General features: G+C 57.3%; 55 protein-coding genes and 1 pseudogene. 34 read left to right on the plus strand and 22 right to left on the minus strand.

Annotation, left to right across the window (positions count from 1 at the left end; all coding sequences use genetic code 11):
* Positions 1-178: 178 nt before the first annotated feature.
* From livJ to ftsY, 5 genes are all read right to left on the minus strand, one after another.
* Positions 179-1279, minus strand: coding sequence for a branched chain amino acid ABC transporter substrate-binding protein LivJ (gene livJ, locus M8013_RS00975; protein ID WP_271265971.1), 1101 nt, complete (start codon positions 1277-1279; stop codon positions 179-181).
* Between the two features lie 298 nt (positions 1280-1577).
* Positions 1578-2435 (minus strand): RNA polymerase sigma factor RpoH, encoded by an 858-nt coding sequence (gene rpoH, locus M8013_RS00980; protein WP_271265972.1) that lies wholly within the window; start codon positions 2433-2435, stop codon positions 1578-1580.
* A gap of 255 nt (positions 2436-2690) precedes the next feature.
* On the minus strand, positions 2691-3743 hold the full coding sequence (ftsX, locus tag M8013_RS00985) for a permease-like cell division protein FtsX (protein WP_271265973.1): 1053 nt from the start codon (positions 3741-3743) through the stop codon (positions 2691-2693).
* The gene (gene ftsE, locus M8013_RS00990) at positions 3736-4401 is read right to left on the minus strand and encodes a cell division ATP-binding protein FtsE (protein WP_271265974.1); all 666 of its coding nucleotides are present in this window, start codon (positions 4399-4401) and stop codon (positions 3736-3738) included. Before ftsE ends, ftsX begins: the two co-directional genes overlap by 8 nt.
* A 2-nt stretch (positions 4402-4403) precedes the next feature.
* The gene (ftsY, locus tag M8013_RS00995) at positions 4404-5951 is read right to left on the minus strand and encodes a signal recognition particle-docking protein FtsY (protein ID WP_271265975.1); all 1548 of its coding nucleotides are present in this window, start codon (positions 5949-5951) and stop codon (positions 4404-4406) included.
* 136 nt (positions 5952-6087) lie between these two features.
* On the opposite strand from ftsY, the gene rsmD reads away from it, so the two are divergent.
* Positions 6088-6690 (plus strand): 16S rRNA (guanine(966)-N(2))-methyltransferase, encoded by a 603-nt coding sequence (rsmD, locus tag M8013_RS01000; protein WP_271265976.1) that lies wholly within the window; start codon positions 6088-6090, stop codon positions 6688-6690.
* The gene (locus M8013_RS01005) at positions 6674-6955 is read left to right on the plus strand and encodes a DUF1145 family protein (RefSeq protein WP_271265977.1); all 282 of its coding nucleotides are present in this window, start codon (positions 6674-6676) and stop codon (positions 6953-6955) included. The genes rsmD and M8013_RS01005 overlap by 17 nt, the downstream gene beginning before the upstream one ends.
* A gap of 83 nt (positions 6956-7038) precedes the next feature.
* On the opposite strand, the gene M8013_RS01010 is transcribed toward M8013_RS01005, so the two are convergent.
* Positions 7039-7398, minus strand: coding sequence for a DUF2500 domain-containing protein (locus tag M8013_RS01010; protein WP_271265978.1), 360 nt, complete (start codon positions 7396-7398; stop codon positions 7039-7041).
* A gap of 128 nt (positions 7399-7526) precedes the next feature.
* Here M8013_RS01010 and M8013_RS01015 point away from each other — a divergent pair, with 128 nt between their 5' ends.
* A complete protein-coding gene (locus M8013_RS01015) occupies positions 7527-8153 on the plus strand; it encodes a lysoplasmalogenase (protein ID WP_271265979.1) in 627 nt (208 codons plus the stop codon).
* Between the two features lie 76 nt (positions 8154-8229).
* Complete coding sequence (gene zntA / locus M8013_RS01020) at positions 8230-10416, plus strand: Zn(II)/Cd(II)/Pb(II) translocating P-type ATPase ZntA (RefSeq protein ID WP_271265980.1); 2187 nt, start codon at positions 8230-8232, stop codon at positions 10414-10416.
* Positions 10417-10482: 66 nt separating this feature from the next.
* Here the strand turns inward: zntA and M8013_RS01025 are convergent, their stop codons facing one another.
* From M8013_RS01025 to tusA, 4 genes are all read right to left on the minus strand, one after another.
* On the minus strand, positions 10483-11769 hold the full coding sequence (locus tag M8013_RS01025) for a TRAP transporter large permease (protein WP_271265981.1): 1287 nt from the start codon (positions 11767-11769) through the stop codon (positions 10483-10485).
* A gap of 10 nt (positions 11770-11779) precedes the next feature.
* Positions 11780-12289, minus strand: a complete 510-nt coding sequence (locus M8013_RS01030) for a TRAP transporter small permease (RefSeq protein ID WP_271265982.1) — start codon at positions 12287-12289, stop codon at positions 11780-11782.
* Between the two features lie 21 nt (positions 12290-12310).
* The gene (locus M8013_RS01035; protein ID WP_271265983.1) at positions 12311-13285 is read right to left on the minus strand and encodes a TRAP transporter substrate-binding protein; all 975 of its coding nucleotides are present in this window, start codon (positions 13283-13285) and stop codon (positions 12311-12313) included.
* 236 nt (positions 13286-13521) lie between these two features.
* On the minus strand, positions 13522-13764 hold the full coding sequence (gene tusA, locus M8013_RS01040; RefSeq protein WP_271266038.1) for a sulfurtransferase TusA: 243 nt from the start codon (positions 13762-13764) through the stop codon (positions 13522-13524).
* 168 nt (positions 13765-13932) lie between these two features.
* Between tusA and M8013_RS01045 the strand changes: the two genes are divergently transcribed.
* Together M8013_RS01045 and M8013_RS01050 are read left to right on the plus strand one after the other, a co-directional pair.
* Complete coding sequence (locus M8013_RS01045) at positions 13933-14598, plus strand: 7-cyano-7-deazaguanine/7-aminomethyl-7-deazaguanine transporter (RefSeq protein ID WP_271265984.1); 666 nt, start codon at positions 13933-13935, stop codon at positions 14596-14598.
* A gap of 72 nt (positions 14599-14670) precedes the next feature.
* Entirely contained in the window at positions 14671-15228 is a 558-nt protein-coding gene (locus M8013_RS01050; protein ID WP_271265985.1) for a DcrB family lipoprotein, read from the plus strand.
* Position 15229: 1 nt separating this feature from the next.
* Here M8013_RS01050 and M8013_RS01055 read toward each other — a convergent pair.
* Positions 15230-16481: pseudogene (locus M8013_RS01055) on the minus strand (MFS transporter).
* Positions 16482-16582: 101 nt separating this feature from the next.
* On the opposite strand from M8013_RS01055, the gene M8013_RS01060 reads away from it, so the two are divergent.
* The 20 genes from M8013_RS01060 (at position 16583) to M8013_RS01155 (ending at position 33804) form a co-directional block, all read left to right on the plus strand.
* A complete protein-coding gene (locus tag M8013_RS01060; protein WP_271265986.1) occupies positions 16583-17632 on the plus strand; it encodes an AI-2E family transporter in 1050 nt (349 codons plus the stop codon).
* A gap of 479 nt (positions 17633-18111) precedes the next feature.
* Entirely contained in the window at positions 18112-18834 is a 723-nt protein-coding gene (locus M8013_RS01065) for a beta-ketoacyl synthase chain length factor (RefSeq protein ID WP_271265987.1), read from the plus strand.
* On the plus strand, positions 18831-19652 hold the full coding sequence (locus M8013_RS01070) for a lysophospholipid acyltransferase family protein (protein ID WP_271265988.1): 822 nt from the start codon (positions 18831-18833) through the stop codon (positions 19650-19652). Before M8013_RS01065 ends, M8013_RS01070 begins: the two co-directional genes overlap by 4 nt.
* A complete protein-coding gene (locus tag M8013_RS01075) occupies positions 19627-19884 on the plus strand; it encodes a phosphopantetheine-binding protein (protein WP_271265989.1) in 258 nt (85 codons plus the stop codon). Before M8013_RS01070 ends, M8013_RS01075 begins: the two co-directional genes overlap by 26 nt.
* Before the next feature lie 13 nt (positions 19885-19897).
* Positions 19898-20152, plus strand: a complete 255-nt coding sequence (locus M8013_RS01080) for an acyl carrier protein (protein ID WP_271265990.1) — start codon at positions 19898-19900, stop codon at positions 20150-20152.
* A 6-nt stretch (positions 20153-20158) separates the two neighbouring features.
* Positions 20159-20746: a COG4648 family protein gene (locus tag M8013_RS01085; RefSeq protein ID WP_271265991.1), complete on the plus strand. Its 588-nt coding sequence runs from the start codon at positions 20159-20161 to the stop codon at positions 20744-20746.
* Positions 20739-22100, plus strand: a complete 1362-nt coding sequence (locus M8013_RS01090) for an AMP-binding protein (RefSeq protein ID WP_271265992.1) — start codon at positions 20739-20741, stop codon at positions 22098-22100. Before M8013_RS01085 ends, M8013_RS01090 begins: the two co-directional genes overlap by 8 nt.
* Positions 22087-22440, plus strand: a complete 354-nt coding sequence (locus M8013_RS01095; protein ID WP_271265993.1) for an ApeI family dehydratase — start codon at positions 22087-22089, stop codon at positions 22438-22440. The genes M8013_RS01090 and M8013_RS01095 overlap by 14 nt, the downstream gene beginning before the upstream one ends.
* Positions 22431-24122 carry a glycosyltransferase family 2 protein gene (locus M8013_RS01100; RefSeq protein ID WP_271265994.1) on the plus strand — a complete coding sequence of 564 codons (1692 nt, stop codon included), beginning with the start codon at positions 22431-22433 and terminating at the stop codon, positions 24120-24122. Before M8013_RS01095 ends, M8013_RS01100 begins: the two co-directional genes overlap by 10 nt.
* A 3-nt stretch (positions 24123-24125) precedes the next feature.
* A complete protein-coding gene (locus M8013_RS01105; RefSeq protein WP_271265995.1) occupies positions 24126-24548 on the plus strand; it encodes an acyl-CoA thioesterase in 423 nt (140 codons plus the stop codon).
* Positions 24545-25150: an outer membrane lipoprotein carrier protein LolA gene (locus M8013_RS01110; RefSeq protein WP_271265996.1), complete on the plus strand. Its 606-nt coding sequence runs from the start codon at positions 24545-24547 to the stop codon at positions 25148-25150. Before M8013_RS01105 ends, M8013_RS01110 begins: the two co-directional genes overlap by 4 nt.
* Positions 25119-27446, plus strand: a complete 2328-nt coding sequence (locus M8013_RS01115) for an MMPL family transporter (RefSeq protein WP_271265997.1) — start codon at positions 25119-25121, stop codon at positions 27444-27446. Before M8013_RS01110 ends, M8013_RS01115 begins: the two co-directional genes overlap by 32 nt.
* Positions 27446-28021 (plus strand): DUF3261 domain-containing protein, encoded by a 576-nt coding sequence (locus M8013_RS01120; RefSeq protein ID WP_271266039.1) that lies wholly within the window; start codon positions 27446-27448, stop codon positions 28019-28021. Before M8013_RS01115 ends, M8013_RS01120 begins: the two co-directional genes overlap by 1 nt.
* 1 nt (position 28022) lies before the next feature.
* Positions 28023-29189, plus strand: coding sequence for a beta-ketoacyl-[acyl-carrier-protein] synthase family protein (locus tag M8013_RS01125; protein WP_271265998.1), 1167 nt, complete (start codon positions 28023-28025; stop codon positions 29187-29189).
* Positions 29186-29659 carry a hotdog family protein gene (locus M8013_RS01130; RefSeq protein WP_271265999.1) on the plus strand — a complete coding sequence of 158 codons (474 nt, stop codon included), beginning with the start codon at positions 29186-29188 and terminating at the stop codon, positions 29657-29659. Before M8013_RS01125 ends, M8013_RS01130 begins: the two co-directional genes overlap by 4 nt.
* Positions 29656-30387 carry a 3-ketoacyl-ACP reductase FabG2 gene (locus tag M8013_RS01135; RefSeq protein ID WP_271266000.1) on the plus strand — a complete coding sequence of 244 codons (732 nt, stop codon included), beginning with the start codon at positions 29656-29658 and terminating at the stop codon, positions 30385-30387. The genes M8013_RS01130 and M8013_RS01135 overlap by 4 nt, the downstream gene beginning before the upstream one ends.
* Positions 30384-31613 (plus strand): beta-ketoacyl-ACP synthase, encoded by a 1230-nt coding sequence (locus tag M8013_RS01140; protein ID WP_271266001.1) that lies wholly within the window; start codon positions 30384-30386, stop codon positions 31611-31613. Before M8013_RS01135 ends, M8013_RS01140 begins: the two co-directional genes overlap by 4 nt.
* Positions 31614-31615: 2 nt before the next feature.
* Positions 31616-32197: a 4'-phosphopantetheinyl transferase AcpT gene (gene acpT / locus M8013_RS01145; protein ID WP_271266002.1), complete on the plus strand. Its 582-nt coding sequence runs from the start codon at positions 31616-31618 to the stop codon at positions 32195-32197.
* Positions 32198-32255: 58 nt separating this feature from the next.
* A complete protein-coding gene (locus tag M8013_RS01150; protein ID WP_271266003.1) occupies positions 32256-33050 on the plus strand; it encodes an SDR family NAD(P)-dependent oxidoreductase in 795 nt (264 codons plus the stop codon).
* Between the two features lie 91 nt (positions 33051-33141).
* Positions 33142-33804: an HAD family hydrolase gene (locus M8013_RS01155; RefSeq protein ID WP_271266004.1), complete on the plus strand. Its 663-nt coding sequence runs from the start codon at positions 33142-33144 to the stop codon at positions 33802-33804.
* On the opposite strand, the gene M8013_RS01160 is transcribed toward M8013_RS01155, so the two are convergent.
* From M8013_RS01160 to M8013_RS01175, 4 genes are read right to left on the minus strand one after another with little or no spacing between them, the layout of a single operon-like run.
* On the minus strand, positions 33787-36936 hold the full coding sequence (locus M8013_RS01160; RefSeq protein WP_271266005.1) for a CusA/CzcA family heavy metal efflux RND transporter: 3150 nt from the start codon (positions 36934-36936) through the stop codon (positions 33787-33789). The genes M8013_RS01155 and M8013_RS01160 overlap by 18 nt on opposite strands.
* Positions 36933-38198 (minus strand): efflux RND transporter periplasmic adaptor subunit, encoded by a 1266-nt coding sequence (locus M8013_RS01165; RefSeq protein ID WP_271266006.1) that lies wholly within the window; start codon positions 38196-38198, stop codon positions 36933-36935. Before M8013_RS01165 ends, M8013_RS01160 begins: the two co-directional genes overlap by 4 nt.
* Before the next feature lie 38 nt (positions 38199-38236).
* Positions 38237-38587, minus strand: coding sequence for a cation efflux system protein CusF (cusF, locus tag M8013_RS01170; protein WP_271266007.1), 351 nt, complete (start codon positions 38585-38587; stop codon positions 38237-38239).
* Between the two features lie 30 nt (positions 38588-38617).
* The gene (locus M8013_RS01175) at positions 38618-40000 is read right to left on the minus strand and encodes a Cu(I)/Ag(I) efflux RND transporter outer membrane protein (protein WP_271266008.1); all 1383 of its coding nucleotides are present in this window, start codon (positions 39998-40000) and stop codon (positions 38618-38620) included.
* Between the two features lie 177 nt (positions 40001-40177).
* Between M8013_RS01175 and M8013_RS01180 the strand changes: the two genes are divergently transcribed.
* Positions 40178-40861 carry a copper/silver response regulator transcription factor gene (locus tag M8013_RS01180; RefSeq protein ID WP_271266009.1) on the plus strand — a complete coding sequence of 228 codons (684 nt, stop codon included), beginning with the start codon at positions 40178-40180 and terminating at the stop codon, positions 40859-40861.
* A complete protein-coding gene (locus M8013_RS01185) occupies positions 40851-42311 on the plus strand; it encodes a Cu(+)/Ag(+) sensor histidine kinase (protein ID WP_271266010.1) in 1461 nt (486 codons plus the stop codon). Before M8013_RS01180 ends, M8013_RS01185 begins: the two co-directional genes overlap by 11 nt.
* Here M8013_RS01185 and M8013_RS01190 read toward each other — a convergent pair.
* Positions 42301-43503 (minus strand): BaiN/RdsA family NAD(P)/FAD-dependent oxidoreductase, encoded by a 1203-nt coding sequence (locus M8013_RS01190; RefSeq protein ID WP_271266011.1) that lies wholly within the window; start codon positions 43501-43503, stop codon positions 42301-42303. The genes M8013_RS01185 and M8013_RS01190 overlap by 11 nt on opposite strands.
* 228 nt (positions 43504-43731) lie before the next feature.
* On the opposite strand from M8013_RS01190, the gene pitA reads away from it, so the two are divergent.
* Positions 43732-45228 (plus strand): inorganic phosphate transporter PitA, encoded by a 1497-nt coding sequence (pitA, locus tag M8013_RS01195; protein ID WP_271266012.1) that lies wholly within the window; start codon positions 43732-43734, stop codon positions 45226-45228.
* 56 nt (positions 45229-45284) lie between these two features.
* Here pitA and uspB read toward each other — a convergent pair whose 3' ends face one another.
* A complete protein-coding gene (uspB, locus tag M8013_RS01200; RefSeq protein ID WP_271266013.1) occupies positions 45285-45620 on the minus strand; it encodes a universal stress protein UspB in 336 nt (111 codons plus the stop codon).
* Positions 45621-45901: 281 nt separating this feature from the next.
* On the opposite strand from uspB, the gene uspA reads away from it, so the two are divergent.
* Complete coding sequence (uspA, locus tag M8013_RS01205; RefSeq protein WP_271266014.1) at positions 45902-46339, plus strand: universal stress protein UspA; 438 nt, start codon at positions 45902-45904, stop codon at positions 46337-46339.
* Between the two features lie 124 nt (positions 46340-46463).
* Here uspA and rsmJ read toward each other — a convergent pair whose 3' ends face one another.
* Together rsmJ and prlC are read right to left on the minus strand one after the other, a co-directional pair.
* A complete protein-coding gene (gene rsmJ / locus M8013_RS01210) occupies positions 46464-47228 on the minus strand; it encodes a 16S rRNA (guanine(1516)-N(2))-methyltransferase RsmJ (protein ID WP_271266015.1) in 765 nt (254 codons plus the stop codon).
* Between the two features lie 8 nt (positions 47229-47236).
* On the minus strand, positions 47237-49279 hold the full coding sequence (prlC, locus tag M8013_RS01215) for an oligopeptidase A (protein ID WP_271266016.1): 2043 nt from the start codon (positions 49277-49279) through the stop codon (positions 47237-47239).
* Between the two features lie 205 nt (positions 49280-49484).
* Between prlC and M8013_RS01220 the strand changes: the two genes are divergently transcribed.
* Positions 49485-50327, plus strand: a complete 843-nt coding sequence (locus M8013_RS01220; protein ID WP_271266017.1) for a 23S rRNA (adenine(2030)-N(6))-methyltransferase RlmJ — start codon at positions 49485-49487, stop codon at positions 50325-50327.
* Positions 50328-50397: 70 nt separating this feature from the next.
* Complete coding sequence (gorA, locus tag M8013_RS01225; protein ID WP_271266018.1) at positions 50398-51750, plus strand: glutathione-disulfide reductase; 1353 nt, start codon at positions 50398-50400, stop codon at positions 51748-51750.
* Between the two features lie 19 nt (positions 51751-51769).
* On the opposite strand, the gene M8013_RS01230 is transcribed toward gorA, so the two are convergent.
* Positions 51770-52174, minus strand: a complete 405-nt coding sequence (locus tag M8013_RS01230) for a hypothetical protein (RefSeq protein ID WP_271266019.1) — start codon at positions 52172-52174, stop codon at positions 51770-51772.
* Positions 52175-52366: 192 nt separating this feature from the next.
* Between M8013_RS01230 and M8013_RS01235 the strand changes: the two genes are divergently transcribed.
* Together M8013_RS01235 and M8013_RS01240 are read left to right on the plus strand one after the other, a co-directional pair.
* Complete coding sequence (locus tag M8013_RS01235) at positions 52367-53089, plus strand: hypothetical protein (protein WP_271266020.1); 723 nt, start codon at positions 52367-52369, stop codon at positions 53087-53089.
* A 236-nt stretch (positions 53090-53325) separates the two neighbouring features.
* Positions 53326-54975 carry an alpha,alpha-trehalase gene (locus tag M8013_RS01240; protein ID WP_271266021.1) on the plus strand — a complete coding sequence of 550 codons (1650 nt, stop codon included), beginning with the start codon at positions 53326-53328 and terminating at the stop codon, positions 54973-54975.
* Between the two features lie 84 nt (positions 54976-55059).
* Here M8013_RS01240 and M8013_RS01245 read toward each other — a convergent pair whose 3' ends face one another.
* Both M8013_RS01245 and M8013_RS01250 read right to left on the minus strand, forming a co-directional pair.
* Positions 55060-56370, minus strand: coding sequence for an MFS transporter (locus tag M8013_RS01245; protein WP_271266022.1), 1311 nt, complete (start codon positions 56368-56370; stop codon positions 55060-55062).
* Positions 56371-56441: 71 nt separating this feature from the next.
* Complete coding sequence (locus M8013_RS01250; protein ID WP_271266023.1) at positions 56442-57638, minus strand: L-talarate/galactarate dehydratase; 1197 nt, start codon at positions 57636-57638, stop codon at positions 56442-56444.
* Positions 57639-57671: the final 33 nt, after the last annotated feature.

Raw genomic sequence — 57671 nt, forward strand, 5'->3', positions numbered from 1 at the left:
TGGTACAGCACGAAAGTGGGGGTGATCGACCTGAAGAAAAAGTCGATCACCATGGGTAAAGGGTGTTAAAAAGTGTTCACCATGTCCCCGAACACCTGTTTACCATGTCCCCGGTCTGTACACCCACGGGGAGAGGGTGCAAACACTAAAATGGCAACCTTACGGTTGCCATTTGCGTTTATTTTGCGTCGGTCGCAGTGCCGTCGGCATGCCAGTCGAACACGCCGAACTCAAAGCCTTTCAGATCGCCCTTCTGATCCCAGGACAGCGGTCCCATCACGGTTTCAACAGAGTTCGCTTTCAGCCAGGTCGCGATTTCAGCCGGATCGGCTGACTGGTTCAGGCCCGCCTGCAGGGATTGCAGTGCTGCGTAGGTGGTCCACACGAATGCGCCGCTTGGATCCTGTTTCTTGGCTTTGATCGCATCCACGATAGGTTTGTTCGCCGGAACCTGGTCGTAGTTCTTCGGCTTGGTCACCAGCAGGCCTTCAGCAGATTCACCCGCGATGTTAGACAGGGATACGTTAGCTACGCCTTCCGGGCCCATGAACTGGGTTTTCAGACCAGCAGCACGCGCCTGACGCAGGATCTGGCCCATCTCCGGGTGATAGCCACCGTAGTAGACAAAATCAATGTTTTCTTTCTTCAGGCGTGCCACCAGGGTAGAGAAATCTTTCTCACCGGCGGTGATCCCGTCGAAGAACACCACGTCGGCATTCCCTTTCTTCAGGCTGTCCTGCACGGCGCGCGCCAGGCCTTCACCATACTGCTGCTTATCATGAACAATCGCGATACGCTTCGGCTTGACGGTGCCCAGGATGTATTTAGCTGCGGTTGGGCCCTGATCGGAGTCCAGACCGGTGGTACGCATCACCATTTTGTAGCCACGCGCAGTCAGTTCCGGCGCAGTCGCTGCTGGGGTGATCATCAGAATGCCTTCGTCTTCGTAGATGTCAGACGCAGGCTGAGTGGAAGAGGAGCACAGGTGGCCGATAACGTATTTGATGCCATCGTTGACCACTTTGTTGGCCACAGCAACCGCTTGTTTCGGGTCACAGGCGTCATCATATTTTACGATCTGCAGTTTTTCGCCCTTGATACCGCCCTTGGCATTAATGTCGGCAACCGCCTGCTCTGCACCGGTAAACTCCTGGTCGCCGTACTGCGCTACCGGACCGGACATTGCGCCCACCACGGCCACTTTGATATCAGCCTGAGCCATGGCGCTAAATGCCAACGCCATACATCCTGCCAGTAATGCTTTGCCCTTCATATTCATCCTGAGAATCCCCATTGTTATGGTTATTGTGTTTGTTGTGATGTTGTTTTATGGCGCTTTATTTCGTTTATGCGTCTGCCGTGCGCGCCTTCTCAGCATACTCTGCTAAAACATACCCCATTTTTATCTATTTGGAATAGCTATTTTGAAATGTATATAAGGTAAGCAAGGCTTTAACGAGTCAGCGCACAGCGCAACGATAAGTGTTTGCCAGGAGGAGGGAATTGACCAGGTCAGGTGCTAAAAAAACAAAACCCCCGAATTTGCATTCGAGGGTTATTGGCAGACTTCGCGAAAATTACGCTTCGATAGCGGCGCGAAGTTTTTTCATGGCGTTCTTTTCAAGCTGACGCACACGCTCAGCGGAAACGCCGTAGCGATCGGCCAGTTCCTGCAGCGTGGACTTGTTGTCTTCGTCCAGCCAGCGGGCACGGATAATGTCCTGGCTGCGCTCATCGAGACCTTCCATCGCGAAGCTCAGCTTGTTGGCAGCCTGCTCTTCCCAGTTGTCGTCTTCAATGCCGTCGGCAAAGTTGGACGATTTATCCTGCAGATACAGAACCGGAGCCATTGGCTGGCTATCCGACGCATCGTCGTCAGATGACATATCAAATGTCATGTCCTGCGCCGCCATGCGGGATTCCATTTCGCGTACGTCTTTGCTGGAAACACCCAGCTCGCGCGCCACCATTTCGACTTCGTCCTGGTTGAACCAGCCCAGACGCTGCTTGGCTTTACGCAGGTTAAAGAACAGCTTGCGCTGTGCTTTGGTGGTGGCCACTTTCACGATACGCCAGTTACGCAGAACGTATTCGTGGATTTCGGCTTTGATCCAGTGCACGGCGAAGGAGACCAGACGCACACCTACTTCCGGGTTGAAGCGACGCACCGCCTTCATCAGGCCAATGTTACCTTCCTGAATCAGATCCGCCTGCGGCAGGCCGTAGCCCGAATAATTACGAGCAACGTGAACAACAAAGCGCAGGTGAGACAGGATCAGCGTCTTAGCTGCTTCCAGGTCGCCCTGATAATGCAGCTTTTCAGCGAGCTCCTTTTCTTCCTCAGCCGTCAACATCGGCCAGGTGTTAGCGGCCCGGATGTAGGACTCCAGGTTACCAACAGGGGCTAAAGCTAAAGTTTGCATTTCTTTGGTCATTCATTCCTCTCAATCAATTTCATCTGGCGGCGGTTTGTCCCCATCAGGCAACGAACATGCCAGAACTAACGAGCAGCGAGAATATCATTCACACTTTTATCAGACAGTGATTTTACCCACAAGTTCCGACTGAAACCTGGGATAAATTACGCACAAAATGTGACGTAGAGATGATTGTGCTGGGACAGAAACATCGGATGTTCTTTCCCTGCACGAGCGGTCCTCAATGCAGGGAAAGATTATATCAGAGATTTTTTAGTCGGGGGTAAAGTGACGTAAATGTTGCACAGTTGCTAACCAGGCGGCGATCCAGCCGATCATCGAGCACACCAGCAGCAGTAACAGGCACTCGTCGAACGATAAGCCACTGATATCAAACTTGGTTCCAAAAACCTGCGCCACATCGGTGACGGCGGCTGACAGACGCATCACCAAAATTTCTGACAATATCAGTGAAAGAAATGCACCGGAAAAACCGAGCAATGCGCCGCCGTACAGGAACGGACGCAGGATAAAACCGTCCGTTGCGCCGATCAGCTTCTGCACGTTAATGGTATCGCGACGGGCAAAGATGCTCAGACGCACGCTGTTACCGATCACCAGGAACACTGCCGCCACCATCAGCAAGCCGATCATCGCCGCCACCCGGCCAACCAGCCCGGTCAGCGCCGACAGACGGGCGAACCAGCTGTCGTCCATCCGCACTTCATCGATGCCGTTGATACGCGAGACGCGATCGCGCAGCGTGTTCAGCGATTCAGTACCCTGGAAATCGAGTTTCGGGATCACCACCGCCACGGCAGGCAGCGGGTTCTCTTCCAGCATATCTAACGCGCCGCCAAACCCGGACCAGTTGCGGAACTCGCCCAGCGCCTCTTCGCGCGACAGGTAGTTGACCTTCTCAACCCCTTGTTCAGACTGCAGCTGACCCACCACCTGCGCCGCCGCGTTATCGTCGAGCGCTTTGTCGAGATAGACGGTGATCTGCGGAGACGGATAATACTGCGAGGCCGCCTGGTTAACGTTTTTGTACACCATATAGCAGACGCTCGGCAGCGTCAGGGAGATGGCGATAACCATGATCGTCAGGAAGGTGGCGAGCGGTTTGCTCTTCAGATCCTGCAGCGCGCCATGGAAGGCATACCGCACCTGCTCGTTAAACACATTGGTTTTACGCGAGTTAGGTTTCGGCGACGATTTGCTGCGCTTAGGGACGTTACGATTGCTGTCGCCGCCCTGAGGCTTACGGAAACGGTCGAATCGATTACCCATCTGCCGAATCTGGTTTATTGCATCACGCTTATTCACTGCGGCCTCCGTGCAAATGACCGTCGCTCAGCGTCAGCATGCGGTACGAACGACGGGAGATGAGGCCCATGTCGTGCGTCGCCATCAATACTGTCACCCCAACGCGGTTAAACTCCTCAAACAGACGCAGGATCCCTTCGGAAAGGGCGTCGTCCAGGTTACCGGTCGGTTCATCCGCCAGCAGCACCGCCGGTTTGTTCACCACCGCGCGGGCAATACCCACGCGCTGCTGTTCACCGCCGGACAGCTGAATCGGAAAGTTTTTCGCTTTGTCCAACAGCCCGACCTTATCCAGCGCCGCCGACACGCGACGACGGATATCATCCCCGCTGGCACCCGCAATAATCAGCGGGATAGCCACGTTGTCGAAAACCGTACGGTCCATCAGCAGATGGTGATCCTGGAAAATCATGCCAATCTGACGACGCAGAAACGGCACTTCACGGTTTTTCAGGCGGCTGATGTCATGGCCGCCGAACAAGATTTTGCCGGTGCTGGGCCGCTCGATCCCGCAGATAAGCTTTAGCAGGGTGCTTTTCCCCGCGCCGGAGTGGCCGGTCAGAAATGCCATCTCGCCCTGCTGCAGATGGAAATCAACCCCCTGCAGCGCTTGTCTCCCACCGAGATAGGCCTTGCTGACGTGTTCAAAGCGAATCATTGTTAATCCTCTCGGGCAAAAAGTGCCTCAATAAAGTCGCCCGCATTAAACGGACGTAAATCTTCGATACGTTCGCCGACGCCAATGTAGCGGATAGGAATACTGAACTGATCCGCTACCGAGAAGATCACCCCGCCTTTCGCGGTGCCATCCAGCTTGGTCAGCGTGATCCCGGTCAGTCCTACCGCTTCATCGAACAGCTTTGTCTGGCTGATGGCGTTCTGCCCGGTACTGGCATCAATGGTCAGCATGACTTCATGCGGTGCATCGACATCCAGCTTTTTCATCACCCGGACGATCTTCTTCAGTTCTTCCATCAGGTGCGCTTTGTTCTGCAAGCGCCCTGCGGTATCGGCAATCAACACATCGACATTGCGCGCTTTCGCCGCCTGAATAGCGTCAAAAATCACCGAAGCGGAATCTGCGCCGGTGTGCTGGGCGATGACCGGAATGTTGTTACGCTGGCCCCATACCTGCAGCTGCTCAACGGCGGCGGCACGGAAGGTATCGCCCGCGGCCAGCATCACCGATTTACCCTGCTGCTCGAACTGACGCGCCAGTTTGCCGATGGTGGTGGTTTTACCCACGCCGTTGACGCCGACCATCAGAATAACAAAGGGCGTTTTGCCTTCAATATTAAGCGGTTCATCCACTTTTGCGAGGATTTCACCCATCTCATCTTTCAGCAGGCCGTACAGCGCTTCGGCGTCGCGCAGCTGTTTACGGCTGGCGCTTTCGGTCAGGCTGCTGATGATCTTGCGGGTGGTTTCCACGCCAACGTCAGCGATCAGCAGCTGTTCTTCCAGCTCTTCAAACAGATCATCGTCGATTTTCTTCCCACGGAACAGACTGATAAATCCGGAACCGAGGTTTTCTTTGGTCTTGATCAGACTGCGTTTCAGGCGGGCGAAGAAACCTTCTTTGGTCGGTTTTTCCTGCTCCTGAACCACGTCGTCTACCGGGACATCTTCTTCAATCGGGACGACGATAACGGCTTCTTCCGCAGCGACGGCTGCCAGCGCTTGCGCTTCCAGCTCTTCGTCGCTGATTTCGGCTTCAATTTCTGTTTCCGGCAGGTACTCTTCCGGGAGCATTTCTTCAATCTGCTGGGCGATCTCTTCCGGCAGCGGCAGTTCTTCGTGCTCAACCGCCTGCGGTGGGGTCACGTCGACCAGCGGATCGACAATCTCTTCCACCACGGCCACGGGCTCTGGTTCTGGTTCTGGTTCTGGTTCTGGTTCTGGTTCTGGTTCTGGTTCTGGTTCTACAGCGACAAACGCGGGCTCAACGGGCTGCGGTTTTTCGCTCTCCTGAACCTGCTCCGTCACCTCTACCACGGCTTCAGCGAAGGCATCGGTCTCTTCTTTGCTGTGGGTCTGCGGTTCTGCTTCTACGTCTGCGACGGTCTCTACAGGGGTTTCAGGCTGCGGCTGTTCAACAACCGCCTGCTGTTCTGCGATCGGTTGTTCTTCGTTCTGTTGCTCGGTTTCCTGCTCTTTTTGACCAAAGCCCAGCCAGGAAAAGAAGCCACGTTTTTTCTCTTTTGCCATCTGCGACTACACCCCTCGCGGTTAATTACTGGCGCTATATACATGGAAGCTAAAAAAATGATGAAATAGTTTATCACTTAACTTAACGCACATCACCGCCTGCACGCGCAGGCCGTCGGTGTACACGAGCAAAGATATGAAGAAACCCAACCGAGCCGCAGCAGGTCAGATCCGCATTATCGGCGGCCAGTGGCGAGGCCGTAAACTGCCGGTGCCGGATAGCCCCGGTCTGCGCCCGACCACCGACCGCGTTCGCGAAACGCTGTTTAACTGGCTGGCCCCTTCAATGGTAGATGCCCGCTGCCTGGACTGCTTTGCCGGAAGCGGTGCGCTTGGGCTCGAAGCGCTGTCGCGCTACGCCGCCAGCGCCACGCTGCTGGAGATGGATCGCAGCGTTTCCCAGCAGTTACAGCAAAACCTGGCCTCGCTGAAAGCATCGCACGCCAAAGTGGTCAATACTAACTCTCTCACCTTTCTGGCGCAGGCGGGTACGCCGCACGATGTGGTATTTGTCGATCCGCCGTTTCGCAAAGGCCTGCTCGAAGAGACGCTGACGCTGCTGGAAAATAACGGCTGGTTGGCAGATGATGCCCTGATCTACGTCGAAAGCGAGGTCGAGAATGGGTTACCACCGGTGCCAGCCCACTGGGATCTGCACCGGGAAAAAGTGGCCGGTCAGGTCGCTTATCGTCTTTATCACCGTCAATCTCAAGGAGAGACCGATGCCGGTACTGATTAATGTAGGCCGTGTTCTGATGCTGGGGGTCTGGGCGTTTCTGATCCTCAATCTTGTGCATCCGTTCCCGCGTCCGATGAATATTTTCGTCAACGTGGCGCTAATTTTTACCTCGTTCATGCATGCCCTACAGATGGTGATGCTGAAAAGCGGAATGCCGAAGAATGGCCCACCGATGACCGGCTGGCAGCAGCTGCGGGTGTTTATTTTTGGCGTGTTTGAGCTGCTGGTGTGGATGAATAAATTTAAGGCGCAGGCGAAGAAATAATCTGCGCGCTTTCGCCCGGTGGCGCTGCGCTTACCGGGCCTACGGTTCTTGTAGGCCGGGCAAACGCAGTGCCGCCCGGCAAATTATGGCGCAGGACTGAACCCCACAAACCGAGATCCTTTGTAGCTCAATATCCCCTTATCCCCCACCGTCAGCTGATGGTACTGCTTTTCGTCGAGACGAAAGGTCATCTCAAGACCGCCGTTTTCTGGCTTAAAGCTCGCTTCATAGCGCATCGACGTGCCAGCGGGCGTGACCTGCTGCTGGCGAGAGCGCCGGTCGTTAATGACTTTTTCCCGCTTATTGCTCACCACCACCCGTTTTTGCAGCAGCGGCGCGGCATCGTTATCGGCCTTGTCCCGACGTTGCTGCACAAAGCGGAATGACGCGGCAATCACGATAATCGCCAGCACGATAATAAAAAAAAGCGGCATCTTGCTCATTGGACAATCCTATAAGACCAGGCTGAAATCAGGATAACGCGGCACACAGAGCATTGCCATTGGCCCGCTTGCGCCACTACACTGAACTGAAACTGTTTATTCAACAATAACAGATACAGGGACTTAATATGCTTTGGTCATTTATCGCTGTCTGTTTCTCCGCATGGCTGTATGTCGATGCGTCGTACCGTGGCCCGACCTGGCAGCGCTGGGTGTTTAAACCCGTCACGCTGTTGCTTCTGCTGCTGCTGGCCTGGCAGGCACCGATGTTTAATGCTGTCAGCTACCTCGTTCTCGCCGGATTGTGTGCGTCGCTAGCGGGTGATGCCCTCACCTTGCTGCCGCGCCAGCGCCTGCTGTATGCCGTGGGCGCGTTCTTCTTGTCGCATCTGCTGTACACCATCTATTTTGCCAGCCAGATGACGCTGTCATTCTTCTGGCCGCTGCCGCTGGCGCTGCTGGTGATTGGCGCGCTGCTGATTGCGGTGGTCTGGACGCGGCTGGAAGAGATGCGCTGGCCGGTGTGTACCTTTATCGCCATGACGCTGGTGATGGTGTGGCTGGCGGGGGAACTGTGGTTCTTCCGTCCGACGGCACCGGCGCTGTCGGCCTTCCTCGGTGCCACGCTGCTGCTGCTCGGGAATATCGTCTGGATGGGTAGCCACTATCGCCGCCGCTTCCGCGCCGATAACGCGATTGCTGCCGCCTGCTACTTCGCCGGGCACTTCCTGATTGTGCGTTCGCTGTATATCTAAATAAGCCTTGACTCTGGAGTCGACTCCAGAGTGTAGACTGCGGTTAATGAGAAGATTATCATTACCGGAGAATGCCATGTCGACTCCAGACACACCTAAAAAAGTGCCGCAGTTTTCGGCCCTGAAACTCACTCCCGCCCCCGCGCACAGCGATTGCTGCGCGTCCGAAACGTGCGCCCCGCAGGTTGAAAGCGTGCTGCCTGCAGACGGCCAGCGCTACAGTTGGGTGATCAACGGGATGGACTGCGCGGCCTGCGCGCGTAAAGTTGAAAACGCGGTGAAACAGGTCCAGGGCGTCAATCACGCCCAGGTGCTGTTCGCCACTGAAAAACTGCTGGTGGATGCGGCCAGCAACGTCAGCGCCCAGGTTGAAGCGGCGGTGGCAAAGGCGGGCTATACGCTGCGCGACGCCAACGCGCCGGCCGAAAAAACCTCACCGCTGCGCGACAACCTACCGCTCATCACCTTGATCGTCATGATGGCGATCAGCTGGGGTCTTGAACAGTTTAACCACCCGCTCGGCAACCTCGCCTTTATCGCCACCACGCTTATCGGGCTGTGGCCGGTTGCGCGCCAGGCGCTGCGCCTGATGAAAAGCGGCAGCTGGTTCGCCATTGAAACGCTGATGAGCGTGGCCGCCATCGGGGCGCTGTTTATCGGTGCCACGGCAGAAGCGGCGATGGTGCTACTGCTGTTTTTAATCGGTGAACGGCTCGAAGGCTGGGCCGCCAGCCGCGCGCGTAAAGGGGTGAGCGCGCTGATGGCGCTTAAACCGGAAACCGCCACTCAGCTGATTAACGGCGAGCGCAAAACCGTGCCGATTACCGCTTTGCGCCCGGGTGATGTGATTGAAGTGGCGGCTGGCGGGCGTCTGCCTGCCGACGCCGCGCTGCTCACTGCCGCAGCCAGCTTTGATGAAAGCGCCCTCACCGGTGAATCCATCCCGGTGGATCGCGCCGCGGGGGAGAAAGTGCCTGCCGGTGCCACCAGCGTCGATCGCCAGGTGCAGCTAACGGTGTTATCCGAACCGGGCGACAGCGCCATCGACCGGATCCTGAAATTAATTGAAGAAGCCGAAGAACGCCGCGCGCCGGTTGAGCGCTTTATCGACCGCTTCAGCCGGATCTACACCCCGGCGATTATGCTGGTGGCGCTGCTGGTCGCCATTATCCCGCCGCTGCTGTTTAGCGCCCCGTGGGAGGGCTGGATCTACAAAGGGCTGACCCTGCTGCTGATCGGCTGTCCGTGTGCGCTGGTGATCTCCACCCCTGCGGCGATCACCTCCGGGCTGGCGGCAGCGGCGCGCCGTGGGGCGCTGATCAAGGGCGGTGCCGCGCTGGAACAGCTGGCGCAAGTGCAGCAGGTGGCGTTTGATAAAACCGGCACCCTGACGGTCGGCAAGCCGCAGGTGACCGGCATTTACCCGCTCGACATCGGCGAGGATGCGCTGCTGGCGCTGGCAGCGGCAGTGGAACAAGGTTCGACCCATCCGCTGGCGCAGGCGATTGTCCGCGAAGCACAGGCCCGCGGGTTGAACATCCCAACCGCCTCCGCCCAGCGTGCGCTGATGGGGTCGGGTATCGAAGCGCAGGTCGAGGGGCAGCCGGTGTTAATCTGCACCGCCGATAAATTCCCTGCTCCGCAGTTAACTCAGCAGATCCATAGCCTGGAACAGGCCGGGCAGACGGTGATTATTGTCGCCGAGAATAACGTGGCAAAAGGGATCATCACCCTGCGCGACACCTTGCGTAATGATGCTAAAGCCGCGGTTGATGCCCTGCATCAGCTGGGAGTGAATGGGGTGATCCTGACCGGGGATAACCCCCGCGCGGCGGCGGCGATTGCCGGTGAGCTGGGTCTGGAATTCCGCGCCGGGCTGCTGCCCGCCGATAAAGTGCAGGCGGTCACCGAGCTGAACGGCCAAACGCCGCTGGCGATGGTCGGCGACGGGATTAACGATGCCCCGGCAATGAAGGCAGCGACGATCGGCATTGCGATGGGCAGCGGCACCGACGTGGCGCTGGAGACCGCCGATGCGGCGCTGACCCATAACCATTTAACCGGTTTAGCGCAGATGATTAGCCTTGCCCGCGCCACCCGCGCCAATATCCGGCAGAACATCGCCATTGCGTTGGGGTTGAAGGGGATTTTCCTGGTGACCACCCTGCTGGGGATGACGGGATTATGGCTGGCGGTGCTGGCGGATACCGGGGCGACGGTGCTGGTGACGGCAAACGCGCTGCGATTATTGCGTCGTCGGTAAAAACGCCCGGTGGCGGCTGCGGTTTTGTAGGCCGGGCAAGGCGTAGCCGCCGCCCGGCACAACGACTTACTGCATCCCCAACAAATGCGGTAACCACAGCGAAATCGCCGGAACGTAGGTGACCAGGCCCAGCACCACCAGCAGCATGCCGTAGAACGGCAGCATGGCGCGCACCACGGTTTCGATCTTCTGCTTACTCACCGCACTGGCGACAAACAGCACCGAACCTACCGGCGGCGTAATCAGACCGATCCCCAGGTTCACCATCATGATCATGCCAAAATGCACCGGATCGATACCCAGCGAGTTGGTCACCGGCAGCAGCACCGGCGTCAGGATCAGGATCAGCGGCGCCATGTCCATCAGCGTGCCCACCAACAGCAGCATGATGTTGAGGTACATCAGGATCACGTACTTGTTATCCGACAGCGAGGTAAAGAACTCGGTGATCCGCATCGGCAGCTGCATGTAGGTCATCACCGCGCCAAAGGCCGCCGCAAAACCGATCAGGATCATGACGATCGTCACCGTTTTCACCGTCCGGCACATCAGCTTCGGCAGTTCGCTCCACTTGTAGTCGCGGTAGATAAACATGGTGACAAAGAACGCCCACAGGCAGGCGACCGCCGCCGATTCCGTAGCGGTGAAAATCCCCGATAATATGCCGCCAAGGATGATCACCACCGTCATCAGGCCCCACAGCGCATCGACAAAAATCCTCAGCGCCTGCTTAAACGGGATCCGTTCGCCTTTTGGATAGCCGCGCTTGTGGGCAAAGCCCAGGCACAGAAGCATCAGGCAAAACCCGAGCAGCAGTCCCGGCAGTACCCCGGCGATAAACAGCGTGGCGATCGACACCGTGCCGCCCGCCGCCAGGGAGTAGATCACCGAGTTATGGCTCGGCGGGATCAGGATCGCCTGCACCGAACCGCTGGCCGTCACCGCCGCCGCGTATTCACGCGGGTAGCCCTTCTTTTCCATCTCCGGGATCATCACGCTGCCGATAGAGGCGGTATCCGCCACCGACGAGCCCGAAATGGCACCGAAGAAGGTCGAGGCGACGATATTCACCAGCGACAGTCCGCCGCGGATAAAGCCGACAAAGATATACGCGAAGTTGACCAGCCGCCGGGCGATACCCCCTTCCGCCATGATCGCCCCGGCAAGGATAAAGAACGGGATCGCCAGCAAGGTGAACTTATTGACCCCGCTGGTTATCTGGATCATCAGCGCTTCCAGCGGCAGATCGATCCACAGCGCCCCCGCCACCGCACTCAATCCGACGGCAAACGCCACCGGCATCCCCAGCGCCAGCAAAATGGCGAGGGTGAAGAGCAAAATAAAAGCATCCATGATTCACCCCTTAACTGTGGTTGCCGATCATCACGACCGGGCGGTTTTCCTGGGAGCCGAACATCAGGCGCTCCAGCACGAACAGAATGAGGATCGCCGAGCCGACGGGCAGCGGCAGATAGCTCTCACCGGAGGTCAGAATAGGGAACTCTGCCACCGGCTGTTCCCACAACTCGACGCAGAGCAGATAGCTGTACCAGAAGATGATCAGCGAAATCAGCAGCATCAGCAGATCAACAATCCTGGCGCACAGCGCTTTTAACCCCGCTGGCAGGCGGTCAGTCAGCATGTTCACCGCGATATGCGATCCGGCGCGGTAACCCACCGCCGCGCCGATAAAGGTAAAGGTCACCATGCAGATAATGGCCACCGGCTCAGGCCACGACTCACCGCGGTTGAGGACGTAGCGGGAAAAAATCCCAATCGGAATAACGATAGTCATGATCAGCAGCGAGAGGCCCGCCACGGTCATGGCGAGCAGATACAGACGATCCATCCACTTCAGATAGCGCTCGGACATACGTCCTCCACAGGGCCGGGTTTACTGAACGTCAGCGATGGCTTTCATCAGATCCTGATGCTTTTTCTCGCCATACTCTGCGCGCACCGGCTCTGTCGCCTTGATAAATACCGCCTTGTCGATGTCATGGAACTGCACGCCACCGGCTTTCATTTTTTCCAGCGCCTGCTGGTTGTAGGCCTGCCACAGCTTGCGCTGTTCAAACTGCGCTTCGCGGGCCAGGGTCAGGATTTTTTGCTGGTCGTCGGCGCTCAGCTTGTCCCATTTCACTTTGGAGTAGAGCAACATTTCCGGGGTGATGAAGTGGCCGCTGAGGGTGTAGTTTTTGGCAACCGGCATGTAGTTATGGGCGACAAAGGTTGGCGGGTTATTTTCTGCCCCGTCGATCACCCCGGTCTGCATCCCGCTGTAAACCTCACTCACCCCCATTGCCACCGAGTTGGCGCCCATGTCTTTCAGCGTGGCCAGCGCCACCGGGCTACCCTGCACGCGGATCTTCATCCCTTTTAAATCTTCCGGCTTGGCCACCGGGTTCTTGGTGATCAGGTTGCGGGTACCGGAGTCCATCCAGCCGAGGAATACCAGCCGGGATTTTGGATTGGCGGTCAGCTTCTCACCGATGGCTTTACCGACGTCACCGTCGATCACCTTGTGCATATGATCTTCATCGCGGAAGACGTACGGCAGGGTAAAGACTTCGATATCCGGCAGGATGGCGGCAACCGGCGCCATCGATACGCGGATGATGTCGATAGCGCCCATCTGCGCCTGCTCGATCATCTGTTTTTCATCCCCCAACACGCCGCCGGGGAAGACTTTGATCTCCAGCTTGCCGTCAGTTTGTTGTTTCAGTTTTTCGCCCATCTGCTGTACCGCCACCACGTTCGGGTAGCCTTCAGGATGGACATCGGCGGCTTTAATGGTTTGCGCAGAAACGGAACAGGCAATAGCAGACAGGCACAGAGCAGCCAGCAACGGCTTGAGGGTCGTTTTCATCGAGTCAACTCCAGGGTAGTGAGGGTAATTATCGGAACGTTGTTTTAGTTTTGAACGTTTAAAAACTAGACCACACCCTGAAAAGCGGAGGTGAAGCGCCTCACAAAAAGCGCCAAATAATGAAATGGTGGTTTAGAACTGTGGCAGAGGTCATGCGGAGGAGCCATTTTGCGCCCTCTCCCCGTGAGAGGGGGCCGGGGTAAGGGCATCAGGCCGCATACCGCCAGGAAGGTCGATTACCCTTTGCGGATAAGATATTTGTACGGCAGTTCCTCGGTCTCCTGCGCCAGCAGCTCATGTTCCATAAAAGTACAGAAGCCGGGAATATCGCGGGTGGTGGCCGGATCGTCGGCAATAATCAGCAGGGTTTCGCCGGTTTGCATATTGCGCACCGTTTTACGCACCATCATCACCGGCTCCGGGCAGCGCAGGCCCTGGGCATCAAGGGTATGGTCAGGGCTGGAAAACAGATCGGTCATCATCGTCTCGCTCAGGTAAAAAACGGCAGTAGTTTACGCCCCGCAGAGGGCAATGCAAACCAGGTTAACGATTGCGTGAAAATCAACCATTGCAAAGATGAATCAAAGCAGTATGATGCAGCCGGTTTTATTGGGTTCCCTCACCCCAACTTATAAAAAGGTCACAATATGACGCAGTTCTCTCAATCGCAGCGCGTAAAAGCGTTGTTCTGGCTTTCGCTTTTTCATCTGCTGGTGATCACCTCCAGTAACTATCTGGTACAGCTGCCGATCTCCATTTTTGGTTTGCACACTACCTGGGGCGCATTCAGCTTCCCGTTTATCTTCCTTGCTACCGATCTCACCGTGCGCATGTTTGGCGCGCCGCTGGCCCGACGCATTATTTTTGCCGTCATGCTCCCGGCGCTGTTTGTGTCGTACGTGATCTCCTCCCTGTTCTATATGGGAAGCTGGCAGGGATTTGAAGCCCTGACCCACTTCAACCTGTTCGTTGCCCGTATCGCCGCCGCCAGTTTTATGGCCTATGCGCTGGGGCAGATCCTTGATGTGCATGTGTTTAACCGTCTGCGGCAGAACCATCGCTGGTGGATGGCGCCGACCGCCTCCACGCTGTTTGGTAACGTCAGCGATACACTGGCCTTTTTCTTTATCGCGTTCTGGCGCAGCCCGGACCCGTTTATGGCCCAGCACTGGATGGAAATTGCGCTCGTGGATTACGCCTTTAAGGTGCTTATCAGCCTGGTGTTCTTCCTGCCGATGTACGGCGTGCTGCTGAATATGTTGCTGAAAAGATTCGCAGATAAATCTGAAAGTTCGGCATTGCAGGCCGGTTAAAGGTTCCCCTGAACAGTTGTGATAAGATGGATGGATGCGCCGTTATGGCCGTTTATCGAAAGGAAGAATTCAATGCGCAATCTGGTTAAATATGTCGGGATTGGCCTGCTGGTGATGGGGCTTGCGGCCTGTGATAACAATGACGGCAAAACGCCTGTTCAGGGTGCATCTGCTGAGAGCAACGCGACGGGTCAACCGGTCAGCCTGATGGAGGGCAAACTGAGCTTCTCTCTGCCTGCCGATATGACCGATCAGAGCGGCAAGCTGGGTACGCAGGCCAACAACATGCACGTCTACTCCGACGCCACCGGGCAAAAAGCGGTGATTGTGATCGTTGGCGACGACACCAGTGAAGACCTGGGCGTGCTGGCGAAACGTCTTGAAGATCAGCAGCGCAGCCGCGACCCGCAGCTGCAGGTAGTGACCAACAAAGCCATCGAGCTGAAGGGCCACAAGCTGCAACAGCTGGACAGCATTATCTCGGCCAAAGGCCAGACCGCGTATTCCTCTGTGGTGCTCGGCAAACTCGACAACAAGCTGCTGACCCTGCAGATCACCCTGCCTGCTGACGATCAGCAGAAAGCGCAAACTGCCGCTGAAGGCATTATCAACACGCTGGTGATTCAGTAAGTTATTGCGATGAAATGGCCTCCGTTGGAGGCCATTTTTTTAACCGCCACGTCAGCAGTAACGCCACCGCCACCAGCCCCGCCGCCGCCAGATAGATAACCGGCACCCCGGCCCACGCCATCACCAGCCCGGCCAGCGGCCCGGTCACCCCTAACGACATATCCATAAACACCGTGTAGGTTGCCAGCGCTGCGCCCTGATTTTGCTGCGGCACCGCTTTCACCGCCACCACTCCCAGCGCCGGGAACACCAGCGAGAAGCCCGCCCCCGCGAGCAAGACGCCGGTTTTCGCCATCCACGGCGCGTCGGCGATACCGGTCAGCAACAGGCCGACAATCTCAACGCTAAAGCAGATCATTGCCACGTTCAGCCCGCCCAGCCGGTTGATGCCGTTGGGGAACAACAGCCGCGTGCCGACGAATGCACAGCTGAACAGCGTCAGGGCGAAGGCCGCGCCGTCCCAGCCTTTGGCGTCGTAGAACAGGGTAATGAAGGTGGCGATCACCCCAAAACCTGCCGAGGCCAGCGCCAGCGCCATCCCGTACGGCCAGACGCGACCCAGCACCGCGCGAAACGGCATCGGCTTGCCTTTGCTGGCTTTCACCGCCGGTCGCGGCAGCGCGAACAGGATCGCCATCAGCGCCACCACCATGATGGTCAGCGCCAGGCCATTCAGCCCGCTGTAGCGATAGCACAGAACCCCGAGCGGTGCCCCCATCGCCATCGCGCCGTAGGTGACAATCCCATTCCAGGAGATCACCCGCCCGATATGCGACGCGCCCACTACGCCCACGCCCCACAGCGTCGATCCGGTACCGGCCAGGCTTTGTCCGACGCCAAGGATCACCCTGCCCAGACACAGCAGCGCCAGGCTCACCATCGGCCAGCCGCTGGTGAAACCGGCCAGCAGATAGCTCACGCCGCTGAGGAAGCAGCCGCACAGCCCCAGCACCACAATGCTTTTTGGGCCAAACAGGTCGGCGTAGCGCCCGGCATAAGGGCGGCTTAGTAGCGTCGCGAAGTATTGCAGGCTGATCACCAGCCCCGCCCAGAAGGCGCTAAAGCCCATGACGTCATGCACATAGCCGGGAAGAACTGCCAGCGGCAGGCCGATGGTCAGGTAGCTGGCAAAGTTGAAAATAACGACAGAAACAATCCGCAGATTTAGACGAAATCCGCTCAGCGCCGGTTCGGCGGCAGGTACGGGCATTAGGCTCACCAGAATTTTTACAACAGTGTTTCACTATTACCACGTCAGGCGCGGAAAATCAGCAGCGACTTTAAGAATACAGGTGCCTACCGAAGCGTGGCGCGCACACTACACTTTAGGGGCATCTCATAACAAGGAAACGCTATGACAACCACGCCGCCCGACAAAGTGGGTTTACACATATTGCTGAAGCTGGCCTGCCTGGTGGTGATCCTCGCAGGTATCCACGCCGGGGCGGATATTCTCGTACAGCTATTACTGGCGCTCTTCTTCGCCATCGTTCTCAACCCCCTCGTCACCTGGTTTATCCGCCGGGGCGTAAAGCGGCCTGTCGCCATCACCATTGTGGTGATAGTGATGCTGATCGTGCTGACGGCGCTGTTTGGCGTGCTGGCGGCATCGCTCAGTGAATTTTCTGCCCTGCTGCCAAAGTACAATAAAGAGCTGACGCGCAAGATTGTCGACTTGCAGGAGATGTTCCCGGTACTCAACCTGCATATCTCGCCAGAACGGATGCTGAAACGTATGGACTCCGAAAAGGTGATGACCTTTGCCACCGCGCTAATGACCCAACTTTCCGGGGCGATGGCCAGCGTGCTGCTGCTGGTGATGACCGTGGTCTTCATGCTGTTTGAAGTGCGCCACGTGCCGTACAAAATGCGCTTTGCCCTGAACAATCCGCAGGTCCACATCGCCGGTTTGCACCGGGCGCTGAAGGGCGTTTCCCATTATCTGGCGCTGAAAACGCTGTTAAGCCTGTGGACCGGGGCCATCGTCTGGCTCGGGTTGGTGCTGCTCGACGTGCAGTTCGCCCTGATGTGGGGGGTGCTGGCTTTTCTGCTGAACTATGTGCCCAATATTGGCGCGGTGCTCTCCGCCGTACCTCCAATGATCCAGGCGTTTCTGTTTAACGGCTTTTACGAATGTATGCTGGTGGGGGCGCTGTTTCTTATCGTGCATATGATTCTGGGTAACATCGTTGAACCCCGGATGATGGGCCACAGGCTGGGGATGTCGACGATGGTGGTGTTCCTGTCATTATTGATCTGGGGATGGTTGCTCGGCCCGGTAGGGATGCTGCTGTCCGTCCCGCTGACCAGCGTGTGTAAGATCTGGATGGAGACCACGCAGGGCGGGAGCAAACTGGCGATCCTGCTCGGCCCCGGCAGGCCAAAAAGCCGATTGCCGGGATAGCCGTGCCTTCTCATACTGTGAATAATGCCTGCCGCATTAAAAGCGGCAGGTTTATTTATCTAACAGAATGGTCTTATCGCATTAAAATAAAAAACACCTGAATTACATTTATTTAAAGAGTGCCAAACACCTTTAATTTTCGCCTTATTAGTAAGCAAATAACCCTGCGCAAATACCCTCTGCACGCCACGGGTATTAATGTAAGGTGAGTATTCTTAAAAAAGTGAATGATTATTACGGGATGCCGTCATGACTCTGATAAATAACAACTTAATCCCCATCAGATTCAAGTTCCCTCATTTTTATTTAATGTCATACCCCCTCTTATATTCGCCAGCAGGCCGACAAAATTGTACGATGTCGGCGGCAATAGCCTTTTTTACTGCATTGAGACATTTTATCCCTATCCGGAGTCAGCAAACTTCAGGGTCAGGCTATGCTTCGTTATTGGATTACGGATTTATCGCGGACGCGCGCAGATGAAATTTGCACTTAACATTCTCGACTGGCAAGCCAGAGCGCCAGGCCTTAGCGATGTCAGTCAGTGGCTGGCATGGTCGCAAGGTTTGCACGCCATCGATCCTGCTGCGCCGCAGGCGAAACTGACCGACCTGCCGATGATGACTGCCCGCCGCCTCAATTCTGGCAGCAAGCTGGCGGTGGATTGCGGGCTGGCAATGGTGCGTAAACACGCCATCGATGCCGTGGTCTACACCAGCCGTCACGGTGAACTGGAACATAACTATCGCATTCTGCATGCGCTGGCCTGCGAACAGGACGTTTCTCCGACCGATTTCGCCATGTCCGTACACAACTCAGCGGTTGGCAATCTCACCATTGCTGCGCGTCAGCCGATAGTCTCGTCATCGCTTTCCGCCGGACGGGATACTTTTCAACAGGGCTTATGCGAAGTGCTGAGCCTGCTGCAGGGCGGATATGCCCGGGTATTGATGGTCGATTTCGACGGCGCGCTACCCGACTTTTACCCGCCTTCGCTGCCCCCGCAGATGCCCACATGGCCGTTTGCGCTGGCGCTGGTCATTGAAGCCGGGGAGACACTGCACTGCGAAACCTGTCCCGGCACGTCCCAGGCTGAGGCCTCGCTGCCGCAGAGCCTGCTGTTCCTCCGGCACTATCTTCGTCATGATCCGCAGTTTGCGATCGCCGGCGAGCGCCTGCAGTGGCAATGGACGCGCGCATGAACGGGATCCTTGCCTCCCTCAATCGCGGCTGGCGGCGGGTGATGACCGGCCTGTGCTTCGTGCTGTTTGGCATCGGCGGGCTGCTGCTGTCTGTGGTGTGGTTTAATCTGTTATTGCTGGTGCAGCGCGACGGTGCCCGTCGTCGTCGCCTTGCTCGTCGCAGCATCGCCGCCTGCTTCCGCGCCTTTTTAACCGTCGCCCGCGCCGTGGGGGTGCTGGATTACCGCATTGATAACCTCGACGTTCTGCGCCAGGATCGCGGCTGTCTGGTGGTGGCGAACCACCCCACGCTGCTCGACTATGTCCTCATCGCCTCGGTGATGCCGGAAACGGACTGTCTGGTGAAAAGCGCGCTGCTGCGTAACCCCTTTTTGAGCGGTGTGATCCGGGCAGCGGATTACCTGATCAACAGCGAAGCCGACACGCTGTTAAGTGCCTGCCAGCAGCGGTTGGCTCAGGGCGACACCCTACTCATTTTCCCGGAAGGCACCCGTACACGAGCGGGGGAAGCCATCACCTTACAACGCGGCGCGGCGAATATTGCCGTGCGCTGTGGCCGCGACCTGCGGGTGGTGATCATCCACTGCAGCGAGCCGCTGCTGGATAAACAGCGTCGGTGGTATGAGGTTCCGGCGCGCAAACCGTTTTTCACGATCGACGTTCGTGAGCGGGTTAACATTCATGAATTTTACGATGCGGCGGTACAAGAACCGGCTCAGGCAGCACGGCAGCTCAACCGGCACCTGCAGCATCGCTTAACATCCGGTCTTCAATCTTTGTCAGGAATTAATGATGCAAGCGCTCTACCTGGAAATTAAGAATCTCATTATCTCTACCCTCAATCTGGATGAGCTGACCCCTGACGACATCGATACCGATGCGGCGCTGTTTGGCGAGGGCCTGGGTCTTGATTCGATCGATGCCCTGGAGTTCGGTCTGGCGGTCAAAAATCAGTACGGCGTCGTTCTGTCTGCCGAAAGCGAAGAGATGCGCCAACACTTCTTCTCCGTCGCCACCCTGGCGTCATTTATCACTGCCCAACGCGCCTGAGAACGGATCCACCATGACAACTGAACATGACGCTATTTATCAGCAAGTGACCTCCCTGCTGATCAACCTGTTTGAGCTCGCCCCGGGTGACATCACCCCGGAGGCGCGCCTGTATGAAGACCTGGATCTGGACAGCATCGACGCCGTCGATATGGTGGTTAACCTGCAGAAGAAAACGGGCATCAAGATCAAGCCAGAAACGTTCAAATCGGTGCGTACCGTTCAGGACGTGGTGGACGCCGTCGAACAGCTTCTGCGAGAAGCGTAAGCCGCCATGCGTGGCGGACGGTCATTTCCGGTTATCCCGTTGCTGACGGGATTGCTGCTGGTCGCCTGGCCCTTTTTGATTGGCTTTGGGCTGACGCATAACAGCCTGCACTGGCTCCTGCCGCTGATGGCAGGGCTGTTGCTGTTTCGTCTGCGCCAGGCGCGGCATCACGCCGGGCCGATGCGCTATGTCATTCAGAGCGTGGCGCTGGCCGGCATCGCCCTGTGCGTGGCAAGTTACCTGCTGAAGGCCCATCAGTGGCTGCTGCTGTATCCCGTGGTGGTTAACCTGGTGATGCTGGCGGTTTTTGGCGGCTCGCTGTGGACGTCGATGCCGCTGGTCGAACGCCTGGCCCGGCTGCAGGATCCGGCCTTATCGCCACAAGGCGTGCGCTATACCCGTGTCGTGACCCGCGTGTGGTGCGCCTTTTTCATATTTAACGGTAGCGTGGCGCTGTTCACCGTGCTGCGGGGCGATCTGGCACTCTGGACGCTGTGGAACGGCATGATTGCCTACATTCTGATGGGAACCTTGATGGCAGCCGAGTGGCTGGTGCGTCAGCGGGTGAGAAAAAAAGAGAAGCGCAATGCCTAACCTCCTTCCTTTGTGCCAGTGGCTGAATGCCCCGCGCCCGGACGACACGCCTGTCGCCTGGTGTGGCGATCGCTGTTGGACGCTTGGGCAGTTGCGCTATGACGTCAGCACCTTAACAACGGACCTGCAGCAGCAGAGGGGCGAGCGCTGGGCGCTCTGTCTTGACGATAGCTATCTGTTTCTCGTGGCGTTACTGGCGACGCTGCATGCCGGTAAAACCCCCGTCATCCCGGGTCACAGCCGGCTATTGTTGCTGGAAAAGCAGCGGGCTCTGTTCGACGGCGTGCTAAGCGATCGGCCGTTACGCCTTTCCGGCCCTTTACGGGTGGTGCGTTCTTCCCAACGCAATAACGCGCCCTTTCATCCCCTGCCCGCCGTTGCCGACGCGGCTTTCATCGAGCTGTTTACGTCCGGTTCGACCGGGGCGGCAAAACGCGTCGTCAAAACCCTTACCGCCCTCGACAGGGAAGCCGCTCTGCTGGCGACCTTTTTTGGCGACCGGCTGCACGGCTGTCGGGTGGTGGCCTCTGTTGCGCCTTACCATCAGTACGGACTAACGTTCCGCCTCTTTTTACCCCTGGCGCAGGGGTTAGTGATGCACTCGGTCACGATCGCCTACAGCGAGCAGTTGGCGGCGCTCGACCCGCAGTATCGCTATCTTTTCATCAGTAGCCCGGCATTTTTGAAGCGCATTGACGCGCAGCTCGCTTCGCCACCGGTTGCAGTGCTTTTCTCCGCCGGGGGATCCCTGGCGTGGGACACGGTGGATAAGACCCATCGCTGGCTGAATATCTGGCCGGATGAAATTTACGGCAGCACGGAAACCGGCGTTCTCGCCTGGCGCCATTATCAGCATGAAGGCCTCTGCTGGCGGCCCTTGCCCGGCATCCATTTCCATCAGGATAAGCGCGGCCTGCGCGTCTCCTCGCCGTTAATCCCGCACGGCGAAGGGCTGCCCCTCGACGATGTTCTCCAGTTTGATGACACCGGCGGGTTCAGCCTTGTCGGGCGCAAGGATCGGCTGGTCAAAATCGAAGAAAAACGCATCTCGCTTAATGAGATCGAGCAATACCTGCGGGCGTTAGAAGGTGTTTGCGACGCAGCAGCCCTGCCGATTACGCGTAACGGCAGACAGGGGATTGGTGCGCTACTGGTGTTAAACGACGCGGCACGTGAGCAGCTAAAGCAGCGTGGCAATAAAGCGCAGCTGCAGGCCTGGCGACGCGCCCTGCGGCCATGGCTTGATCCCGTTGCGGTGCCGCGCGACTGGCGCATTGTTGATGAAATACCGGTTAACAGTATGAACAAGCGTATCTATGCGCAGTTACAGGAGTTATTTCATGAAAATCCATGAAATTGAGCGCCAGCAGGCCCAGCCGCAGCATCTGGATGTCACCCTGCATCTCGACCCCACGCTGTTCTGGTTTCAGGGCCATTTTGCCGTACAGCCGCTGCTGCCAGGCGTTGCCCAGCTTGACTGGGTGATGCATTACGCCACCACGCTGTTGGCCACGGCGTACCGCTTTCACAGTATTCAGAACGTAAAATTTCAGGCCCCGCTGCTGCCTGATACCACGGTGACGCTCAGCCTCGACTGGAACGCTGAGCGCCAGATCCTCACTTTCCGCTATCTACGCCACGATGGCGCAGAGCGCCATATCGCCAGCAGCGGGAAGATTCGCTTATGTCGTTAACCTTCCGACCCTGCATCCTGATTCCTTGCTATAACCACGGGGCGATGATGGCGAGCGTGCTGCAACGCCTCACCCCGTTCGCCCTGCCGATTATCCTGGTCGATGACGGCAGCGACGCCGAAACCCGTCAGGAACTGAACCGCCTGGCCGACGAGAATGTCCACGTCACGCTGGTGCGGCTGACGCACAACGCCGGAAAAGGCGTGGCCGTGATCCGCGGGCTGAAAGTCTGTGCCGGCGCCGGTTTTACCCACGCGGTACAGGTGGATGCCGACGGGCAACATGCGATTGAAGATATCCCAACGCTGCTGGCGCTGGCGGCACGTCATCCCCACGCGCTGATCTCCGGCAAGCCGGTTTATGATGCGTCGATACCCCGCGCGCGGCTGTACGGCCGCTGGGTTACGCACGTCTGGGTGTGGATCGAAACCCTGTCTTTGCAGCTGAAAGACAGCATGTGCGGCTTTCGGGTTTACCCGGTCGCCCCGACGCTACAGCTGGCAAACCGCGTGTCGCTCGGCAAGCGGATGGATTTTGACATTGAGGTGATGGTGCGTCTCTACTGGCAGGGCACCCCCAGCTATTTTCTGCCCACCCGCGTGACCTATCCCCAGGATGGCGTCTCCCATTTCGATACGCTGAAAGACAACCTGCGCATTTCATGGATGCACACCCGGCTGTTCTTCGGCATGTTACCGCGCATCCCTTCTCTGCTCTTCGGTCGCCGCAGCCAGCACTGGGCCGCACAGCAGGAGGTCAAAGGCCTGCGCGGTATGCGGTTGATGCTGCAGGTCTGGCAATGGCTTGGCCGCAGGGCGTTTACCGTGCTGCTGTGGCCGGTGATTGGCGTCTACTGGCTGACGGCCCGCCCGGCGCGGCAGGCCTCAAAGCAGTGGATTGCCCGGGTCCGTGAGACGCTGGCACAGCGCCAGCTGCCGACGCCCGCGCGTCTGAACAGTTTTTTCCACTTCCTGCGCTTTGGTCAGGCGATGCTGGATAAAGTCGCCAGCTGGCGTGGGGAACTAAAGCTGCACCAGCATGTGACCTTTGCCCCCGGTGCGCGTGAAATCCTGGACAGCGATGCCCCGCAAGGCAAGCTGCTGCTGGCCTCGCATCTGGGCGATGTCGAAGTGTGCCGCGCGCTGGCCCAGCGCGAAGGCCACCAGACCATTAATGCGCTGGTGTTCAGTGATAACGCGCAACGCTTTAAACAAATTATGCAGGAGATGGCCCCCGAAGCAGGACTGAGCCTGATCTCCGTCACCGATATCGGGCCAGAGACCGCCATCCTGCTCAAAGAGAAGCTTGATCGCGGCGAATGGGTAGCGATCGTCGGCGATCGTCTGGCGGTTAATCCCCAGCGTGGCGGCGAATGGCGGGTGGTATGGAGCGAATTTATGGGCCAACCGGCACCGTTCCCCCAGGGGCCGTTTATTCTCGCCGCGATCCTGCGCTGTCCGGTGGTGCTGATTTATGCCCTGCAACAGCAGCAGCGGCTGCAGATCCATTGCGAGACGTTTGCCGACCCGCTGATCCTGCCGCGACACGCCCGCCAGCAAGCTTTACAGCAGGCAGTCGATCGGTATGCGCAGCGGCTGGAGCATTACGCGCTGCAGGCGCCGCTCGACTGGTTTAATTTTTTCGATTTCTGGCGGCTGCCGGATGCCAAAGATAAGGAGTAAAGGGTGCTGACCGATCCCCGCTTTACCACCGAGGTTGAGTTGACCGTCCCGTTTCACGACGTCGATATGATGGGCGTGGTGTGGCACGGCAACTATTTCCGCTATTTTGAAATTGCCCGCGAGGCGCTGCTCAATCAATTCGATTATGGCTATCGCCAGATGAAAGCTTCCGGCTATGTCTGGCCGGTGGTGGATACCCGGGTGAAGTACCGGGATGCAGTCACCTTCGAACAGCGGATCCGCGTCCGCGCCCATATCGAAGAGTATGAAAATCGCCTGCGTATTGCCTATCAGATTTTCGACGCCGCCAGCGGCAAGCGCACCACCACCGGTTACACCATTCAGGTGGCCGTTGAGGAGAAGAGCCGCGAGCTGTGCTTTGTTAGCCCGGCAATCCTGTTTGAGCGTATGGGAGTGACACCATGAAGTGGTTACCGATGCTGGCCCTGCTGGTCAGCCCGTGGGTCAGCGCCGTGACGCTGGACGAATTACAGCAACGCTTTACTGAACAACCGGTGGTGCGCGCCCACTTTGAGCAGACCCGCACCATTAAGGACATGCCCCAACCGCTGCGCTCCAGCGGGGAGATGCTTGTCGCCCGCGACGACGGCCTGCTGTGGGATCAAAAAGCGCCGTTCCCGATGCTGCTGTTGCTGGATGATAAACGCATGGTGCAGACCCTTAACGGCCAGCCGCCACAAACCATCACAGCGGAAAACAATCCGCAGATGTTCCAGTTTAACCACCTGCTGCGCGCCCTGTTCCAGGCCGATCGCAAGGTGCTGGAAGAGAACTTCCGCATCGATTTTAAGGATCTCGGCAACGGCCGCTGGTCGCTGGTGCTGACGCCAACCACCACCCTGCTGGATAAGATTTTTGCCTCGCTGGATCTGGGTGGCGCGCATTATCTGGAATCCATTGTGCTGAACGATAAGCAAGGCGACCGCACCGACATCGCCCTTTCCCGCCACCAACTGACACCCGCCAGCCTGACCGATGCCGAACGCCAACGCTTTGCCGCACCGTAATGCACGCCGCCCGGCGCTGCTGTGGGCACTGACCTGCCTGATCCTGCTGGGCGTGTTACTGTCGCTCCTGCCCGGCGCGCGCTTAAACAGCAGCGTGCTGGCGATGCTGCCGAAGCAGACCCTCGGCGCGGTCCCCCCGGCGCTGAATGACGGCTTTATGCAGCGTCTCGACCGCCAGCTGGTGTGGCTGGTCAGCCCGGGAAAACAGCCCAATCCGCAGGTGGCGCAGCAGTGGCTAACTCTACTGCAGGGCTCGTCACAGCTCAGCGAGGTCAAAGGCCCGATGGACGCCGCCGGGCAAAAAGCCTGGGGTGAATTTTTCTGGCAGCACCGCAACGGCCTGATCGACAGCGCCACCCGCGCGCGCCTGCAGAACGGCGGTGAAGCGCAGGCCCAGTGGATATTGTCCCAGCTGTACTCGGCCTTCTCCGGGGTCAGCGGCAAAGAGCTGCAAAACGACCCGCTGATGCTGATGCGGGGTTCGCAGCTTTCGCTGGCGCAAAACAGCCAGAAGCTGCGACTGATGGACGGCTGGCTGGTGACGAAAGATGAAGCCGGGAATTATTGGTATCTGTTGCACGGCGAGCTGTCCGGTTCGTCCTTCGATATGCAACAAACCCACCGGCTGGTCACCACTCTGCACGGGCTGGAAGGCCAGCTGAAAACGCAGTATCCCCAGGCGCAGCTGCTGTCGCGCGGGACGGCTTTTTACAGCGACTACGCCAGCCAGCAGGCGAAGCGGGATATCTCGACCCTTGGCGTCGCCACCGTTTTGGGGGTGATCCTGCTGATTGTGGCGGTGTTCCGCTCCCTGCGTCCGCTGGCGCTGTGTCTGATCTCCATCGCCACCGGCGCGCTGGCGGGCACGGTGGCGACGCTGCTGCTGTACGGCGAACTGCACCTGATGACGCTGGTGATGAGCATGAGCATCATCGGTATTTCGGCGGATTACACCCTCTACTACCTGACCGAACGGATGGTCCATGGCGGACAGACTTCACCGTGGCAAAGCCTGGCAAAAGTGCGTAACGCCCTGCTGCTGGCGCTACTCACCACCGTGGTCGCGTATCTGATTATGATGCTGGCACCGTTCCCGGGTATCCGCCAGATGGCGGTGTTCGCCGCGGCGGGGCTCAGCGCCTCGTGCCTGACGGTGATTTTCTGGCATCCGGGGCTGTGTCGCGGCCTGCCAGTGCGTCCGGTTCCCGCGAGGGGATTAATGCTGCGCTGGCTGGCGGCCTGGCAGCGCCATAAAACGCTGTCGGTCGGGCTGCCGGTGCTGCTGGCGCTGCTGGCGGTGGCGGGAATGGCCTCGCTGCGGGTCGACGATGATATCGCCCAGCTGCAGGCGCTGCCGCAGGCGATTCAGGCCCAGGAAAAAACCATCACCGCCCTGACCGGGCAGAGTGTCGATCAGAAATGGTTCGTGGTGCATGGCGACTCGGCCCAGCAGACGCTGGAGCGGCTGGAGGCCTTTACCCCGGCGCTGGCGCAGGCGCAGGCGCAGCAGGCGGGTGAACTTCAGTCATGGCGTACCTTGCCTTTGAACTCGCTGGCGCGGCAGACTCAGGATCTGGCCCTGCTGAAAAGTGCGGCCCCGGCGGTGACGACAGCATTGCAACGTGCCGGGCTGACGACGGTTGCAGCGGATCTGAACGCCATGCCGGTGCAGGTTGACGCCTGGCTTGCCAGCCCGGCAAGCGAGGGCTGGCGGCTGCTGTGGCTGACCCTGCCCGACGGGCAAAGCGGCGTGCTGGTTCCGGTCAATGGGGTCAACAACAGCCCGGCCCTGGCGGCGCGGGCTGACAAGCATCCCGGCGTGACCTGGGTGGATCGCAAGGCCAACTTCGACAGCCTGTTTACCCTCTACCGCAGCGTGCTCACCGGGCTGCTGGTGGTTGCGTTAGCGGTAATCGCCTGCGGGGCGATGCTGCGTCTGGGCTGGCGTAAAGGGCTGATAAGCCTGGTTCCGTCGCTCCTGTCGCTGGGCTGTGGGCTGGCGGCGCTGGCCGTTACCGGTCATCCCCTGAATCTGTTCTCGCTGCTGGCGCTGGTGCTGGTGCTCGGGATCGGCATCAACTACACCCTGTTTTTTAGCAACCCACGCGGCACGCCGCTGACGTCGATGCTGGCGATTACCCTGGCGATGCTGACTACGATTTTGACCCTCGGCATGCTGGTATTCAGCAATACTCAGGCCATCAGCAGCTTTGGGGTGGTACTGGTCAGCGGTATTTTTACCGCCTTTCTGCTGGCACCGCTGGCGATGCCGACTCAAAAAGAGAGAAAACAATGATGTCCCCCTTTTACCGCGCCGCCGTCTTTATTGGCGTGCTGTTGTTGGTCGGATGCAGTCACTCAACTCCCGACGCCACCCGCCCGCAGGCATGGCTGCAGCCCGGCACTCAAGTAACACTCCCTGCGCCGGGCATCACCCCGACGCTCAATTCGCAGCAGCTGCTGACCGGCCGTTTTAACGGTAAAACCCAGTCGCTGCTGGTGATGCTGAATGCCAATGAGCATAAAATTACCCTGGCCGGCCTGTCATCGGTGGGCATTCGTCTGTTCCTTGTCACCTATGATCAAACGGGGATCCATACTGAACAGTCGATTGTTGTGCCGCAGCTGCCTCCAGCCAGCCAGGTGTTGGCGGATGTGATGCTCAGCCACTGGCCAATCAGCGCCTGGCAGCCGCAGTTACCGACAGGCTGGACGCTTAAAGACAAGGGCGACCGCCGCGAGCTGCGTAACGCCCGCGGCACGCTGGTGACAGAGGTGGTTTATCTGCAGCGTAACGGTAAGCGCGAGCCGATCAGCATCGAACAACACGTCTTTAATTACCACATCACCATTCAACATCTGGGTGACTGAGATGATCTACATATCTGCTGTAGGCATGGTCAATGCGCTGGGCAACGGGGCTGACGACATTGCCGCTAACCTGACGCGCGGCGTGGCACCCGGAATGCGTGTGCGCAGCGGCTGGCTGCAGAACCAGGATGCAGTACTGGGGGGTGTCGAGGGTGAATTACCGGCGATCCCGGACAGCTTTGCCGCGCACCGCACGCGCAATAATCAGCTGCTGCTGGCCGCGCTGGCGCAGATCCAGCCAGCCGTCGATGAGGCCATTGTCCGTTTCGGTCGGGACAGAATCGCCGTGGTGCTGGGCACCAGTACCTCCGGGCTGGACGAGGGTGACAAACATGTGCACCTGACCCATAACAGCCAGCCCAGCCTGCACTGGCGCTATTCCCAGCAGGAACTGGGCGATCCGTCGCGTTTTCTGGCGAACTGGCTCAAGCTGGAAGGCCCGGCCTACACCCTCTCTACCGCCTGCTCCTCCAGCGCGCGGGCAATCATCAGCGGTAAACGGTTGATTGACGCCGGGCTGGTGGATATCGCCATTGTCGGCGGCGCAGATACCCTGAGCCGGATGCCGGTAAATGGCTTTAACAGCCTCGAATCCCTGTCCACCACCTTGTGCGAGCCCTTTGGCCGCGATCGCCGGGGCATTACCATTGGCGAAGCGGCGGCGCTGATGGTGCTGACCCGCGAGCCGCAGCCCGTGGCGTTACTGGGCATCGGCGAGTCGAGCGATGCGTACCATATTTCGGCCCCGCATCCGCAGGGCGAAGGGGCCATCCGCGCCATTACGCAGGCCCTGAACGACGGCGGGATCGCCCCGGCCGAGGTGGGATACATCAACCTGCACGGTACCGCGACACCGCTCAACGATCGGATTGAATCCCAGGTGGTGCATGACCTGTTTGGCGACAGCGTTCCCTGCAGTTCAACCAAGCATCTGACCGGCCACACGCTGGGGGCGGCGGGGATCACCGAGGCCGCGTTGAGCTGGCTGATCCTGACTCGCAACCTGCCGCTGCCGGCCCAGGATTTTGACCGCTATGCGCCCGATCTGACGCTGCCTGCCTGCGGCGTGCTCCATCAGCCCGTCGCTTTAAATAAAGCGGCGATCGTGTCCAATTCATTCGCCTTTGGCGGCAATAATGTCAGCATCTTGCTGGGGAGAGTGTCATGAGCTATTTACCACCGGGCGACTACCTGCCCCACGACGCACCGATGCTATTGCTGGAGACGGTTGAAGACGTCAGTGAAGAGACGGCTGTCTGCCGGGTCACGGTCAGCGGCCAGGGCGTGCTGGCTCCCTTCCTGAATGCCGAGGGCTGCCTGCCGGGGTGGTACGCGCTGGAGCTGATGGCCCAGAGCGTGGGCGTCTGGTCTGGCTGGCATCGTCAGCAGGAGGGGCGTGAGAGCAGCACACTCGGCATGGTGCTGGGCGCCCGCGAACTGGTGTGCGACGCAGGCCAGTTCGCGGCCAACAGCCTGTTGACCGTGAGCATCAAACGGCTGATGCAGGATGAACGCTTTGGCAGTTTCGAATGTGCAATAACCGCCGAGGGTTCGACGCTGGCAACCGGCCGGGTGAATACCTTTCAGCCCACCGATGAAGAATTAACTTCGCTTTTTTATCAGGGAGCAAACGCATGAGTCGTTCCGTTCTGGTTACCGGTGCCAGCAAAGGCATTGGCCGGGCCATCGCCATGAAACTGGCTGCGGATGGGTTTTGCGTCGGGGTGCATTATCACCGCGATGCCGCTGGCGCACAGGACACCCTGGATGCCATCGAACAGGCGGGCGGCAGCGGCCGCGTGCTGTCGTTCGACGTGGGCAACCGGGCGCAGTGCCGCGAGGTGCTGGAGCACGAAATCGCCACCTTTGGTGCCTGGTACGGGGTGGTGAGCAATGCCGGGATCGCCCGCGACGGTGCCTTCCCGGCGCTGAGCGACGACGACTGGGACAGCGTGATCCACACCAACCTCGACAGCTTTTATAACGTCATTCATCCCTGCATTATGCCGATGATTAGCAGACGATCGGGCGGGCGCATCATCACCCTGTCTTCTGTGTCCGGGCTGATGGGCAACCGCGGTCAGGTGAACTACAGCGCGGCGAAGGCGGGGATAATCGGTGCCACTAAAGCGCTGGCGATTGAGCTGGCAAAGCGCAAAATTACCGTCAACTGCATCGCGCCAGGGCTCATTGATACCGGGATGATCGACATGGAAGAAACCGCGCGGGAAGAGGCGATGGCCATGATCCCGATGAAACGAATGGGCCATGCGGACGAAGTCGCCGGGCTTGCCAGCTATCTAATGTCTGATATTGCGGGATATGTCACCCGCCAGGTGATTTCCATCAATGGGGGGATGCTATGACGCGTCGCGTGGTGATTACCGGCATGGGAGGCGTTACCGCCTTTGGCGAGGAGTGGCATTCGGTTGCTGCGCGCCTGCTGCAATACGAAAACGCGGTGCGCAAGATGCCGGAGTGGGCAGTGTATGACGGTCTGCAGACCCTGCTGGCTGCGCCGATAGATGACTTTACCCTGCCCGATCACTACACCCGCAAACGCATCCGTTCGATGGGTCGGGTGTCGCTGATGTCGACCCGGGCCAGCGAGCTGGCGCTGGAGCAGGCCGGGCTGATTGACGATCCGGTACTCACCAGCGGTGAAACCGGGATTGCCTACGGCTCATCCACCGGCAGCACCGGTCCGGTCAGCGATTTCGCCACCATGCTCACCGAAAAACACACCAACAACATCTCCGGCACCACCTATGTGCAGATGATGCCGCATACCACGGCGGTGAACACCGGGCTGTTCTTCGGCCTGCGCGGGCGCGTGATCCCGACCTCCAGCGCCTGCACCTCCGGCAGCCAGGCCATTGGTTACGCCTGGGAAGCCATTCGCCACGGTTACCAAACGGTGATGGTTGCAGGCGGCGCAGAAGAGCTGTGTCCGTCAGAAGCCGCGGTGTTCGACACCTTGTTCGCCACCAGCCAGCGCAACGACGCCCCGAAATTGACCCCGTCACCCTTCGATACCCAGCGCGACGGTCTGGTGATTGGCGAAGGTGCCGGGACGCTGATTCTGGAAGAGCTGGAGCACGCGAAGGCGCGTGGTGCGACCATCTACGGTGAAATTGTGGGCTTCGCCACCAACTGCGATGCGGCGCATATCACCCAGCCGCAGCGGGAAACCATGCAGATCTGCATGGAGAAGTCGCTGAAAATAGCCGGACTCAGCCCGCGCGACATTGGCTACATTTCCGCCCACGGGACGGCAACCGACCGGGGCGATATTGCCGAAAGTCAGGCTACCGCCGCGCTTTTCGGCGACAACGTGCCGATTTCGTCGTTAAAGAGCTATTTTGGCCATACGCTGGGAGCCTGCGGCGCGCTGGAAGCCTGGATGAGTGTGCAGATGATGCGCGAAGGCTGGTTTGCGCCAACCCTGAATTTAAGACAACCGGGTGAGCAATGTGGCGCATTAGATTATATTATGGGGAAAGCCCGTCACATTGACTGCGAATATCTGCAAAGCAACAACTTCGCGTTCGGCGGCATTAATACCTCCATTATCATTAAACGCTGGGCGTGACTATGTACCGGTTCCTACTGGGAAAGATTTCTACCCTCAGCGCTGACCCTCGGGCGTCAGCGCTGGCCGAACAAGCACCACAGGGCGCGCGTCGCCTTCCCTGGCTGGCCGGGCGAACGCTGCTCGCTCAGGCGCTGTCCCCTTCCCCGGTGCCGGACATCATCTTTGGCGAACAGGGCAAACCGGCGTTCATCGATGCCCATCCGTACTGGTTTAACCTGAGCCACAGCGGAGATGATATTGCCCTGCTGTTAAGCGACGAGGGCGAAGTGGGCTGCGACATTGAAGTGGTTCGCCCACGCGACAACTGGCAGGCGCTGGCCAATGCGGTGTTTAGCGTCGCCGAGCATGATGAACTGGAACGTGAAACGCCGGAGGACAAACTGGCGGCGTTCTGGCGTATCTGGACGCGTAAAGAGGCGATCGTCAAACAGCGCGGCGGCAGCGCCTGGCAAATCGTCAGCATCGACAGTACCTTTTCATCCGCCCTGAACATCAGCCACTGTCAGTACGGCGCGCTCAGCCTTGCGGTTTGCACCCCGACACCCTTCACCCTGCATCACGACGCTTTACACCTGCTGTAACCTGTTGCCCACCTGCTACGCTTTATGGTCTGACTTTACTCACAACATGGAGCAGACCATGAAAATCGATCTTACGGGAAAAGTGGCGTTAGTCACCGCCTCCACCGGCGGTATTGGCTTTGCCATTGCCAGAGGACTGGCGGAGAGCGGCGCAGAGGTTATCGTTAACGGGCGCAGCATCGACTCGGTCAACCGGGGCATCCAGCAGCTACAGCAGGCGATCCCCGGCGTGCAGCTGCGCGCGGCGATTGCCGATCTCAGCACGCCGGACGGCGTAGAGGCACTGCTGAAAGTGGCCTCCAACGTCGATATCCTGGTCAACAATGCCGGGATCTACGGGCCAGAAGATTTTTACGCCACCACCGATGAGACCTGGGACAACTACTGGCAGACCAACGTGATGTCCGGGGTGCGTCTGTCGCGCGCCCTGTTGCCTGGCATGGTGCAAAAAGGCTGGGGACGGGTGGTGTTTATCTCTTCGGAATCGGCCTGCAATATCCCGGCGGACATGATCCACTACGGAGTGACCAAAACCGCCCAGCTGTCGCTGGCACGCGGGCTGGCGAAATTTGTCGCCGGCAGCGGCGTGACCGTCAACAGCGTGCTGCCCGGCCCGACAATGTCTGACGGCTTTGCCGAAATGATGAAGGACGAGATTGAGAAAACCGGTAAATCGCTGGAGACGCTGGCGAAAGAGTTTGTGATGGCCCACCGCCCGAGTTCGGTTATCCAACGCGCCGCCACGGTCGACGAGGTGGCAAACATGGTGGTTTACGTCTGTTCACAGCAGGCTTCGGCTACCTCCGGCGCGGCGCTGCGCGTTGATGGCGGCGTGGTGGATGATATTATCTAGCGGACCGGCCGCCCGCCTTCTGGCGGGTGGCATCTGGCCACAAAGCAGGTAAACTGGCAGGCAGAATATGTATTTCAGCTAAGACATCGTTATGACCAATATGATTGCCGATGAGGCAGTGGCAAAATCCAGCGTCCTCTCCGTGTTTGATTTCGACGGCACGCTGACGCATCACGACAGCTTTATCCCTTTTTTACGCTTTGCGTTCGGGAAGCGCTATTTCGCCGGTCGCCTGGTGCGGATGGCCTTGCCCACGCTGCACTGCGTGCGCCGCAAGCTGACCCGTGACGAGCTCAAAGAGGTGCTGATCAAGACCTTCCTGACCGGCGTAGATGAACACTGGCTGCGCCAGCAGGCGGAACTGTTCTGCGAAAAATACTGGACTAAACTGATGCGCCCTGCGGGGGTGATTGCAGTGGCAACGGAAGTGAACGCCGGGGCCGAGGTGACCATTTGCTCCGCGTCACCGGCGCTGGTGCTGCAGCCGTTTGCCGACAAGCTCGGCATTAAGCTTATCGGCACCCAGCTGGAAGTGAAAGACGGCAAGCTGACCGGAAAGATCACCGGGCATAACTGCCGCTGTGCGCAGAAAGTGGCCCGGCTTGAGCACGTGTACGGCAATCTGGCCCACTATCATCTGCGGGCCTGGGGCGATACCCGTGGCGATCATGAGCTGCTGGCTGCCGCGCAGGATCCGCACTGGCGTCATTTCCACCACCCGCGTGCGCGCCGTAATTCACCCATTAAGATGTAACAGATGACGGCGCAGCCACATTAATTTATAGGCCGCCGGGATGATAAACAGCGACAGCAATGGTGCGGTGATCATCCCACCAATCATCGGCGCGGCGATGCGGCTCATCACCTCTGAGCCTGCCCCGCTTCCCCATAAAATGGGCAGTAAACCGGCAATGATCACCGCCACGGTCATCGCTTTTGGTCTGACGCGCAGCACCGCCCCCTGGTACAGGGCGTCATCCAGTTTTTGCGCCGTGAAGGTGTGCGGATTATCCAGCGACGGGTCAGCCTCAATGGCATGACGCAGGTACATCAGCATCACCACCCCAAACTCCGCCGCGACTCCGGCCAGCGCGATAAAACCGGTTCCGGTAGCCACCGAAAGATGGAATCCCATCCCGTACAGAAACCAGATCCCGCCCACCAGCGCAAAGGGGATACTGGTGATGATCAGCAGGGCTTCGCCCACGCGCCGGAAGGCCAGATACAACAGCACGAAGATGATCATCAGCGTCATCGGCACCATCAGTTTCAGCTTCTGGTTGGCACGTTCCATATACTCAAACTGACCGGAGAAGGTCACGCTGGTACCCGGTTTGAGCTGGACGTTTTCCGCTATCGCTTTTCTCAGATCGTTAACCACAGAGAGCATGTCGCGATCGCGGGAGTCGATGTAGATCCAGCCTGTCGGTCGCGCGTTTTCCGTTTTCAGCATCGAAGGGCCGTTCATCACCGTCACGTCCGCGACATCGGCCAGCGTAATTTGCTGCTTCATCGGGGTCAGGATCGGCAGCTGACGCAGCTTCTCCGGGCTGTCGCGAAAGCTTTGCGGATAGCGCAGGGTGATCGGATAGCGCTCGATACCCTCCACCGTCTCGCCGATCATCGCCCCGCCGACGGCAGAGGTAATAAACAGCTGCACGTCGCTCACCGTCATGCCATAGCGGGCGGCTTTCTCACGCTGAATATCGACATTCAGGTAACGGCCACCGACCAGACGCTCGGCGAGTGCCGAGGTGACGCCAGGCACGGTTCGGGCCACCACTTCAATACGTTCCGACATGGCGTCGATATCGGCCAGCACCGTGCCTGACACTTTGATGCCAATCGGGCTTTTAATCCCGGTTGACAGCATATCAATGCGGTTACGGATCGGCGGCACCCACAGGTTGGCCAGCCCCGGCAGACGCACGGTTTTATCGAGCTCGGCGATGATTTTGTCCATCGTCATTCCCGGACGCCACTCGGCTTCGGGTTTCAGCTGGATGGTGGTTTCAACCATCTCCAGCGGAGCAGAATCCGTTGCCGTTTCGGCTTTACCGGTCTTGCCAAAAACGCGGGCCACTTCCGGCACGGTCATGATCAGCTTGTCGGTTATCTGCAGCATTTGTGCTGCCTGTGCCGCAGAAATGCCCGGCAGGGTTGAGGGCATATACAACAGGTCGCCTTCGTTAATTTGCGGCAGGAACTCCCCCCCGACCTTACTCAGCGGCCAGAGCACCGTCAGGATCGACAACGCCGCCACCAGCAGGGTGGTTTTCGGCCAGTGCAGCACCTTCAGCAGTAGCGGGTGATACAGGCGGATCAGAACTCGGTTTAACGGATTACGGCTCTCTGCCGGGATGTTGCCCCGGATCCAGAACCCCATCAGCACCGGAATGACCATGATGGCCAGCAATGCCGCGCCGGCCATCGACCAGGTTTTGGTGAAGGCCAGCGGTCCGAACAGACGCCCCTCCTGCCCTTCGAGGGTAAAAATGGGAATAAAGGACAAGGTGATGATCAGCAGGCTGATAAACAATGCCGGGCCCACTTCCACTGACGCACGGGTGATCACCTCCCAGCGGACATCGTTACCCATCTTCTGCCCCGGATGCTGGTGCCCCCACTCTTCCAGGCGCTTATGGGCGTTTTCAATCATCACGATGGCGGCGTCGACCATTGCGCCGACGGCGATGGCTATCCCGCCAAGCGACATAATGTTGGCGTTAATCCCCTGAAAATGCATGACGATAAAAGCAAAACACAGCCCCAGCGGCAGCGAAATAATGGCCACCAGCGCCGAACGCAGATGCCAGAGAAACAGGGCGCAGACCAGGGCGACCACCACAAACTCTTCCAGCAGTTTGTGGCTCAGGTTATCGATGGCCCGGTCAATCAGCTGGCTGCGATCGTAGGTGGTGACAATCTCCACCCCCTCAGGCAGGCTTTTTTTGAGGGTTTCCAGTTTGTCTTTGACCGCTGAGATCACCTCCCGGGCATTTTTGCCGGAGCGCAGGACCACCACGCCTCCGGCCACTTCGCCTTCGCCATTCAGGTCGGCGATCCCGCGGCGCATTTCAGGGCCAATTTGTACCCGGGCGACGTCGCGCAGATACACCGGTACGCCGTTGACCCCCGCTTGCAACACAATGTTGTTGAAGTCATCCAGCGTCTGCAGATAGCCGCTGGCGCGGACCATGTATTCCGCTTCAGACAGCTCGACCGAAGAGCCGCCCGCCTCCTGATTTGAGGCATTCAACGCCGACTTTACCTCTGCCAGGCTGATGCCGTACTGCGTCAGTTTCAGCGGATCGATAACGACCTGGTACTCTTTGACCACCCCGCCCACCGAGGCGGCCTCTGACACATTGGGTATCGTTTTAAGCTCGTATTTCAGGAACCAGTCCTGCAAGGAGCGCAGCTCGGCCAGGTCGTGTTTGCCGCTGCGATCCACCAGCGCATATTCATAGATCCAGCCCACGCCGGTAGCATCCGGGCCGATTTCGGCGCTGACGCCCGCCGGGAGTTTGCCCTGCACCTGGTTGAGGTATTCCAGCACCCGGGAACGCGCCCAATACTGATCGGTGCCATCTTCAAAAATAACGTACACATACGAGGCACCAAACTGGGAAAAGCCGCGTACCGTTTTTGCACCGGGGACCGAGAGCATGGTGGTGGTGAGCGGGTAGGTCACCTGGTTCTCAACCAGCTGCGGTGCCTGACCGGGGTACTGGGTTTTGATGATCACCTGCACGTCGGAGAGATCCGGCAGGGCATCTACCGGGGTATTGATAATGGTCCAGGCCCCCCAGAGACTCAGAAACAGTGCGCCCATGACCACCAGGAAACGGTTGGCAACCGAACGGCGAATAATCCATTCAATCATGGGTGATCTCCTTGCTGGGAATGGGCCGTCGCGCGCATCCGATCCAGCGCACCGGAAATATTGGCCTCGGAGTCAATCAGGAACAGACCGCTGGCGACCACCTTTTCGCCTTCGCTGATCCCGGCGCGGATCGCCGTCATGCCCTGGGACTCGTGGAACACCTCGACCTGCTTAGGCACAAAGCGCCCCTGCTCATCAACGGCAATCACCCGCTGCTCGTCGCCGCTGTCAATCAGCGCTTTCGTCGGGATCAGCAGCATCGGCTGGCTTTCACTGTTCAGCTTCAGATAGGCATTCATCCCTGGCTTTAGCGCCTCGTCGGGGTTATCCACCAGCAGGCGCAGCTGTAAGGTGCGGGTGGTGGCATCGACGCTCGGCAGCAACAACCATTTCTTGATGGCAAAGGCTTTACCCGGCCAGGCCGGAACGGAAATGGCAAATTGTGCCGCATCCTTGATCATCCAGGCGATGGATTCAGGCACCGCGGCGCTGATCCACACCGGATCCATGCCCTGAATTTTGGCGACCACATTGTCTTTGCCGATGTTCATTCCGGCGCGGAGATCAAAGGCGGTGATCACCCCGTCGATAGGCGCTTTCAGGGTAAAACGGGTCTGGATTTTGCGGCTGGACTTCAGGCGACGAATATCCTCTTCCGCCATCCCCGCCAGGCGGAGTCGCTCAAGAATGCCGTCGATCTGGGTACCGGTCCCTCCGGTTTCCAGCAGCAGTAAATATTCGCCCTGGGCTTCTACCCACTCCGGGATGGTGAGTTCCACCAGCGGCGTTCCTTTCTGTACTTTATCGCCCAGCGTGAGGGGATAGACTTTCTCGATAAAGCCCGGTGAACGCGCCTGTAGAATGACAAACTGATAGTCGTTGTAGCTGACATTCGCCGGGAACGTCTGTTTGTACTGCAGGGGCCCGCGACGCACCGGCTCTGTTTTTAATCCCAGATTTTGGCTCTGGGTCGGATCGATACGAATGCCCGGTGCGCCAGAGGCGTCCGCGTCGCCATCGGCATATTTCGGCACCAGGTCCATATCCATAAACGGCGATTTACCGGGTTTCTCAAAGCGGGTGTTCGGATACATCGGGTCATACCAGAACAACACTTTTCGGGATTCCGTTTTATTCGCAGGGCTCACATCCGTCGTTGAATGCGCTGCTGAAAAATAAGCGAAGACGCCCGCCGAGATTATTCCACCCATTATCATGCCGCTGATAATCAGTGCTGTATTTTTACGTTTAAATGACGTCATGTTTATTTCCATTCGCGCGCAAGTGACGCGGTAAGCCATTAGTTATTTTTGACGTGGATCTGCTGTAATAAAGAGAGGTTGCCCTGCTGGATAAAGCTAAAATCAACCTTATCGCCCGCGTTAATCCCCTGCGCTTGCGTGTCGGAGGTCAAGGTAAAACGCATCGTCATTGCGGGCCAGTTCAGCGCAGCTACCGGCTCGTGGGCGATGGTGATTTTGTTTTCTTTCATATCAATCAGTTTGACTTCACCCGTGGCGCTAACCGCCGGGTCTTGCTGCGTGGCTGCGTGCATGTGGCTCATCTCACCGGCAGGCATTTCATTGGCTTGCGCGCCAGACATCACCACAGAAAAAAGGCCAAAGATGAGCGCGTTAGAGAGGGTTTTCATAGTCAATATTCCTGAGAGTGCGTTAAGGGTTTATTCAATCCAGCCGCCACCCAGGGCGGCAAATAAGGTAATTTCGTTGACCTGACGGGAATAGTTGAGGTCGAGCAAAGCTTGTCGGGTAGAAAATAATGCGCGCTCGGCATCCAGCACCTCGAGATAACTCGCCGCGCCATTCTGGTAAAAGACCCGGGCGCGCTGCAGCGTGATCTGCAGCGAGGCGAGATAACGCTGTTGAGCCGTTATCTGATCGGCCAGGCTCTGGCGTAATACCAGCGCATCGGCGACCTCTTTAAACGCGGTCTGTATTTTTTGCTCGTAATTCACCACTGACTGCTGCTGACGTATTTCCGCCAGTACGAGGCTGGATTGATTACGCCCGGCGTTAAATATCGGCAGTTCAATTTTGGGCATGAAATTCCACATCCCACCCGCAGAAAACAGGTCAGACAGATCGGTACTGCTGGCGGACAACGAACTGGTTAAGGTGATGGACGGAAAAAACGCCGCCCGCGCGGCGCCGATACTGGCATTTGCCGCCAGCAAACCGTGCTCGGCCTCCATAATATCCGGGCGCTGCAATAAGATGTGCGACGAGAGTGACGGCGGTAAGGCCACGCTATTGATATCCACATCGCTGCGCGCACCCTCATTCGGCAGGTCATGGTAGGTTCCCAGCAGCAGCTGTAAGGCATTGTTGGCCCGCGCCAGCTCCCCCTGGCGTTTAGCGATATCGCTGCGGGTGCTTTCGATAACGCCGCGCGCTTGCTCCAGCGCCAGCACGTTGCTGCTGCCCGTCACCAGCTGTTTTTCGATAAGGGCATACGAACGCTGATAGTTTGTCAGCGTCTCCTGCGCAATCTGCAATTGCGCATACGCCAGGCGCTGATTGAAATAGCCTTGCGACACGTTTGCGATCACTAAAATATGTACTGCACGTCGCGCTTCTTCGCTGGCGAAATAGTTCTGCCGGTCGGCTTCACTCAGATTTTTTAAGCGACCGAAGAAATCCAAATCAAATTTGAGATCCAGTCCGGCCTGATATTCACGCTGAGTCGCTGTGTCGCCTTCCAGCTTGCCGCTGTAGGTTTTACTGGCCTGCGCATTCAGCTGCGGATAACGGTCGGCATCGGTAACGCCGTACTTTGCCTGCGCCTCCTGAACCTTGAGTGCTGCCATGCGCAAATCGCGGTTATTCACCAGCGCTTGTGCGATCAGTTGTTTCACCTGCGGATCAACAAAGAACGCCCGCCAGCCGGTGTCCTGATAGCCCGTCTGCGTCGAAACCAGCGTGTTCTGGCTACGCGAGAATTGCTGCGGCACCGGGGATTGCGGACGCTGATAATCGGGTGCCAGCGACATACAGCCCGTCAGAATAAAAGTAACGCTGAGCGTCAGTAATTTTAATGTGCGCATAGGTTTTGACTGCAACTGTATGGGTATCTCTGAGTGCCGCTTACACTACAAAATCGTCTCTGTTTGCTTAGTGACAGGAAAATGACAAAGCTGTCATTTTCCGATTAAGCGATTGCTATACGACCTGACGCCCCTACAATCGAAAGCTCGCAGATAAGGCACAGGGAGGAGAGCGGCATGAAGATTTTGATCGTCGAAGATGAGAAAAAAACGGGTGAGTATTTAACCAAAGGGCTGACGGAAGCCGGGTTTGTCGTCGATCTGGCGGATAACGGGCTAAACGGGTATCACCTCGCGATGACCGCCGATTATGACCTGTTGATCCTCGACATTATGCTGCCGGATGTGAATGGCTGGGACATCGTGAGAATGCTGCGCGCGGCCAGCAAATCGATGCCGATCCTGCTGCTGACCGCGCTTGGTACCATTGAACATCGGGTAAAAGGGCTGGAGCTGGGGGCGGATGATTACCTGGTCAAACCGTTCGCCTTTGCCGAACTGCTGGCGCGGGTAAAGACCCTGTTACGCCGTGGCGCGGCGGTGATTGTTGAAAGCCAGTTCCAGGTGGCGGATTTAACCCTCGATCTGGTCAGCCGGAAGGTGACCCGCAGCGGAACCCGCATTACGCTCACCAGCAAAGAGTTCACCCTGCTGGAATTTTTTATTCGTCATCAGGGCGAGGTATTACCTCGCTCGCTGATTGCTTCTCAGGTATGGGACATGAATTTTGACAGCGACACCAACGCCATTGATGTCGCGGTAAAAAGGCTGCGGGCCAAGATTGATAATGACTTTACTCCCCGACTGATCCAGACCGTGCGCGGGGTCGGCTATGTGCTGGAGGTACCTGATGGCGACTAAAGGTTTCAAGCGCCCTTTTTCACTGGGTACGCGCCTGACATTTTTTATCAGCCTTGCCACTATCGCCTCTTTTCTTATTTTTACCTGGATAATGATCCACTCCGTGCAACAACATTTTGAAGAGCGGGACATCCACGATTTAAAACAGATCAGTACCACCCTTGAAACCGTGCTGAGCCACCAGGAAGAGCCCGTGGCGCAACGGCTGCAAATATTAAGAAACGTGGTGGAGGGCTACGCCAACATTTTTGTCTGGCTGGAGGATACTGACCAACAACTGATCTTTCGCTCATCAAACGGGCCCGATCTGCAGCGTATTCTCGCGACGCCTGAGTATGCAAAGGATCTGCGTGCCGGCAATGTGCTGCTCTGGCATGACCCGAATACCCCCGTCACCACCCATAATAATGAACAGGTCCAGCACAGTGCCTGGCGGGTGATTATGTTACCTATCGGCAAGAATGTGGACGGCACGCCCGCCTATAATTTGCTGATGGCGCTATCGATAGATTTTCATCTTCATTACATTAACGACCTCAAAAATAAGCTGATGATGATAGCCGCCATCATCAGCATTATCGTGGTATTTGTCGTGCAGTTCGCCGTGTATCAGGGACACAAACCTATCCGCAGCTTAAGCCGTCAGATCCAGAATATCAGTTCCGCCGATCTCGGGGTCCGCTTGAATAGCGAAGAGGTACCGATTGAGCTGGAACGGCTGGTTCTCTCGTTCAATCACATGATTGAACGTATTGAGGATGTATTTAACCGCCAGGCGAACTTTTCTGCCGATATTGCTCACGAGCTGCGCACGCCGATCACCAACCTGGTCACGCAGACCGAGATTGCCCTCAGCCAGCAGCGCAGTACCAAAGAGCTGGAGGAGGTGCTGTACTCCAGCCTGGAAGAGTTTTCGCGGTTATCGAAGATGGTCAGTGACATGCTTTTCCTCGCCCAGGCAGATAATAACCAGCTGACCCCGGAACACAGCACGCTCGATCTGGCGGATGAGGTGGGCATCGTTTTTGAGTTCTTCGAAGCCTGGGCAGAAGACCGCCAGGTGGGGCTTGGCTTCACCGGACAGGCAAGCCCGGTGAGCGGCGATCCGCTGATGTTGCGCAGGGCCATCAGCAATTTGCTCTCTAATGCCATCCGCTACACCCCGCAGGGGCATGCCGTTAGCGTCCGATTGAGCGAGGCCGCAGACGGCGTCAAACTGGTGGTCGAAAACCCCGGTACGCCGATTGCGCCAGAACATTTACCCCGGCTGTTCGACCGCTTCTACCGCGTTGACCCGGCCCGACAGCGCAAGGATGAGAGCAGCAGCGGGATCGGGCTGGCGATCGTAAAATCGATTATTACGGCCCACAACGGCAAGGTGTTTGTCGAGTCGGACGAACATTCCACGCGCTTTATTGTCACGCTGCCTAAGACACGTTTTATCCGTTAACGGGGGCCGCCAGCGCCTCTGCACAGGCCCACGCGCTGGCCCACGCCCACTGGAAATTGTAGCCGCCCAGCCAGCCGGTGACGTCCATCACTTCGCCGATAAAGAACAGCCCCGGTACGTTACGCGCTTCCATGGTACGCGATGACAGCTCATGCGTATCCACTCCCCCAAGGGTGACTTCCGCCGTGCGATAGCCTTCGGTCCCGTTTGGCTGCACACGCCAGGCGCTTAACGTCTCCACCAGCGCCTGCTGATCGCGGCTGTTGAGCTGCTTGAGCGACACATCCGGGATCTGCCCCAGCAGTTGCAGACACTCCACCAGCCGTTTTGGCAGTTGCATCGCCAGAGTATTTTTCAAACTCTGGTTGGGGTGTTCCGCACGCTGCGCATCGAGGAAGCTCTCCAGATCGCAGTCAGGCACTAAATTAATGCTGACGAATTCACCCGGTTGCCAGTAGCTGGAAATTTGCAGTACCGCCGGGCCAGACAGGCCGCGATGGGTAAACAGCAGGTTTTCACGGAACACCGTCCCGTCTTCGGCGGTGATTACCGACGGCACCGAGACGCCAGAGAGGGTCTGGAGCTGTTCCAGCAGCGGTTTATGCAGGGTAAAAGGCACCAGTCCGGCACGGGTCGGCAGCACCTTGAGGCCAAACTGTTCAGCGATTTTATAGCCAAACGGCGTTGCCCCCAGTCCCGGCATCGACAGCCCACCGCTGGCGATCACCAGATTCGGGGTGCTCACCGTGTCGCCATTCAGCTGTAAGGTGTATCCCGTCTCATCACGGGTGACTTCCAGCACTTCGCTGCGTAATCGCAGCGTAACCTGACCTTTTTCACACTCTGCCAGCAGCATATCGACGATTTGTTGCGCCGAATCATCGCAAAAAAGCTGGCCCAGCGTTTTCTCGTGCCAGGCGATGCCGTGCTTGCCCACCATGACGATAAAGTCCCACTGGGTGTAGCGCGCCAGGGCAGATTTGCAAAAATGGCGGTTTTGGCTGAGATAGGCCGCAGGTTCGATATAAAGATTAGTAAAGTTGCAGCGCCCGCCGCCCGACATCAGGATTTTGCGGCCCGCCTTTTTGCCGTTATCGATCAGCAGAATCCGGCGCCCCGCCTGTCCGGCCATCGCCGCACAGAATAATCCCGCTGCACCGGCGCCAATTACAATGGCATCATACTTTTCCACGTCTCGATCCTCTTGTTTTAAGGGCGCGAATTGTAAAGTTTCATCAAGAATCACACCAGTCCATTATCTACGATCATATTTATTTACTTGAAATTTAAAATATAATTGTTTTACTACCGCCCTGAGTTAGGTAGGGATTTGAAAAAAAGTCTATATTTCACTTTGCCCGTTGCGCATTTGTCCTGGATAATGCGCCGCGTTCATGTCCTCAAGATGGCGTAACGTCCTATGCTACATTTGTTTGCCGGCCTGGATTTACATACCGGGCTATTACTATTGCTTGCTCTGGTCTTTGTATTGTTTTACGAAGCAATCAACGGCTTCCATGACACTGCAAACGCAGTGGCAACCGTAATCTACACACGTGCTTTACGATCGCAAGTTGCGGTGGTTCTGGCGGCGGTGTTTAACTTCTTTGGCGTTCTTCTCGGAGGTCTGAGCGTAGCCTACGCCATCGTGCATATGCTGCCAACGGATCTGCTGTTGAATGTCAGCTCCGGCCATGGCCTCGCTATGGTGTTCTCTCTGCTGTTAGCTGCAATTATCTGGAACCTCGGTACCTGGTATTTCGGCCTGCCGGCATCCAGTTCTCACACTCTGATCGGCGCCATCATCGGTATTGGTTTAACCAATGCGCTGTTGACCGGTACGTCAGTGGTGGATGCGCTGAACATTCCTAAAGTCATCGGCATTTTCGGTTCCCTGATTATCTCTCCGATCGTCGGTCTGGTCGTTGCGGGTGGGCTGATTTTCCTGCTGCGTCGTTACTGGAGCGGAACCAAAAAACGCGCCCGTATCCACCTGACACCTGCAGAGCGTGAAAAGAAAGACGGCAAGAAAAAGCCGCCATTCTGGACCCGTATTGCCCTGATCATTTCTGCTATCGGCGTGGCCTTCTCTCACGGCGCTAACGACGGTCAGAAAGGCATTGGTCTGGTAATGCTGGTGCTGATTGGCGTGGCGCCTGCTGGCTTTGTGGTGAATATGAATGCCACCGGTTACGAAATTACCCGTACCCGTGACGCAATCAACAACGTTGAAACCTACTTCCAGCAACGTCCTGACCTGCTGAAGAAAGCGACCGGCGTTGATCAGCTGATCCCTTCCCCGGAAGCGGGTGCCACTCAACCGGCTGAGTTCCATTGCCATCCGGCTAATGCGATCAATGCGCTGGAACGTGCCAAAGGCATGCTGACGGATATTGAAAGCTACGACAAGCTCACTCCTGAGCAACGTGGCCAGATGCGTCGCATCATGCTGTGCATCTCCGACGTCACCGAGAAAGTGTCCAAACTGCCTGAAGTCTCCGCTGACGACCAACGTCTGCTGAAGAAGCTGAAAGTCGACATGCTGAATACCATTGAGTACGCGCCTATCTGGATAATCATGGCGGTCGCACTGGCTCTGGGTATCGGTACGATGATCGGCTGGCGTCGCGTTGCGACGACAATCGGTGAGAAGATTGGTAAGAAAGGCATGACGTATGCGCAGGGTATGTCCGCGCAGATGACCGCTGCCGTTTCTATCGGTCTGGCAAGCTATACCGGTATGCCGGTGTCGACTACCCACGTACTCTCGTCGTCCGTGGCAGGTACCATGCTGGTTGATGGCGGTGGTCTGCAACGCAAAACCGTTACCAGCATCCTGATGGCCTGGGTCTTTACCCTTCCGGCGTCCATCCTGCTGTCAGGCGGACTGTACTGGATCTCCCTGCAGTTCTTGTAATCGCAGGCAGAGAAAGAGAAAAGCGGGTCAGGAAACTGGCCCGCTTTTTTTTGTGCTCAATGCCAGATGAGGAGAGCAAACATGCTCACCACCACCAGGCCACACAGCGCGCTGGTCAAAATAAACTGACGGCGAAGACGCTCGCAGCGACGGATAAACTCATCATCATGATGATCGAGATAGCGCTGGGCGTAGATATACCACACCAGGCGCATCTGTTTGCTGGGCTGTCCATGCGAGGTGAAAAATCCCCCCCCATCCACGTATTGATACAGCAGCGGATCGCAGCCGCGAAGTACCACTAATAGCGCGCGCAAAGATGAGAAATAACGCGCCATATTCACGATGCAAACCACACATAACGCCCAAAACAATGCGACGGTGCTAATCATACTTCCTCCCCGGCGTCCGCCCACGAAGCAATGCCCCTGGACTACCGCACCCATGCCCTGACAGACGATTCAGTGAAAGAGAGACACAAAAACCGATCGGTTTCACATTTTAATATCCGACCGGCTTATTCAATAGTGTAGGAGATCCGTTAATTTTTTTGCCACATGGTTATTCGTTATCAACACCAGTGCTTGAAAATTTTGTTCAACTGGGCCGTAATGAATGCACAGACATTTGCTAAACGCATGGGTCATCGATCACTTAAGGAAGGAGTAACACTATGGCGTACAAACACATTCTCATCGCGGTTGACCTCTCCCCGGAGAGCAAAGTGCTGGTTGATAAAGCCGTGTCCATGGCGCGTCCCTACAATGCGAAAGTTTCTCTGATTCACGTGGACGTTAATTACTCTGATCTCTATACCGGCCTTATCGACGTAAATCTTGGCGATATGCAGAAGCGCATCTCCGAAGAGACGCACCAGGCACTGAGCGAACTGTCCACCAATGCCGGCTATCCAATCACGGAAACCCTGAGCGGCAGCGGCGACCTCGGCCAGGTGCTGGTCGATGCCATTAAGAAATACGATATGGATCTGGTGGTTTGTGGGCATCACCAGGATTTCTGGAGCAAGCTGATGTCGTCAGCGCGCCAGCTGATCAACACCGTCCACGTGGATATGTTGATTGTGCCGCTGCGTGACGAAGAAGACGAGTAAGCCGTTGTTTTGCCCGGTGGCGCTAACGCTTACCGGGCCTACAAGGTAAATACAAAACGGCAACCTGGTTGCCGTTTTTAGTGTTTGTTCCCTCTCCCCGTGGGAGAGGGCCAGGGTGAGGGCATCAGACCGCACCCTCCTCTGCCGTACCGGAATAAATATCAAACCGGTGACCTTTGGTGACCACCGCATTGGTTGTCGCAACCTCTGCCAGCGGCGGCGCATAATCGGGGCGTTTTACCACCACCCGTTTAGTCGCCAGCTGTCGTGCAGGTTCCAGCAATCCGTCGGCGTCTAAGTCCGGCCCCACCAGCGACTGAAACACCCGCATCTCTTTTTTCACCAGCGCGCTTTTCTGCTTATGCGGGAACATCGGGTCAAGATAGACCACCTGCGGGCGCGGGGTGATATCCGTTAATGCCGTCAGGCTGGAGGCGTGGATCAGCTGCAGGCGTTCCTGCAACCAGACGCCAATTTCCGGATCGGCGTAGCCGCGCGCCAGACCGTCATCCAGTAACGCGGCGACCACCGGATTGCGCTCCAGCATCCGTACCCGACAGCCAACAGACGCCAGCACAAACGCATCGCGCCCCAGCCCTGCCGTGGCGTCGACCACATCCGGCAGATAGCTGCCCTTCACGCCAACCGCCCTGGCGACCGCTTCACCACGACCGCCGCCGAACTTGCGCCGGTGCGCCATCGCCCCGCCGACGAAATCAACAAAAATGCCGCCGAGTTTGGGCTCATCGCACTTACGCAGCTCCAGATGCGACGAGGTCATCACCAGCGCCATCAGGTTATCGGCGTCGTGCTCCAGTCCCCAGCGGGCAGCAAGAACAGATAAGGCGCCGTCTCCGGCGCCTGTTTCATCAACTAAGCAGATTTTCACAACTACGATCAGCCCTTGATTCCGTAATGTTCCAGCATCGCATCCAGCTGCGGCTCGCGTCCACGGAAGCGTTTAAACAGCTCCATCGGCTCTTCGGAGCCACCGCGCGTCAGGATGTTGTCGAGGAACGACTGCCCAGTATCGCGGTTGAAAATGCCTTCTTCTTCGAAGCGGGAGTAGGCGTCTGCCGCCAGCACGTCGGCCCACAGGTAGCTGTAGTAACCCGCCGCGTAACCGCCAGCAAAGATATGGCTGAACGCATGCGGGAAGCGACCCCAGCTCGGACCCGGGATAAGCGCCACCTGCTTTTTGATTTCGGCCAGCGTTTCGAGGATCTTCGCGCCCTGCTCCGGGCTGAACTCGGCGTGCAGACGGAAATCGAACAGGCCGAACTCCAGTTGGCGCAGAATGAACATTGCCGCCTGGTAGTTTTTCGCTTCCAGCATTTTATCCAGCAGCGATTTGGGCAGCGCTTCACCGGTTTCATAATGGCCGGAGATAAACGCCAGCGCGTCCGGCTCCCAGCACCAGTTTTCCATAAACTGGCTTGGCAGTTCGACCGCATCCCACGGCACACCGCTGATTCCGGCGACGCCTGCCGCTTCGATACGGGTCAGCATATGGTGCAGACCGTGGCCGAACTCGTGGAACAGGGTGATCACTTCGTCGTGGGTAAACAGCGCAGGTTTGCCGCTCACCGGACGGTTAAAGTTACAGGTCAGGTAGGCCACCGGCTTTTGCAGGGAACCGTCGGCTTTACGCATCTGGCCGACGCAGTCGTCCATCCATGCTCCGCCGCGTTTGTTTTCACGGGCGTACAGATCGAGATAGAAGCTGCCGCGCAGTTCGTTTTTCTCATCATACAGCTCGAAGAAACGCACTTCCGGGTGCCACACGTCGACGTCGTGACGCTCCTGGGCGGTAATCCCATAGATGCGGTTAACCACTTCGAACAGGCCGTTAACGGCTTTGTTTTCCGGGAAGTACGGGCGCAGCTGCTCGTCGCTGATGCTGTAGAGATGCTGCTTCTGTTTTTCGCTGTAGTACGCGATGTCCCACGGCTGCAGATCGTCTACGCCACACTCGGCTTTGGCAAAGGCACGCAGCTGGGCCAGCTCTTTTTCACCCTGTGGACGGGCACGTTTTGCCAGATCGGTTAAGAAATCCAGCACCTGCTGTGGGTTCTCGGCCATTTTGGTGGCCAGCGATTTATCCGCATAGCTGTCAAAGCCCAGCAGTTGCGCCAGCTCGTGACGCAGGGCGAGGATTTCGGCCATCACCGGGCTGTTATCCCATTTACCGGCATTCGGGCCCTGATCGGAGGCGCGGGTGCTGTAGGCACGGTACATCTCTTCACGCAGGGCCTGGTTGTCGCAATAGGTCATCACCGGCAGATAGCTCGGGATATCCAGCGTCAGCAGGTAACCTTCCTGCTCTTTGGCTTCGGCCTGGGCTTTTGCCGCCGCCAGTGCGCTTTCCGGCATCCCGGCAAGCTCAGCCTCGTCGGTGACCAGTTTGGTCCAGCCCATGGTGGCATCGAGCACGTTGTTGCTGTACTGATTGCCCAGTTCAGACAGACGGGTGGCAATCTCGCCATAGCGCTGCTGTTTGTCTTTTGCCAGGCCAATGCCCGACAGCTCAAAATCACGCAGTGCGTTATCGACCGATTTTTTCTGCGCGAGATTCAGCGTCGCATAATGATCGCCATCGCGCAGATCGCGATACGCCTGATACAGCCCCTCGTGCTGCCCGACCCAGGTGCTGTACTCCGACAGCAGTGGCAGGGTTTGCTCGTAGGCTTCTCGCAGTTCCGGACTGTTTTTCACCGAATTCAGGTGGCTCACCGGGGAGAAGATGCGCCCGAGCACATCATCCACTTCCGCCAGCGGCTGACACAGATTTTCCCAGCTGTAGGGCGCACCCTGCGCTACGACGCGCTCAACCGCAGAACGGCAATCGTCCAGTGCTTTGGTGACGGCTGGCACGACATGTTCAGGCTGAATGGAGGAAAACGGCGGCAACGAAAAAGGCGTCAGTAATGGATTGGTCATAAGCACTGTCCTGTTGAATGAGTGAATGAAGCGCGCATCCTGCGCGAGCATATTGTGTCTAGAATGGGGTTAAGTGTAGTGAATTTCAATGCCGTACGCGGCTGAAAAATACCCGGTAGCGCAGCGCTTACCGGGCCTGCGGGTAATCTGTGCCGTTCTGCGGTAAACTGTGGAAAATCGTTTACTCAGTGGAATTCATCTACCCATGCTCAGTTATCGCCACAGCTTTCACGCGGGCAACCACGCCGACGTCCTTAAACACACCGTTCAGAGCCTGATTATCGAAGCGCTTAAAGAGAAAGATAAGCCGTTTCTTTATCTGGACACCCATGCCGGCGCGGGCCGCTATCAGCTGAGCAGCGCACACGCTGAACGCACCGGGGAGTACCTCGAAGGCATCGCCCGTATCTGGCAGCAGGACGACCTGCCGGCAGAGCTGGAGCCGTATATCAGCGTGATCAACCATTTCAACCGCGGCGACCAGCTGCGCTACTACCCGGGCTCACCGCTGATTGCCCGCCAGCTGCTGCGTGAGCAGGACAGCATTCAGCTGACCGAGCTGCATTCGAGCGATTTCCCCCTGCTGCGCTCTGAATTCCAGAAAGACAACCGCGCGCGCGTGGAAAAATCAGACGGCTATCAGCAGCTGAAAGCAAAATTACCGCCCGTTTCCCGCCGTGGCCTGGTGCTGATCGATCCGCCGTACGAAATGAAATCGGATTATCAGGCGGTGGTCGCCGGCATTCATGACGGCTACAAACGTTTTGCCACCGGCACCTATGCCCTGTGGTATCCCGTGGTACTGCGTGCGCAAATCAAACGTATGATCAAAGAGCTTGAAGCGACCGGCATCCGCAAGATTATGCAGATTGAACTGGCCGTGCGCCCGGACAGCGACCAGCGCGGCATGACCGCCTCTGGCATGATCGTGGTTAACCCACCGTGGAAGCTCGAAGCGCAGATGAACAACGTCCTGCCATGGCTGCACAAGAAGCTGGTTCCAACGGGAATCGGCCATGCAACCGTCAGCTGGATCGTGCCAGAGTAATCACAGCAATCGGTGGAAGCTATTGATTTCCGGTATACAATCGCGGCAATTAACGATTAAGGACAAAACCATGACTAAGCATTATGACTACATCGCTATCGGCGGCGGCAGCGGCGGTATCGCCTCGATTAACCGTGCAGCCATGTATGGCCAGAAGTGCGCGCTGATTGAAGCCAAAGCGCTGGGCGGTACCTGCGTGAACGTCGGTTGTGTACCGAAAAAGGTGATGTGGCATGCGGCGCAGATCCGCGAGGCTATCCATATGTATGGCCCGGATTACGGCTTTGACACCACCATCAATCACTTTGACTGGGATAAGTTAATCGCCAGCCGTACCGCGTACATTGACCGTATCCATACCTCGTACGACAACGTGCTGGGTAAGAACAACGTTGATGTGATCCGTGGTTTTGCCCGTTTCGTGGATGCGAAGACCATCGAAGTGAACGGCGAGACGATCACCGCCGATCATATTCTGATCGCCACCGGCGGCCGCCCAAGCCACCCGGATATCCCGGGCGTGGAATACGGTATCGACTCTGACGGTTTCTTCGAATTGCCTGCCCTGCCAAAACGTGTAGCGGTTGTTGGCGCGGGCTATATCGCCGTTGAGCTGGCGGGCGTGATTAACGGTCTCGGTGCCGAAGCGCATCTGTTTGTGCGTAAACATGCTCCGCTGCGCAGCTTCGATCCGCTGATCGTCGAAACGCTGGTAGAAGTAATGAACGCCGAAGGCCCGCAGCTGCACACTCAGGCCGTACCAAAAGCGGTGATTAAGAATGCCGACGGCAGCCTGACCCTCGAGCTGGAAGATGGCCGCAGCCAGACCGTCGATTGCCTGATCTGGGCCATTGGCCGCGAACCGGCTAACGACAATTTCAACCTGGCCGCGACCGGCGTTGAGACCAACGACAAAGGTTATATCGCAGTCGATAAATTCCAGAACACCAGCGTGCCGGGCATTTATGCCGTCGGCGATAACACCGGTGCCGTCGAGCTGACCCCGGTGGCCGTTGCCGCTGGCCGTCGTCTTTCTGAGCGTCTGTTTAACAACAAGCCGGATGAGCATCTGGATTACAATCTGATCCCGACCGTGGTCTTCAGCCACCCGCCAATCGGCACCGTCGGCTTAACCGAGCCGCAGGCGCGCGAGCAGTATGGCGACGACCAGGTGAAAGTGTACAAATCCTCCTTCACCGCCATGTATACCGCCGTGACCTCTCACCGCCAGCCGTGCCGCATGAAGTTAGTGTGCGTTGGCGCGGACGAGAAGATTGTCGGCATTCACGGTATTGGCTTTGGTATGGATGAGATCCTGCAGGGCTTTGCGGTGGCGCTGAAAATGGGTGCAACCAAGAAAGACTTTGATAATACCGTGGCGATCCACCCGACTGCGGCAGAAGAGTTTGTGACCATGCGTTAATAACGCATTGCTACCGGCGTCAGCCCGTTAATATCTGTTCGACGCCGGTACATTCCTCAAAAATAAACATCTCTAGCGACATATTTAACAGACGCATGCCTGCCACCCGGCATTCGCGTAATCGGATAGGTTTCGTAAAAACGCAATGCGAAAAAAAGACATTCGCCATATCGCAATTTTCAAAACAAACCTCATCAATATAGCAACGATTAAATAATAAACTTTTAAACTGCACATCCTTAAACAAACATTGTTTCAGGTTCGAACGATAAACAATCGCCGTATTACCACCTTCACAAATATGCAACCGCGCGAAATGGCGGCTTTCCAGCAACCCCTTCAGTTCTGTTATAGTGGATTTCTGCTCGCAACTCTGTTGAATAGATAAAGGCATAGCACCCTGACGCTTCGCGTTGAGGTTCATAAGGATTCCTGTTTTTTTAGGTGTCATCTGAAACGATGACCATGTGTGGGAATTCTTAATTACGGTTTTCAGCGTGGCGAAACAAGGGTGATTTTGGACACTTATTTGCGGAGTTGGCCGATAAAATAAAAGTGCATATTTATAGCAATAGTAATCCAGCCAAAAATATAATTTACCTTAAGGGAATATTTCATGCCAATAAGCCAAAGTAAGAACGCTATTCTGGTATTAGAATCACCGTGGAAACTTGATGATTACGATGCCAACCGCTCATCCGTGCTGCCGTTTGTGCAAGGAATTGCGAAGATGCATGGCAATACCGAGGTCTACTCGCTGAACTTCTACAATAAAGCCAGTTTCGATTTAGCACTGGAATGCCTGTGTCGACAGAAGTTTGACAACACCATCGTCTATGTTGCAGCACATGGCAGTAAAACCCATATCGGTGATGTTTCGCTTAAGCACATTCTTTTGGAGATTAATGAGAAATCCCGCAAATTCAATATCAAAGGGCTGATGCTCGGTTCCTGTTTTGCCGGTAGCAAAACCTGGCTACTGGAGGGAATCACCGAAAACAGCAAGTTGACCTGGTGTGCGGCATATTCTTCATCATGCTACTGGCTGCAAGGGACCATGATCGACTGTGCCATCATTCACCGTGCACTCAGTATTGAAGATGAGCAGTATAAAACGCGTGAAGAGATGGAAGAGGCATTTGCCGCAGCCATCACGCCTTTCGCAGCGAATGCAATCATAGGCGAAAACAGTAAAGGAGAAGTCGTACCGCTGTCCGACTCCCTGCAGTTCGTTATCCAGCCAGAAGGCAGGGGTTTTCGCGCTCAGCTTTCCTCCGAGAAGATTTTCGAACAGGCACATGCCATGCGGATAAACGAAGAAGAGGACGAAGTCGCCTGATTCACACTCTGTTGCAAAGCGAATGATCCGAATTTCACCAGCTCCCGTTACTGCTGGTTTTCACGTTTATCGTCGTAAAAACATCAACATGTGGCCAGCAGACCCGCTTTCACCCATTGCATAAAATGTGATCAACAGCACACTTTCCTTTTCAGATACCGAAGCGAATGACTAAGCTTAGTAAGCAACCGGAAAAACCAGAACGAAGACAACGCTAACCGGAGGTCCTGAAAATCATGTTCAACCAGAAAATACGCACTGTAGAGACCGTAGAGTTCGACATAGAACAAGAACTTCTCTACGAAATCGATCCCTGCGAGTTAAAACTGGATGAGATGCTCGAGGCGGAGCCAGAACCTGAAATGATTGAAGGGCTGCCCGCTTCCGATGCGTTGACGCCTGCCGATCGCTACCTTGAGCTTTTTGAGCATGTTCAGTCGACGCGTCTGTTTGCCGACAGCAAAACATTCCCTGACTGCTCGCCGAAGATGGATCCGCTGGATATTCTCATCCGCTACCGCAAAGTGAGACGCCATCGGGACTTTGACCTGCGCCAGTTTGTCGAAAAACACTTCTGGCTGCCGGACGTTCTGTCGAGCGAGTATGTGTCCGACCCCTCTTTCTCGCTCAAAGAACATATCGACACCCTGTGGCCGGTGCTGACGCGCGAGCCGCAGGATCATATTCCGTGGTCGTCGCTGCTGGCGCTGCCGCAGGCCTACATTGTGCCCGGCGGCCGATTCAGCGAGACCTACTACTGGGATTCCTATTTCACCATGCTGGGGCTGGCCGAGAGCGGTCGACACGACATGCTGAAATGCATGGCCGATAACTTTGCGTGGATGATCGAGCGCTACGGGCATATCCCCAACGGTAACCGTACCTACTATCTGAGCCGCTCCCAGCCGCCGGTGTTTGCCCTGATGGTTGAGCTGTTCGAAGAGGACGGCGTGCGCGGCGCACGCCGTTATCTGGACCATCTGAAGATGGAATATGCTTTCTGGATGGACGGGGCAGATTCGCTGGTGCTGAACCAGGCCTATCGCCACGTGGTGCGGATGCCGAACGGCGCGCACCTCAACCGCTACTGGGATGACCGCGATACCCCGCGGGATGAATCCTGGATCGAGGATGTTGAAACGGCTCGCCACTCCGGTCGCCCACCGAACGAGGTCTATCGCGATCTGCGCGCCGGGGCCGCCTCTGGCTGGGACTACTCCTCCCGCTGGCTGCGCGATACCGGGCGTCTGGCCAGCATTCGCACCACCCAGTTTATCCCCATTGATTTGAACGCGTTTCTGTTCAAACTGGAAAATACCATTGCCAATATTTCCGGGCGCAATGGCGATAAAGAAACCGAAGCGTTGTTCCAGCAGAAAGCCAGCGACCGTCGCGCGGCGGTGAACCATTATCTGTGGGATGACGAGATGGGCTGCTACCGGGATTACGACTGGCGACGCGAGGAGCTGGGCCTGTTTTCGGCGGCCAGTATCGTGCCGCTGTATGTTGGTATGTCGACCCACGAACAGGCCGAGCGGTTATCCGATGCGGTGAAAGCGCGTCTGCTGACCCCGGGCGGCATTCTGGCCACCGAGCATGAAACGGGCGAACAGTGGGATAAACCCAACGGCTGGGCGCCGTTGCAGTGGATGGCAATCCAGGGATTCAAGATGTACGGCAACGACTCGCTGGGGGATGAAATTGCCCACAGCTGGCTGCAAACGGTCAACCATTTCTACAAGACCCACCACAAACTGATTGAGAAGTACCACATCGCCAGCAGTACATCCCGCGAAGGGGGCGGGGGTGAGTATCCCCTGCAGGATGGCTTTGGCTGGACCAACGGCGTGGTGCGTCGCTTGATTGGCCTGTACGGGGAGCCGTAGCTCCCCCTTTACTGGATAAAAAAACGCTGCTCGTGGGAGTGCAAGTCCGGAACAGCGCAGGCGAAAGACTCGCCACAGAGGTTATCAGGCTATCGACGGGGTCAGCGTAATGCGATCCAATGGCCCGACGATAAACAGGTAGGAGAACAAGCCAATCAGCCCCATCGAGCCGACGTACAAAATGGCATAATCGAATGATTGCGTGTTGGCGAGGATCACCCCGATCACCAGCGGCGTGACGATACTCGCCATGTTTCCGCACATGTTAAACACCCCGCCAGCCATCCCTAACACCTCTTTCGGTGAGGTATCGCTCAGAATGCACCAGCCCAGGTTGCCAAACCCTTTGGCGAAGAACGCCACGCTCATCGCCGCAACCACCACGAACTCGGACGAGGTGTAGTTGGCGAGCACAATCACGCAGGAGAGCATCATGCCGCAGATCACCGGCAGCTTACGCGCCGTGGTCAGGCTATAGCCGCGCTTTAACAGCCAGTCAGAGAACACGCCCCCGGCCAGGCCGCCAATAAAGCCGGCAATGGCCGGGATGCTGGCGATCAATCCGACCTTCAGAATTGACATCCCTTTGGCCTGGTACAGATAGGTCGGGAACCAGGTCAGGAAGAACCACGTGATCGACGTGACGCAGAACTGGCCGATATAGACGCCAATCATCATCCGGTTCAGGCACACGCTTTTCATCTGCGCCAGGGTCAGCTTCTGTGCGGCTTTGGCACTGCCCAGCGTCGGTTCGCCGCCCCCCTCGCGAATATAGTCAATTTCCTGCTGATTCACTTTCGGATGGTGCAGCGGATCTTTAACTTTAATCAGCCAGGTAATACCGAGGAACACCCCGATCGCACCAATATAATAGAAGACATAATGCCAGCTTAAATTATGCAGAATAAGGGTCATCAGCGGCGTAACAATCCCCAGCGAGATATATTGCGCGGCCTGATATACCGAGGTGACAAATCCCCGTTCATTATTGGGGAACCACTGCACGCTTAAGCGACTGTTCGCCGGGAAGGCGGGTGCTTCGATGGCTCCCATCAGCAGACGTAAAATAATCAGTACCATCAGCGGGCTGGCATACAGATAAATCGTGCCCTGGAACATCGTCACCAGCGACCAGCCAATCAATGCACAGCCGTAGACCAGCCGCGAGCCGTAGCGATCGAGCAGCCACCCGCCGGGCAGTTGCATAATGACATAGGCGATACCAAAGGAGGAAAATGCCAGCCCCATCGCTTCGGGATCAAAACCTAACTCTTTACTCATAAAGGGCGCAACAACCGATAATGTCGCGCGGTCGGCATAATTAAAAACTGTGGCCAGAAATAAGAAAATTAATATGCTATAGCGTACTTTGGTCCGTTTTATTATTGTGTTCATCACCCACTCCAGTATTTAGGGTTGAGAGAATAATCAGGGAATAAAGGCGGGAGATTATCCCGCCAGGCGGATTACGGGCGTTTACCGAACTCGCAGCTTAATTGTGTCCAGCGACGCGCCTGCTCACTGAGGGTAAAGCCCAGCCCGTGACGGTCGGAAATCCACATCCGCCCATCGCGCAGCTCCAGTTGCTCGTTGAAGAGCGGATTCAGCCATTCGAAATGCTCCAGCCACGGCTCCAGCGGATAAGCGGCAGATAAATGCAGATGCACTTCCATCGCGAAGTGCGGGGCCAGCTTGCGTCCGTGTTTGGCGGCCAGATCCATAATTTTCAGGAACGGAGAGATGCCGCCCACGCGCGGGGCATCCGGCTGCACGTAGTCGCTGGCGTTACCCAGGATCAGTTGCTCATGTTCGCGGAAGCTGGTCAGCATTTCGCCGGTGGCAATCGGGGTATCCAGCGCGGCGGCCAGCTGCGCGTGGCCCTCCACGTCGTAGGCATCCAGCGGCTCTTCAATCCACACCAGATTGAATTGTTCCATCTTGCGGCCCATGCGGATGGCGGTCTCGCGATCCCACTGCTGGTTGGCATCCACCATCAGCGGGAAGTCATCCCCCAGCGCTTCGCGCACGGCGGTTAAGCGGCGAATATCTTCCGCACAGTTTGGCTGGCCCACTTTCAGCTTGATGCCGCCAATCCCGTTCTCGCGGGAGATCACCACGTTTTTCAGCACCTGATCGAGTGGGGTATGCAGGAAGCCGCCGGAGGTGTTGTAGCACTGCACCGAGTCGCGGTGCGCGCCGAGCAGTTTTGCCAGCGGCAGACCCGCGCGTTTGGCTTTCATGTCCCACAGCGCGATATCGATCGGCGAAATGGCCTGCACCGCCATCCCGCTGCGCCCAACAGAGGCACCCGCCCACAGCAGCTTGGTGTAAATCTTATCGATATCGTTCGGATCTTCGCCCAGCAGATTGTCGGCAATCTCTTTGGCATGGGCGTAGATCCCCTGCCCACCGGCGCGTTTTGAGTAGCTAAACCCCACCCCTTCAAAACCGTCGCGGCTGCGGATTTCAGCGACGATGATCGCCACTTCGGTTAACGGCTTCTGGCGGCCCGTCAGCACCTTGGCATCGCTAACCGGCACCGCCAGCGGGAGAAAGGCTAACGACAGCTTGACCCATTCGATACGGTCGCCGGTTTCGGCTGCCGTTTTTGCCTCGCCTGCTTTGGCGTAGGACACGGTTTCGGAATTTGCACTTAAAGACATCACGCTCTCCTGATCATCAAAAAATGTTTGCGC

Origin of the sequence: Silvania confinis (genome assembly GCF_025564085.1) — a bacterium.
Lineage (GTDB): Bacteria > Pseudomonadota > Gammaproteobacteria > Enterobacterales > Enterobacteriaceae > Enterobacter > Enterobacter confinis.

Coding starts and splice junctions, on each gene's coding strand:
- livJ (WP_271265971.1), bottom strand. CDS start 1,279: ATGAATATGAAGGGCAAAGCATTACTGGCAGGATGTATGGCGTTGGCA.
- rpoH (WP_271265972.1), bottom strand. CDS start 2,435: ATGACCAAAGAAATGCAAACTTTAGCTTTAGCCCCTGTTGGTAACCTG.
- ftsE (WP_271265974.1), bottom strand. CDS start 4,401: ATGATTCGCTTTGAACACGTCAGCAAGGCCTATCTCGGTGGGAGACAA.
- ftsY (WP_271265975.1), bottom strand. CDS start 5,951: ATGGCAAAAGAGAAAAAACGTGGCTTCTTTTCCTGGCTGGGCTTTGGT.
- rsmD (WP_271265976.1), top strand. CDS start 6,088: ATGAAGAAACCCAACCGAGCCGCAGCAGGTCAGATCCGCATTATCGGC.
- M8013_RS01005 (WP_271265977.1), top strand. CDS start 6,674: ATGCCGGTACTGATTAATGTAGGCCGTGTTCTGATGCTGGGGGTCTGG.
- M8013_RS01010 (WP_271265978.1), bottom strand. CDS start 7,398: ATGAGCAAGATGCCGCTTTTTTTTATTATCGTGCTGGCGATTATCGTG.
- M8013_RS01015 (WP_271265979.1), top strand. CDS start 7,527: ATGCTTTGGTCATTTATCGCTGTCTGTTTCTCCGCATGGCTGTATGTC.
- zntA (WP_271265980.1), top strand. CDS start 8,230: ATGTCGACTCCAGACACACCTAAAAAAGTGCCGCAGTTTTCGGCCCTG.
- M8013_RS01025 (WP_271265981.1), bottom strand. CDS start 11,769: ATGGATGCTTTTATTTTGCTCTTCACCCTCGCCATTTTGCTGGCGCTG.
- M8013_RS01030 (WP_271265982.1), bottom strand. CDS start 12,289: ATGTCCGAGCGCTATCTGAAGTGGATGGATCGTCTGTATCTGCTCGCC.
- M8013_RS01035 (WP_271265983.1), bottom strand. CDS start 13,285: ATGAAAACGACCCTCAAGCCGTTGCTGGCTGCTCTGTGCCTGTCTGCT.
- tusA (WP_271266038.1), bottom strand. CDS start 13,764: ATGACCGATCTGTTTTCCAGCCCTGACCATACCCTTGATGCCCAGGGC.
- M8013_RS01045 (WP_271265984.1), top strand. CDS start 13,933: ATGACGCAGTTCTCTCAATCGCAGCGCGTAAAAGCGTTGTTCTGGCTT.
- M8013_RS01050 (WP_271265985.1), top strand. CDS start 14,671: ATGCGCAATCTGGTTAAATATGTCGGGATTGGCCTGCTGGTGATGGGG.
- M8013_RS01060 (WP_271265986.1), top strand. CDS start 16,583: ATGACAACCACGCCGCCCGACAAAGTGGGTTTACACATATTGCTGAAG.
- M8013_RS01065 (WP_271265987.1), top strand. CDS start 18,112: ATGAAATTTGCACTTAACATTCTCGACTGGCAAGCCAGAGCGCCAGGC.
- M8013_RS01070 (WP_271265988.1), top strand. CDS start 18,831: ATGAACGGGATCCTTGCCTCCCTCAATCGCGGCTGGCGGCGGGTGATG.
- M8013_RS01075 (WP_271265989.1), top strand. CDS start 19,627: ATGCAAGCGCTCTACCTGGAAATTAAGAATCTCATTATCTCTACCCTC.
- M8013_RS01080 (WP_271265990.1), top strand. CDS start 19,898: ATGACAACTGAACATGACGCTATTTATCAGCAAGTGACCTCCCTGCTG.
- M8013_RS01085 (WP_271265991.1), top strand. CDS start 20,159: ATGCGTGGCGGACGGTCATTTCCGGTTATCCCGTTGCTGACGGGATTG.
- M8013_RS01090 (WP_271265992.1), top strand. CDS start 20,739: ATGCCTAACCTCCTTCCTTTGTGCCAGTGGCTGAATGCCCCGCGCCCG.
- M8013_RS01095 (WP_271265993.1), top strand. CDS start 22,087: ATGAAAATCCATGAAATTGAGCGCCAGCAGGCCCAGCCGCAGCATCTG.
- M8013_RS01100 (WP_271265994.1), top strand. CDS start 22,431: ATGTCGTTAACCTTCCGACCCTGCATCCTGATTCCTTGCTATAACCAC.
- M8013_RS01110 (WP_271265996.1), top strand. CDS start 24,545: ATGAAGTGGTTACCGATGCTGGCCCTGCTGGTCAGCCCGTGGGTCAGC.
- M8013_RS01115 (WP_271265997.1), top strand. CDS start 25,119: ATGCCGAACGCCAACGCTTTGCCGCACCGTAATGCACGCCGCCCGGCG.
- M8013_RS01120 (WP_271266039.1), top strand. CDS start 27,446: ATGTCCCCCTTTTACCGCGCCGCCGTCTTTATTGGCGTGCTGTTGTTG.
- M8013_RS01125 (WP_271265998.1), top strand. CDS start 28,023: ATGATCTACATATCTGCTGTAGGCATGGTCAATGCGCTGGGCAACGGG.
- M8013_RS01130 (WP_271265999.1), top strand. CDS start 29,186: ATGAGCTATTTACCACCGGGCGACTACCTGCCCCACGACGCACCGATG.
- M8013_RS01135 (WP_271266000.1), top strand. CDS start 29,656: ATGAGTCGTTCCGTTCTGGTTACCGGTGCCAGCAAAGGCATTGGCCGG.
- M8013_RS01140 (WP_271266001.1), top strand. CDS start 30,384: ATGACGCGTCGCGTGGTGATTACCGGCATGGGAGGCGTTACCGCCTTT.
- acpT (WP_271266002.1), top strand. CDS start 31,616: ATGTACCGGTTCCTACTGGGAAAGATTTCTACCCTCAGCGCTGACCCT.
- M8013_RS01150 (WP_271266003.1), top strand. CDS start 32,256: ATGAAAATCGATCTTACGGGAAAAGTGGCGTTAGTCACCGCCTCCACC.
- M8013_RS01155 (WP_271266004.1), top strand. CDS start 33,142: ATGACCAATATGATTGCCGATGAGGCAGTGGCAAAATCCAGCGTCCTC.
- M8013_RS01160 (WP_271266005.1), bottom strand. CDS start 36,936: ATGATTGAATGGATTATTCGCCGTTCGGTTGCCAACCGTTTCCTGGTG.
- M8013_RS01165 (WP_271266006.1), bottom strand. CDS start 38,198: ATGACGTCATTTAAACGTAAAAATACAGCACTGATTATCAGCGGCATG.
- cusF (WP_271266007.1), bottom strand. CDS start 38,587: ATGAAAACCCTCTCTAACGCGCTCATCTTTGGCCTTTTTTCTGTGGTG.
- M8013_RS01175 (WP_271266008.1), bottom strand. CDS start 40,000: ATGCGCACATTAAAATTACTGACGCTCAGCGTTACTTTTATTCTGACG.
- M8013_RS01180 (WP_271266009.1), top strand. CDS start 40,178: ATGAAGATTTTGATCGTCGAAGATGAGAAAAAAACGGGTGAGTATTTA.
- M8013_RS01185 (WP_271266010.1), top strand. CDS start 40,851: ATGGCGACTAAAGGTTTCAAGCGCCCTTTTTCACTGGGTACGCGCCTG.
- pitA (WP_271266012.1), top strand. CDS start 43,732: ATGCTACATTTGTTTGCCGGCCTGGATTTACATACCGGGCTATTACTA.
- uspB (WP_271266013.1), bottom strand. CDS start 45,620: ATGATTAGCACCGTCGCATTGTTTTGGGCGTTATGTGTGGTTTGCATC.
- uspA (WP_271266014.1), top strand. CDS start 45,902: ATGGCGTACAAACACATTCTCATCGCGGTTGACCTCTCCCCGGAGAGC.
- prlC (WP_271266016.1), bottom strand. CDS start 49,279: ATGACCAATCCATTACTGACGCCTTTTTCGTTGCCGCCGTTTTCCTCC.
- M8013_RS01220 (WP_271266017.1), top strand. CDS start 49,485: ATGCTCAGTTATCGCCACAGCTTTCACGCGGGCAACCACGCCGACGTC.
- gorA (WP_271266018.1), top strand. CDS start 50,398: ATGACTAAGCATTATGACTACATCGCTATCGGCGGCGGCAGCGGCGGT.
- M8013_RS01230 (WP_271266019.1), bottom strand. CDS start 52,174: ATGAACCTCAACGCGAAGCGTCAGGGTGCTATGCCTTTATCTATTCAA.
- M8013_RS01235 (WP_271266020.1), top strand. CDS start 52,367: ATGCCAATAAGCCAAAGTAAGAACGCTATTCTGGTATTAGAATCACCG.
- M8013_RS01240 (WP_271266021.1), top strand. CDS start 53,326: ATGTTCAACCAGAAAATACGCACTGTAGAGACCGTAGAGTTCGACATA.
- M8013_RS01245 (WP_271266022.1), bottom strand. CDS start 56,370: ATGAACACAATAATAAAACGGACCAAAGTACGCTATAGCATATTAATT.
- M8013_RS01250 (WP_271266023.1), bottom strand. CDS start 57,638: ATGTCTTTAAGTGCAAATTCCGAAACCGTGTCCTACGCCAAAGCAGGC.